The sequence below is a fragment of the Myxococcus sp. CA039A genome (assembly GCF_013336645.1).
Taxonomy (GTDB): Bacteria; Myxococcota; Myxococcia; order Myxococcales; family Myxococcaceae; genus Myxococcus; species Myxococcus llanfairpwllgwyngyllgogerychwyrndrobwllllantysiliogogogochensis.
In genome coordinates this window covers 1-51,944 of the sequence record NZ_JABUMQ010000032.1, presented here as the reverse complement: position 1 = coordinate 51,944, position 51,944 = coordinate 1, and the positions used below count along the sequence as shown (strand labels likewise).

Annotated in this window: 42 protein-coding genes and 1 pseudogene; 21 read left to right on the top strand and 22 right to left on the bottom strand. The window is 69.1% G+C overall.

Annotation, left to right across the window (positions count from 1 at the left end):
• The first annotated feature begins 296 nt into the window (after positions 1–296).
• A complete protein-coding gene (locus tag HR086_RS07910) occupies positions 297–2,333 on the top strand; it encodes an ATP-binding protein (RefSeq protein WP_217439210.1) in 2,037 nt (678 codons plus the stop codon).
• 71 nt (positions 2,334–2,404) lie between these two features.
• On the opposite strand, the gene HR086_RS07905 is transcribed toward HR086_RS07910, so the two are convergent.
• Positions 2,405–3,559 carry a hypothetical protein gene (locus HR086_RS07905; RefSeq protein ID WP_174465276.1) on the bottom strand — a complete coding sequence of 385 codons (1,155 nt, stop codon included), beginning with the start codon at positions 3,557–3,559 and terminating at the stop codon, positions 2,405–2,407.
• Positions 3,560–3,690: 131 nt separating this feature from the next.
• A complete protein-coding gene (locus HR086_RS07900) occupies positions 3,691–5,667 on the bottom strand; it encodes a HEAT repeat domain-containing protein (RefSeq protein ID WP_174465275.1) in 1,977 nt (658 codons plus the stop codon).
• Between the two features lie 595 nt (positions 5,668–6,262).
• Between HR086_RS07900 and HR086_RS07895 the strand changes: the two genes are divergently transcribed.
• The 3 genes from HR086_RS07895 to HR086_RS07885 all read left to right on the top strand — a co-directional run bounded on the left by HR086_RS07895 (position 6,263) and on the right by HR086_RS07885 (position 8,607).
• Positions 6,263–7,423, top strand: a complete 1,161-nt coding sequence (locus HR086_RS07895; protein WP_174465274.1) for a VCBS repeat-containing protein — start codon at positions 6,263–6,265, stop codon at positions 7,421–7,423.
• A 69-nt stretch (positions 7,424–7,492) separates the two neighbouring features.
• The gene (locus HR086_RS07890) at positions 7,493–7,924 is read left to right on the top strand and encodes a hypothetical protein (RefSeq protein ID WP_141643445.1); all 432 of its coding nucleotides are present in this window, start codon (positions 7,493–7,495) and stop codon (positions 7,922–7,924) included.
• Positions 7,921–8,607 carry a hypothetical protein gene (locus tag HR086_RS07885; RefSeq protein ID WP_174465273.1) on the top strand — a complete coding sequence of 229 codons (687 nt, stop codon included), beginning with the start codon at positions 7,921–7,923 and terminating at the stop codon, positions 8,605–8,607. The genes HR086_RS07890 and HR086_RS07885 overlap by 4 nt, the downstream gene beginning before the upstream one ends.
• A gap of 65 nt (positions 8,608–8,672) precedes the next feature.
• Here the strand turns inward: HR086_RS07885 and HR086_RS07880 are convergent, their stop codons facing one another.
• The 5 genes from HR086_RS07880 to HR086_RS07860 all read right to left on the bottom strand — a co-directional run bounded on the left by HR086_RS07880 (position 8,673) and on the right by HR086_RS07860 (position 14,820).
• On the bottom strand, positions 8,673–9,509 hold the full coding sequence (locus HR086_RS07880) for a Hint domain-containing protein (protein ID WP_141643443.1): 837 nt from the start codon (positions 9,507–9,509) through the stop codon (positions 8,673–8,675).
• Between the two features lie 45 nt (positions 9,510–9,554).
• A complete protein-coding gene (locus HR086_RS07875) occupies positions 9,555–11,126 on the bottom strand; it encodes a M4 family metallopeptidase (protein ID WP_373564271.1) in 1,572 nt (523 codons plus the stop codon).
• Positions 11,127–11,292: 166 nt separating this feature from the next.
• Positions 11,293–12,105, bottom strand: coding sequence for a hypothetical protein (locus HR086_RS07870; RefSeq protein ID WP_174456873.1), 813 nt, complete (start codon positions 12,103–12,105; stop codon positions 11,293–11,295).
• Positions 12,106–12,151: 46 nt separating this feature from the next.
• Entirely contained in the window at positions 12,152–13,897 is a 1,746-nt protein-coding gene (locus HR086_RS07865) for a M1 family aminopeptidase (RefSeq protein ID WP_174465272.1), read from the bottom strand.
• An 86-nt stretch (positions 13,898–13,983) separates the two neighbouring features.
• Complete coding sequence (locus HR086_RS07860) at positions 13,984–14,820, bottom strand: Hint domain-containing protein (RefSeq protein ID WP_174465271.1); 837 nt, start codon at positions 14,818–14,820, stop codon at positions 13,984–13,986.
• 476 nt (positions 14,821–15,296) lie between these two features.
• On the opposite strand from HR086_RS07860, the gene HR086_RS07855 reads away from it, so the two are divergent.
• Entirely contained in the window at positions 15,297–17,330 is a 2,034-nt protein-coding gene (locus HR086_RS07855) for a neutral/alkaline ceramidase (protein WP_141643439.1), read from the top strand.
• A 292-nt stretch (positions 17,331–17,622) separates the two neighbouring features.
• A protein-coding gene (locus HR086_RS07850) for an IS5 family transposase (RefSeq protein ID WP_174459508.1) occupies positions 17,623–18,425 on the top strand; the annotation gives its coding sequence in 2 pieces (ribosomal slippage) (positions 17,623–17,968 and positions 17,968–18,425; 804 coding nt in all).
• A gap of 61 nt (positions 18,426–18,486) precedes the next feature.
• Here HR086_RS07850 and HR086_RS07845 read toward each other — a convergent pair.
• Positions 18,487–19,050: a YceI family protein gene (locus HR086_RS07845; RefSeq protein ID WP_174457492.1), complete on the bottom strand. Its 564-nt coding sequence runs from the start codon at positions 19,048–19,050 to the stop codon at positions 18,487–18,489.
• A 408-nt stretch (positions 19,051–19,458) separates the two neighbouring features.
• On the opposite strand from HR086_RS07845, the pseudogene HR086_RS07840 reads away from it, so the two are divergent.
• A pseudogene (locus HR086_RS07840) lies at positions 19,459–20,418 on the top strand (AHH domain-containing protein); the annotation flags it as partial.
• Between the two features lie 19 nt (positions 20,419–20,437).
• On the top strand, positions 20,438–21,013 hold the full coding sequence (locus tag HR086_RS07835) for an imm11 family protein (RefSeq protein ID WP_174457491.1): 576 nt from the start codon (positions 20,438–20,440) through the stop codon (positions 21,011–21,013).
• Here the strand turns inward: HR086_RS07835 and HR086_RS07830 are convergent.
• Together HR086_RS07830 and HR086_RS07825 are read right to left on the bottom strand one after the other, a co-directional pair.
• Positions 21,010–21,438 (bottom strand): PilZ domain-containing protein, encoded by a 429-nt coding sequence (locus tag HR086_RS07830; RefSeq protein WP_174457490.1) that lies wholly within the window; start codon positions 21,436–21,438, stop codon positions 21,010–21,012. The two genes, HR086_RS07835 and HR086_RS07830, sit on opposite strands and share 4 nt — an antisense overlap.
• 191 nt (positions 21,439–21,629) lie before the next feature.
• Positions 21,630–22,700, bottom strand: a complete 1,071-nt coding sequence (locus tag HR086_RS07825; protein ID WP_174465270.1) for a DNA ligase — start codon at positions 22,698–22,700, stop codon at positions 21,630–21,632.
• Positions 22,701–22,981: 281 nt separating this feature from the next.
• Between HR086_RS07825 and HR086_RS07820 the strand changes: the two genes are divergently transcribed.
• The 3 genes from HR086_RS07820 (at position 22,982) to HR086_RS07810 (ending at position 27,430) form a co-directional block, all read left to right on the top strand.
• Entirely contained in the window at positions 22,982–23,962 is a 981-nt protein-coding gene (locus tag HR086_RS07820) for a hypothetical protein (RefSeq protein ID WP_174465269.1), read from the top strand.
• A 364-nt stretch (positions 23,963–24,326) separates the two neighbouring features.
• Complete coding sequence (locus tag HR086_RS07815) at positions 24,327–24,812, top strand: gluconokinase (protein ID WP_174465268.1); 486 nt, start codon at positions 24,327–24,329, stop codon at positions 24,810–24,812.
• A gap of 275 nt (positions 24,813–25,087) precedes the next feature.
• Positions 25,088–27,430, top strand: a complete 2,343-nt coding sequence (locus HR086_RS07810; protein WP_174465267.1) for a M12 family metallopeptidase — start codon at positions 25,088–25,090, stop codon at positions 27,428–27,430.
• Here HR086_RS07810 and HR086_RS07805 read toward each other — a convergent pair.
• Entirely contained in the window at positions 27,427–28,383 is a 957-nt protein-coding gene (locus HR086_RS07805) for a LysR family transcriptional regulator (RefSeq protein WP_174465266.1), read from the bottom strand. The genes HR086_RS07810 and HR086_RS07805 overlap by 4 nt on opposite strands.
• 132 nt (positions 28,384–28,515) lie before the next feature.
• On the opposite strand from HR086_RS07805, the gene HR086_RS07800 reads away from it, so the two are divergent.
• Complete coding sequence (locus HR086_RS07800; RefSeq protein ID WP_254626234.1) at positions 28,516–29,529, top strand: NAD(P)-dependent alcohol dehydrogenase; 1,014 nt, start codon at positions 28,516–28,518, stop codon at positions 29,527–29,529.
• Between the two features lie 27 nt (positions 29,530–29,556).
• On the opposite strand, the gene HR086_RS07795 is transcribed toward HR086_RS07800, so the two are convergent.
• Together HR086_RS07795 and HR086_RS07790 are read right to left on the bottom strand one after the other, a co-directional pair.
• A complete protein-coding gene (locus HR086_RS07795; RefSeq protein ID WP_174465265.1) occupies positions 29,557–30,591 on the bottom strand; it encodes a phosphotransferase in 1,035 nt (344 codons plus the stop codon).
• A 68-nt stretch (positions 30,592–30,659) separates the two neighbouring features.
• Positions 30,660–31,286, bottom strand: a complete 627-nt coding sequence (locus HR086_RS07790; protein WP_174457483.1) for a phenylalanine--tRNA ligase beta subunit-related protein — start codon at positions 31,284–31,286, stop codon at positions 30,660–30,662.
• A gap of 352 nt (positions 31,287–31,638) precedes the next feature.
• Between HR086_RS07790 and HR086_RS07785 the strand changes: the two genes are divergently transcribed.
• On the top strand, positions 31,639–32,694 hold the full coding sequence (locus HR086_RS07785) for a zinc-binding dehydrogenase (protein WP_141643427.1): 1,056 nt from the start codon (positions 31,639–31,641) through the stop codon (positions 32,692–32,694).
• A gap of 261 nt (positions 32,695–32,955) precedes the next feature.
• Positions 32,956–34,578, top strand: a complete 1,623-nt coding sequence (locus HR086_RS07780; RefSeq protein WP_141643426.1) for an ABC-F family ATP-binding cassette domain-containing protein — start codon at positions 32,956–32,958, stop codon at positions 34,576–34,578.
• A 17-nt stretch (positions 34,579–34,595) separates the two neighbouring features.
• Here HR086_RS07780 and HR086_RS07775 read toward each other — a convergent pair whose 3' ends face one another.
• From HR086_RS07775 to HR086_RS07765, 3 genes are read right to left on the bottom strand one after another with little or no spacing between them, the layout of a single operon-like run.
• Positions 34,596–36,035, bottom strand: coding sequence for an aldehyde dehydrogenase family protein (locus HR086_RS07775; RefSeq protein WP_174465264.1), 1,440 nt, complete (start codon positions 36,033–36,035; stop codon positions 34,596–34,598).
• A gap of 25 nt (positions 36,036–36,060) precedes the next feature.
• The gene (locus HR086_RS07770; RefSeq protein WP_174465263.1) at positions 36,061–37,515 is read right to left on the bottom strand and encodes an aldehyde dehydrogenase family protein; all 1,455 of its coding nucleotides are present in this window, start codon (positions 37,513–37,515) and stop codon (positions 36,061–36,063) included.
• A 29-nt stretch (positions 37,516–37,544) separates the two neighbouring features.
• Positions 37,545–38,225, bottom strand: coding sequence for a TetR/AcrR family transcriptional regulator (locus tag HR086_RS07765; protein ID WP_174457479.1), 681 nt, complete (start codon positions 38,223–38,225; stop codon positions 37,545–37,547).
• 114 nt (positions 38,226–38,339) lie between these two features.
• Between HR086_RS07765 and HR086_RS07760 the strand changes: the two genes are divergently transcribed.
• The 3 genes from HR086_RS07760 to HR086_RS07750 are packed head-to-tail and all read left to right on the top strand — an operon-like array spanning position 38,340 to position 40,933.
• A complete protein-coding gene (locus HR086_RS07760) occupies positions 38,340–38,972 on the top strand; it encodes a phospholipase D-like domain-containing protein (protein WP_174457478.1) in 633 nt (210 codons plus the stop codon).
• Positions 38,969–39,574 carry a glutathione S-transferase family protein gene (locus HR086_RS07755; RefSeq protein ID WP_141643421.1) on the top strand — a complete coding sequence of 202 codons (606 nt, stop codon included), beginning with the start codon at positions 38,969–38,971 and terminating at the stop codon, positions 39,572–39,574. Before HR086_RS07760 ends, HR086_RS07755 begins: the two co-directional genes overlap by 4 nt.
• 9 nt (positions 39,575–39,583) lie before the next feature.
• On the top strand, positions 39,584–40,933 hold the full coding sequence (locus HR086_RS07750; protein WP_174457477.1) for an ATP-binding protein: 1,350 nt from the start codon (positions 39,584–39,586) through the stop codon (positions 40,931–40,933).
• A gap of 94 nt (positions 40,934–41,027) precedes the next feature.
• Here HR086_RS07750 and HR086_RS07745 read toward each other — a convergent pair whose 3' ends face one another.
• The 3 genes from HR086_RS07745 to HR086_RS07735 all read right to left on the bottom strand — a co-directional run bounded on the left by HR086_RS07745 (position 41,028) and on the right by HR086_RS07735 (position 43,318).
• Positions 41,028–41,780 carry a helix-turn-helix transcriptional regulator gene (locus HR086_RS07745; protein WP_371817332.1) on the bottom strand — a complete coding sequence of 251 codons (753 nt, stop codon included), beginning with the start codon at positions 41,778–41,780 and terminating at the stop codon, positions 41,028–41,030.
• An 80-nt stretch (positions 41,781–41,860) separates the two neighbouring features.
• On the bottom strand, positions 41,861–42,757 hold the full coding sequence (locus tag HR086_RS07740) for a fatty acid desaturase (RefSeq protein WP_141643419.1): 897 nt from the start codon (positions 42,755–42,757) through the stop codon (positions 41,861–41,863).
• Positions 42,758–42,958: 201 nt separating this feature from the next.
• A complete protein-coding gene (locus HR086_RS07735) occupies positions 42,959–43,318 on the bottom strand; it encodes a helix-turn-helix transcriptional regulator (protein WP_141643418.1) in 360 nt (119 codons plus the stop codon).
• A 325-nt stretch (positions 43,319–43,643) separates the two neighbouring features.
• Here HR086_RS07735 and HR086_RS07730 point away from each other — a divergent pair, with 325 nt between their 5' ends.
• The 4 genes from HR086_RS07730 to HR086_RS07715 all read left to right on the top strand — a co-directional run bounded on the left by HR086_RS07730 (position 43,644) and on the right by HR086_RS07715 (position 48,347).
• On the top strand, positions 43,644–43,826 hold the full coding sequence (locus HR086_RS07730; RefSeq protein ID WP_174465262.1) for a hypothetical protein: 183 nt from the start codon (positions 43,644–43,646) through the stop codon (positions 43,824–43,826).
• Positions 43,827–44,015: 189 nt separating this feature from the next.
• Positions 44,016–46,121 (top strand): HEAT repeat domain-containing protein, encoded by a 2,106-nt coding sequence (locus tag HR086_RS07725; protein WP_174465261.1) that lies wholly within the window; start codon positions 44,016–44,018, stop codon positions 46,119–46,121.
• A 40-nt stretch (positions 46,122–46,161) separates the two neighbouring features.
• Positions 46,162–47,121, top strand: a complete 960-nt coding sequence (locus HR086_RS07720; protein ID WP_141643416.1) for a ParA family protein — start codon at positions 46,162–46,164, stop codon at positions 47,119–47,121.
• 8 nt (positions 47,122–47,129) lie between these two features.
• Positions 47,130–48,347: an extensin-like protein gene (locus HR086_RS07715; protein ID WP_174459978.1), complete on the top strand. Its 1,218-nt coding sequence runs from the start codon at positions 47,130–47,132 to the stop codon at positions 48,345–48,347.
• Positions 48,348–48,393: 46 nt separating this feature from the next.
• On the opposite strand, the gene HR086_RS07710 is transcribed toward HR086_RS07715, so the two are convergent.
• The 3 genes from HR086_RS07710 to HR086_RS07700 all read right to left on the bottom strand — a co-directional run.
• Positions 48,394–49,389, bottom strand: coding sequence for a M48 family metalloprotease (locus HR086_RS07710; protein ID WP_174465260.1), 996 nt, complete (start codon positions 49,387–49,389; stop codon positions 48,394–48,396).
• Positions 49,389–49,979, bottom strand: coding sequence for an SH3 domain-containing protein (locus HR086_RS07705; RefSeq protein ID WP_174459976.1), 591 nt, complete (start codon positions 49,977–49,979; stop codon positions 49,389–49,391). The genes HR086_RS07710 and HR086_RS07705 overlap by 1 nt, the downstream gene beginning before the upstream one ends.
• 20 nt (positions 49,980–49,999) lie before the next feature.
• A partial coding sequence (locus tag HR086_RS07700) for an adenylate/guanylate cyclase domain-containing protein (RefSeq protein ID WP_174465259.1) occupies positions 50,000–51,944 on the bottom strand: 1,945 nt, incomplete at its 5' end.

Here is a 51,944-nt window from a genome sequence, read left to right as displayed (position 1 = left end):
GGTGGGAACCGGGCGACCAGGAGTGAACCTTCTCCGCCTTCATTGACTTCCCGACATTCGCCGGCTCTATGCTGGAGAAGACGTCGCCACCGGGAGGGGCACAGGGTGTTGGACAGGCTTCTGGCAGCCATGTGCGCTGCCTGGACGCTGGACCCCCGCCGAGGGCGCAGGAGGCCGAAGTGGCAGACGAGCGGCGGGACGTGGGGCGTGTCGAGGCCCCGGTACCGGTTCCCGAGGCGAGCGCGGGTGGCCATTCCTCCCGAGCACCCTCGTCATCCCCAGACAGCGGGGCCGCGATGGCGCGGCGTCTCCAGGTGCTGGAGGGGCTGCTCAGCGAGGTGGTGTTCCAACTCGACGCCCACGGCCGCGTCGCCTACCTGGGTCCCGGCTGGGAGAAGCTGACCGGGACGCTCGGGGCGGTGTTCCAGGGCCATCCGCTGCTGGAGGCCGTACACCCCCCGGACCGCGAGGCGGCGAGGACCCTGCTGGAGGCCGTGGCCACGCAGCGGCTCCCGGACGCGCGCCAGGAGCTGCGCCTGTCCGTGGGCGATGACGCGCGGTGGGTGGTGCTGGCCGCCCGGAGCGTGCCGGGCCTGCCTGGCGAGGTGGTGGGCACGCTGCTGGACATCGACTCCCGCCGTCGGGCCGAGGAGGCCGTCGCCACGCGCGAGCGCTACCTGGAGACGATGGTGGAGGTGCAGCGGCGGATGATGCCGCACCAGCTCCCCGTGGACCTGTACGCCTCCGTGGTGGAGCCGCTGGGCCGCGTGTCCGCCGCCAGCCGTGTCTACGTCTTCGAGATGCACCGCAGCGCGGAAGGCGCGCCGCTCGCCTCGCAGCGCGCGGAGTGGTGCGAGCCGGGGATTCCTCCCAACCTGGAGGACCCGAACATGCACGGCCTGCCGCTCCTGGAGGCGCTGCTGCCCGAGCAGGCCTCCGCGCTGATTCGCGGCGAGCCGGTGCAGGGCCTGCCCTGGAGCTTCACGCCCGTGCTGAGGCCGATGCTGGAGGCGCAGGGCGTGCGCTCGGTGCTGCTCCTGCCGCTGCACGTCCACGGGCAGCTCTTCGGCGTCATCGGCTTCGACAACTGTCGCGAGGCGCGGCCCTGGGGGCCCATCGAGGTCAACCTCCTGTCGGGCGCCGCGGGCACGCTGTCGCTCGCGCTGGAGCAGCGCACGGACAAGGCGCTGCGCGTGCGCACGGAGACGACGCTGCGGCGCACCGAGGCTGGCGTCCACCTGCTCATCGAGGCCTTCCCGGACCCCGTCATGGTGCACGTGGGGGACGGCGTGCTGCTGTCGGTGAACCCGGCGCTGGTGCAGTACCTGGGTTACCGGGACGCGTCGGAGCTGGTGGGCCGGCACGTATTGGAGCTGGTGCGCGAGGAGGACCGGAGCGCGGCGCAGCTCTACCTGGGCCAAGCGCTGGAGGGGAAGCGGGCGGCGCGCGCGGTGGAGGTGCCGCTGGTGCGCCGCGACGGCGAGACGGTGGTGGCGGACCTGGTGACGCTGGCCGTCGTCTTCGACGGAGCCCCCGCGTGGGTGACGATGGCGCGCGACTTCACGGAGCGAAAGCGCTCCCAGGCGCAGCTCATCCTCGCCGACCGCATGGCCTCCATGGGCCTGCTCGCCGCCGGCATCGCGCACGAGCTGAACAACCCGCTGGCCTACGTGCTCTCCAACCTGGACTTCCTGCACGCCACGGTGGGCCCGCGGGCGCGTCCGCTGACGCCCGATGACCTGGTGGAGTGCCGCCAGGTGCTGGACGACGCACGCGAGGGCGCCGAGCGGATGCGGCAGATTGTCCGCCAACTGCGCGTCTTCTCCCGCGTGGAGGACAACCGCGAGGAGCCGGTGGACGTGCACCGGGTGCTCGACTCGGTGGCTCAGATGGCGGCCAGCGAGGTGCGTCCCCGGGCGCGGCTGGTGAAGAGCTACGGCGTGGTGCCTCCGGTGCGTGGCAACGAGGGCAAGCTGTTCCAGGTGTTCCTCAACCTGGTCATCAACGCCGCGCACGCGATTGAAGAAGGCCAGTCGGAGACGAACGAGATTCGCATCACCACGCGGCCGGAAGACGGCGAGCGCGTCCTGGTGGAGGTGCGCGACACGGGGGGCGGCATCCCTCCGGAGCACCTGCGCCGCATCTTCGACCCGTTCTTCACCACCAAGTCCGCGGGCCTGGGCACGGGCCTGGGCCTGTCCATCTGCGACACCATCGTCACCGCGCTGGGTGGCCACATCTCCGTGGAGTCGTCCGTGGGCGTGGGCACCACCTTCCGCGTGGCCCTGCACGCCTCGTCCCCGCTGGACACTGTCGCCCGTCACGGCCTGTGAGCCCGGGCGGCGACTGACTCCACCTCGCGCGCGTGACTGGCCCGCGAGGTGGAGCGTCTTCTTTCAGCGCGTCAGCTACAGATGCCCAGGGGCTGTGAGCCCTCGACTCCCAGCAGCGTCCGTTTGTGGGTGATGCCGGCCCACTGGGCAATCGTCACCCACCAGGTCTTCTTGAAGAAGAGGATGCGGACGCGGGCGAAGGCCTTCAGGGTCCCCGAGAGCGTGTTCAGGTCCAGGTCCGTCTTCAGCTTCCAGTCGAGCGTGCAGACAGGCCAGAACACCTCGCCCGAGGCGGGCAGGGTGGCGTTGATGAGCGCCAGGCTGCCCTCCACGCCGAAGGCGACGATGATGACATCCACTGACGCGGATGCGGCGACGTTGGACCAGCCGCCCGGTATCGCCGACAGCCGCGCCACCGTGGGGCCGATGAGCCCCTGCACCGCCAGCTTCACGCCGCCGGAGAGCGACGCCTTCACGGTGATGGGCACCGGCCCCACCATGAACGTATTGGAGGCGGAGAAGAACGTCCGGCTCCAGTTGATGGGAGGCGGGGAGTACGTGGCGTAGAGGCTGGTGGACCAGACCTCCTGGCCCAGCACGTAGAGCGCCGCCGTGCCGCTGTTGTCGCCGCCGTTCTGCCCCACCACCTGGGCGCGCCCGCGCACCACGTCGTGCTCCGAGGAGAACACGGCGGCGAAGAGCCTGCCGTCCGCCACCGCCACGACTTTCTTGTCCGCGTTGATGGTCGCCGTCTCGGCCGTGAGCAGCGCGCTGAGGTGGTAGCCCGCGCCGAAGAGGCTGTTGCCGAACTTCTCCGTGCGCACGTAGGACTTGTTGAAGGTCTGCGACGGGTTGGTCCACGGCATGATTTCCGTCGGCGGAGGGACCTGGTGCTGGAACGCCTCCGGGATGACCGCCTGCTGGACGTCGATGTTGTGCGTGAAATCCGACGCGTCGTACTGGAGCTGGCCTCCCGTCCGGTTCGTCTCGTCCTGGAGGATGGCGTACTCCTGGGTCGTCGTGTAGCTGGCACCCGGGACGAACGGCGCGACCTGCGACTCCCACGCCACCTTGTTGTTGAGCGTGTAGCCCGGGGCGTAGACGGCGAAGGGATACTTCGAGGGCTGGACGACGTAGGGGTTCGGGTCGACGTAGCTCTGCGCTGCGCCGAGTCCTGGAACCACGGCCAGCATCATCGCGACGAAGCGCGACAGTGCCCTGTTCATGTGGGCCTCCGGGGGATGGGTGGAAGGCCGATTATTTACTCCGGGTGAAGTCGTTGGATGTGATTGATTCGTGAAAACACGGTGCGAGCCGGGTCGGTATGTCTGACTTTCCACGGTCCGTCGCGTCAACTTCAGGGCGCTGACTGAGAGGGAACAGGCGTGGTGGGGGTTTCCACGTACGTGGTGGCCATGCGACGGATGTCGGGATTGCGCTCGTGCTGGCTCGCCCAGCGCAGCAGGGCCAGGGCGCCGGGTGTGTTGCCCCGGTGCTGGCCCAGAAGCTGGATGATATCGGAGCGCACGCCGTCGGACACGTCCTCTCGCAGCGCCTGTCCCAGCACGGGCAGCAGCAGGGGCTCCAGGGGACGGAAGCCGCAGGCGAAGACCGCGCCCCGGCGCACCTCCGAGACAGGGTCGTTCACCAGACGCTCCAGCAGCAGGCGGTCCGCCTCCGGGCCGGGAATCCCCCGCAGCGCCACCATGGCCGCCTCGCGGACCTTCACGGAGTCGGAGCGCAGCGCGTCCGCGATGGACTCGAGCGCGCCCGGAGCCCGCGTGTTGCCGAGCGAGCGCAGCAGCAAGGCCCGCTGCTCCGCGTTCGTCGCGGCGCGGTAGTCGTTCTTCAACTCCTGCACCAGCGCCTCCGAGCCGCGCGCGTCGGTGTCGTTCATCTGGAGCGCGGAGTTGCCCAGGGCCAGCGTCGCCGTGCCCCGCAGCCTCGGGTCCTCGCTCCGCGACAGCTGGCGCAGCGTGTCCACGCCTTCGCGGATGGGGTTGTCCGCCATGCCCAGCGCGGAGACCGCGTCCATGCGCACGTCCGTCGTCAGCGCGGTGTCGACGGTGGCCGACGCCAGGGCGCGCAGGGACTCGGGCGTGCTCGCCGCGGAGAGCGCGCCCAACATGGCGCTCGCGGCCAATGGGGACAGGTCCTTCGAGCGCAGCAGGGCGGGGATTCGCGCGGCCTCCTCGGGGTGGAGCAGCAGCAGGGCGCGCAGTTGCTCCAGGGCCCGCGTCCGCGCGTCGTCGCGGGCCTTCTCGTCGGTGGGCAGCGCGAGCAGGTCCGCGAGGATGTCCTCGAAGCGACGCGAGCCGAGCACCTGTCGATGATGGGCGAGCGGGTCCGTCGCCTGCCCCTGGAAGGTGGCCAGCGCGGCGGTGTTCAAGAAGCCCGCGCGCGCGGCGAAGGCGTCGCGCAGCGAGGGCTCCTGTCGACGCTCCAGCAGGCGCAACGTCAGCTCCGTCGCGTTCGTCACCGTGGGCAGGCCCTCGCCCGGCTCCACCGTGAGCTGCTCGCGCGTCTGGACGCTCTGGAGCCACGCGCCCTCACCCAGCTCGAACGTGGAGCCGCCGCCGACGCTCATGCGCAGTTCGGTGCCCAGCGGCTGGAGTCCCTGTGGCGTGGCCACGGAGGTATAGGCCCGCTTGCGCTTGTCGAAGCGGGTCGTCCCCTGGCGCTGGTACTCCGCGACGTACTGGCCGGAGGTGTCCTGCTCTTCGGTTCGCCACGTCGTCCCGGGGACGCCGTTCACCACGAACTGGGAGGACGCCAACACCGAGCGCAGCAGCCCGCGCGCCAGCTCGTCCACGCCCTGCTCGAAGTGCGTCAGCGACACCGCGCCCGTCCTGTCCAGCGTCGCGAAGAAGGGCAGCGACAGCGCCGCCACCATCGCCTGCCGCGTCTCGGGCGACAGCGCCCCTTGTCCCTCCACTTCCAGCCCGAAGCTCGCCGGTCTCAGGTGGAGGCGGACGAGGACGGTGTCTCCCTCGGCGGAGACGATGCCCACGTCCCACTCACCCTGGAGGGCGAAGCGCATGCCCTGCGCCGTGGCCGCGGCCGGGTTCTTCTGTTGGCCAAAGGACACTGTCAGCCCCAGGCTCAACGCGTGACGGTGGAGCGTGCCCGGCACCCAGGCGCGTCTTCCGGCCTCGTCGCGCGCGTCCGGGACGGCCTCGGCGGGTGCTGGGCTCGTGGAAGCCCGCACCATCGCCGCCGCGTTTCCCACCGGGGCGGAAGATGCTTCCCCCGCTTGCTTCCACCACACGGCGCCCAGCCCCAACAGGAGCAGGAACGCCGCCAACCCGACAACGTGCAGCCGCTTGCGGCGCATGGAGTCTCCCGGGGACGCTTCCTTGACAGGGGTGTGTGTCCCAAACCACGCTTGTCATTGAATGACTGGGAACGCCAGCGTTCCGAGAATATAGCGAAACCCCTTATCGTGGGGCTGACATGCTGAATCGACTCCGCTTTCGTCATCTCATACCCGGAGTGTGCGAGGTTCGAAGTGCTTCGCGTCCGGGGCCGTGGCGCTGGCTGGTGGGATTCTCGCTGGCGTTGCTCGCGGCCTGTGGCGCTCGGGAGGACCTCCCACCGCCTGGCGCGCTCGGCACCCAAGGTCAGGCCGTCCAGGCCGTCCGCACGTGCCCTGTCGCCCAGGTCTCCTCGCTGTCCGACTCCTGCATGGGCTCCTGCCATCTGGGGTGCGGGGACGGCTTCTGTCAGGCGGGCGCGGAGACGGAGGCCACCTGTCCGGGCGACTGCTGGTGCGGTGACGGAATCTGCACCGCGGAGACGGTGAACACCTGCCCCGTGGACTGTGGGTGTCCCGGTGGGCTCACCGCGGCCTGTCCATCGTCGGACCCTTCATGTTCCCGCGCCCTTGGGGACCCCTTCGCGGTTCCCCTCCTCCATCCCTAGGACGCACCATGTTCCGCTTCCACCACCTCCTGCTGGGCTGCTGCGCGGGGCTGGCGTGTACGTCCTCCACCATCTCCCCGCGAGTCCTCTCGGACGCCCAATGGCTCGGCTTCCCGGAGGCCCGCGTGACGCTGTCGGCGGGGGGCTCCAAGGCGAGAGGGCTGCACGTCGCGGACGTGGACGGCGACGGCGTGAAGGACCTGGTCCTCGTGGCCTCGCAGGAGGAGCAGGTCTGCATCCACCAGGGTGTGGGGAGGGGAGGCTTCGCGGCGCCCCGGTGCCTCGCCGCGGGGACCACGCCCATGGACGTGGCCGTCAGCGACGTGAATGGTGACGGCCGCCAGGACCTGCTCATCGTCGGCCACTTCTCCAACGCCCTCACGGTGCGCCTGGGTGCGGCGGATGGCGCGTTCCTGGCGGGAATCCCCTACTCGCTGGGCAATCACTCGCAGCAGGTGCGGGTGGCGGACCTGGATGGGGACGGGCACCTCGACGCGATAACGAAGAACGCGGGCTCGGCGGGCTTCTGGAACATCACCTCCCTCAAGGGCCGGGGCGACGGCTCCTTCGGTGAGGCCGTGCCGCATTCAGTCACCGGACTGCCTCGGGATTTGGTGGTCGCGGACGTGAACGACGACGCGCTGCCCGACGTCCTGGTGCTCAACACCAACAGCTTCACCGTGGACATCCTGCTCGCCAGGAAGGACGAGAAGCTGACCGCCGTCCCTCCGCTCAAGCTCAGCGGGTCCGCGGATGACGAGCCCTTCCGGCTCGCTCCCGTGGAGGTGAATGGCGACGGCAGGCTGGACCTCGTCATCACCCACGGCCTGTCGGACAGTGGCTACCTCTCCCTGCACCTGGGCGACGGCAAGGGCGGCTTCACCTCCACCCAATCCATCCTCGCCAACGAGCCAGGAGAGGTGGTGGTCGCGGACTTCAACCAGGACGGGCGCAGCGACATCGCCCACGCCGGCATGTCCGGGGGCGTCTACTTGCTGCTCGGAGCGGCGGACGGCCAGCTGGGGGCTCCGATGCGCGTGGCGTCCAGTGTGACGCCCACGTCCCTGGTCGCCGAGGACCTGGACGCGGATGGCTTCCCCGACCTGGCGTGGACGACGCCGGATTCCGTGGAGGTCCTCCTGGGCTCCACGACTCGTGGTGAGCCCTAGCCGCGCTCGGCTCGGCAGCGACGTCGGTTTTTCGCGGCACCTTGAGATGCACCCCTCGTGGAGGTTGGCATGAAGCAGCTCTGGCTCGTCGTTGGTCTGGTCTTCGTCGGCTTCGCGAGCCCCTCCTGGGCGCAGCTCAGTGGCCGGTGCGGTGGGGATGACAACCTCACGCCGCAGCAAGTCCCGGGGCGCAACGCGTGGGCGCGCAAGTGCGGCTACATCTCCGCCGCGAAGGAGGCCATCCTCAACGCGGACAGCGAGTACCAGGTCTTCGCCAACGGCTGTTTCCAGTACCCGTGCTCCACGAACAGCTGTCAGTTCTTCGTGCCCGTCTCCGCCAGCGCGCCCTGTGTGGCGGGGCTCGTCATGCTCGGCTCGTGCGTGGCGGCGAGCACCGTGTCGCTCCCGAGGGGCTCCGTGCTGGCGTACCTGGACGACTCAGAGCCCGCGTGGCCCATGTGGCTCCAGCACGCCCCGCGTCACTCGGCGGGCCCTACATGAGCGCGGCGGCCCCTGGCCGCTTCGTCCAGCGTCTCTCGGTGGTCGTGGCCTGCCTGACGTGGGTGGCCTGCAATCCCGTGGACCCCGAGGACTCGCGCGAAGCGCTCGGTGAGTCCTCCCAGGCGCTCCCTATCTGCCAGTGCCCGTTGCAGTACCTCCGGCCGGGCGAGGTGGTGGATCCGCTGCAGCCCCAGTGCCCCTATTACGAGTGCGAGAACTCCTGCGGCGACGGGTACTGCGGCCCGCTCGAGGACTCGTGGAGCTGCTCCTGGGACTGCGGCGCGCCCTCCGTGTGCGGAAACGGCACGTGTGACTTCGGCGAGAGCGAGGGGACGTGTCCCTCCGACTGCTACTGCGGAGACGGCTGGTGCAATGGCGAGTCGGTGTACTCGTGCACCGTCGACTGCGGCTGCCCCAATCCCTGCGGCAACGGGACGTGCGGCGCGGGCGAGTCCACCGCCAACTGTCCCGGGGATTGCGGCTCGGCGTGTGGAGACGGCGCCTGCAATGGGACGGAGGACGTGTTCAGCTGCGCCGCGGACTGTGGCTACTGCGGTGACGGCTACTGCGCCGGCTCGGAGACGCGCTACTCGTGCAGCCAGGACTGCGGCTACTCCTACCCGTGCCTCCTGCCCGTCGAGCAGTGCCCCCTTCAGCCGCTCACCCCCGACGCGCCCCGCTGAGGGGAGGCTGGGACTCCGGCGATTCACACAGCCGGAGTCCCAACCCGAGGGCTCAACGCGCGGGCCTACAGGCCGCTGACGTCCACGTCGTCACGCAGGGACAGGCGGTAGTCGTCCTGGGCCCACTCGTTCTGGAAGCGCACGGAGCCGGTGAGGAAGCCCTCCGCGTTCATCACGTTCTCGAGCTTCACCTGGCTCTCCGGCCGGACGTTCCAGACCTGGCCCTTGAAGTTGAAGACGGTGACGCGGCTCAGGTGCAGCTTCACGCCGTCGGCGCCCAGCAGCGTGTCGCCGGCCTGCAGCGTGCGGGCCTTCACCATCGTCCCGTCCTCCAGGACCATCGGGTGCTCCGCCGTCACTTCCAGGCGGCGACCCTCCTGGGTCTCCAGGGTGAAGATGTCCTCCTGCGTGTCGCCCGCGACGAAGCTGCGGATGGTCTGCTCGCCATAACGCAGGAAGCCCGCCTCCGAGTCAGGGCTCAGGGCCGTCACGGTGGTGAGCCCGGACGCGTACGCCTCCGGCACCGGCAGCATCCGCCCACCGAAGGCGACCTTCTGGCTGGGCGTGGTGCAGCCGGCGACGCAGGTGCCCAGCTTGTTCAGGCCGGTGATGCACTCCGCGGACTCGACGGCGGGGACGAAGAACGTACAGGACGAGCCCGCGGGCACGGCCGGGTACGCGAAGCAGCCGTTGGTGAAGACCTGGTACTCGTTCTCCGTGTTCAGGTACGCCTCGCGCGTGGCGGTGATGAGGCCGCACCTGCGGGCCCAGGCGTTGCGGCCCCGCGCGAGGTCAATCGTGGTGAGCTGGTCATCCTGGAAGCAGCGCGTGGACAGCTGCGCCAGGGCGGTGCTCGAAAGACAGACAGAGAAGACTGCGACGGCGATGAAGACATTCTTCATGGGTTCTCCTTGAGGTGATTGGGAATGGACTGCGCTTGGAGTCGCCTACGGCACGCCCGCGGCGCCCCAGGCGTCACGCACCGCGTTCACGACGGAGGCGTCGTAGCGGTCCTGGGCGGCCTGGACGGTGTAGGCCTTGGCCTGGGACATCGTCGTGGTGGATGTGTAGTAGTTCGTCGCGGCGAAGTAGAAGGTCTGCGCCGCGCGGTTCATGCCCACGCCCGCCACGTTGATGGGCGTCTTGCCGCGCGGGTGAGTGCCGCCCGTCACGAGCAGCTTGAAGACCAGGTTCTGGATGCCCGAGTTCCAGTGCACACCGCCGTTGTCCGCGGTGCCCGTGTAGCGCTCGGGGTAGTAGTCCTTGGACGAGCCGTCCCGCGTGGGGTTGTCCATGTAGCGGAGCGCATCCCCGCCGATGTTCGGCGTCCAGATGTCCTCGCCAATCTTCCAGACGTCCGCGTCGATGGCGCCGCCGCGAGCCCAGCTCTCGCAGATGGCGGCGGCGATGTCCGACAGGCTCTCGTTGAGCGCGCCGGACTCGTTGCGGTACACGAGCCCCGACTCGTACTGCGTCACGGCGTGGGTGATTTCGTGGGACACCACGTCCAAATCCAGGCCGAGCTGACCGGAGTTCACTCCGTCGCCATCGCCGAACACGATTTGAATGCCGTCCCAGTACGCATTCACGTACGAGGCGCCGTAGTGCACGGTGCTGGTGATGGTGGCGCCCCGGTCATCGAACGAGTCGCGACCGAAAATCGTCTCGTAGCAGGCGTACGTCGTGCCGACGTGGTCGTAGTTCACGTCGACATGATTGTCGCCCGTGGCCGCGCCGAGCTCGATGCGGCGCAGGGTGCCGGGCGTGGTCCACTGGTTGTTGGCCGAGTGGATTCGACGATTCTGGGCGGAGTGGATGAGCGGCTGCACGTCGAGCACCCGGCCCGACGCCGCGTCCACGTAGACGCGGTCCCTGGCGGGCGAGTCCTCGCGAGTGCCCGCGCGCGTCACCTCCCAGGCGGAGGCCAGCGAGCCCTCGGCGCCCAGGAAGTAGACGAAGCGGGGCTCGCCCTCGACGACGAGCGTGTCGAGCCCCTCCAGCGCCGCGCGCTTCACGTCGTCGATGGGGAACCGCGCGAGCGTCGCGGGCTCACCAGCGCCTCGGGCCGAGCCATTGGCCGCGTACACCAGGCCCGCCGTGTTGACGTGCAGCACCAGCTCGCCCCCCACGACGCGGATGCCCTGGCGCGTCTGGTCATAGCGGATATGCGTGAAGCCCAGGTCATCCACGCGGCTGGAGCGCACCGTCAGCTCCTCCGCGCGCAGGCCGAACACCGGGGCGATGGCGCGCAGCGCGGGCGCGAGCGCGTCACCGGCCTTGAGCGCCGCGAGCGCGGTGTCCGCCGTGCCCAACCGTCCCCGGATGAAGCTGGGGGTGCCGTCCTTCCCCACGTCGACCACTTCCACGCGGCCCAGCGCGGCGAGGGCGTCCTGCCGAGTCTGCCGAGCTTGCCGGGTGCTGTCCCGCGCCTCGGCCGGGTCCGCCGGGACGTCGCCGCACGCGACGCCCACGACGGCACAGCACGCTCCAATCAATCCCTGTTTCCAAGTCCGAGTCACGACGCGCTCCTGTCTTCTGGTGGGTGTTGCTTCACGGCTCCAGCGCGGGCGCGACCACCCTGTCTCCGGATGGGTGGGCGAGCCCTCCTCGCTGGCACTTCGGGACACACGAGGCCCCCTCCGCCCTCGGCGGACAGGGTGCTCCTGGGCCCATCACGGCCGCGGATTAGAGGTGTGCTGTCATCCGCTGGACTTCGTCGGGGCTGGCCCCCGACTCCGCCAGTCCGGCGACGAGCGCCTCGCGCAGCAGGTTCTTGAGCCGGGGGTTCTCCAGCTTCGAGTACGTGTCGACGGCCAGCTGCCGGTCCACCTGCGCGAGCCGGAACAGCAGGTCGTACTTCTCTCCGACGAGCCCCTTCTTCACCGAGTCCGGCAGCGCGCTGTCGATGGGCGACAGCGCCAGCGACGTCATCGCCTCGCGGGCGGTGGGCTCCTGCGGCGCCAGCTCGAAGAGCAGGTCAATCATCGCCATGCGCTCCAGCACCGGCTCGGGCTTGGTCTCCAGGAACTGGGCGCCGGCCGGCAGCTGCTGGAGCGCCGTGGGGTCCGCCAGCTCGTTCCTCAAGCCGATGATGCGCGCGCCGCCTTCCCGCGTGAGCTCCTCGACGAAGACCTCCTTGCGGAAGAACGCGTTGAAGCGTCCGGCCCGGTACTCCCTCGCGGACACCCGCGCGGCCTCTCGCTGCTCCTTCGCCACCCGGGCCTCGTCGGTGGCTGGCGCGGCCTCGGATGGCGTGGGAGCGGGAGCGCCCGGGCGTCGCGGGAGCGCCGCGGTGGGCTGTGGAGAACTCGTGGGCTTGTGCGCCTGGGACGCCGTGTCGGCGGGAGGCGGCGGGGTGGAGGGCGTGTCGGCGCCCTTCAGGGTGACGAGTCCGTAGAGCCCCGTGCCTCCGAGGACGAGCAACGCGAGCCCGGGTCCCATCATCCGCCAGCGTCTGGGAGGCTTTGGCTTGGCGCTCTCGGGGGGATGTCCGTTCATGGGGCCTGCGCTCCTTGTCGATGACGACGCGATTCGATGAGAGGGGTTAGAACAGCCAGCGCGGCGGAGGCGGCTCGTCGGAGACTCCGAGGAACCTGCGGTTGACCACCCGGTTCTCCGGGTCCACCGTCACCTGCAGCACGGGCTCGGGGAAGGGCACCGTCACGTGGAGGGTGTCCGACTCGGGCTCCAGGCCGTAGTCGAGCGTGACGAGCTTGGATTGCGTGGCGCCTTCGAGCAGCACGTCCACCGCGACGGGGTAGTGCGTTCCGGAGACCGAGCGTTGGAGGGCGGTGAGGGTGACGTCGCCGTCGTCCTCCTCGGTGCTCACCTCGAAGTAGGGCCAGTCCGGGTCACCCGCGCCGTGGACCCAGGCGTCGAAGTACGGGCCCAGGTTCTTGCCTGATGCCTGCTCCAGCGCGGCGCGCAGGTCGTCGACGCTCCGGTCCCCGGGCTGGGACAGGAAGCCCTTGATGCCCCGGAGGACGGCGTCCTGGCCGAGCAGCGGCTCCAGTTGGAGGAAGAGAATCATGGGCCCGGTGCCGTAGACGTCCGACGCGAGCGAGAGGAAGACGGGCGGCGGGTCATCCTGCGGCTGCGGGTAGTACGCCGCGGTGCGCGCCAGCCGGTCCCAGTACGCGCGTGTCTGCTCCGCCTCGCCCGAGGGGCGCGCGCGCAGCTCGTACAGGTACGTGAGGTATTCGGCGATGGCTTCCTTCCACACGAAGTCGAAGGGCCGCGACAGCGTGGTGCGATTGCCCGCCCACTGGTGCACGACCTCGTGCATCAGCGTGTGCATCGTCATGTTCGCGTAGTCGCGCCGCAGGTCCGGCAGGTCCTCGCGGAGGATGAGGTTGGCGGGGTGCTCCACGCCCAGCCACTCCGTGGGCGCGCCCGCGACGCGCAGCTCCGTGCCGTAGGGCAGCGGCCCCAGCTCACCGATAATCCAGTGCAGGTACGCCTTCACGTCGTTGGCGTTGAGCGAGGCCGCCAGCTTCCCGCCGGGCACCTCGTAGAACACCAGCTTGAACTTGTTGGACACCTCCGTGAACGTGCTGGGGACCCAGGCGGGGTTGGAGGCCACGGCGAAGGACGAGTACGTGGGCGCCTTGGTGAGGCCGGTCAGCGTGCACTTCGTCGTGGTGTTGTCCGGACGGGTGCGCTGGCCCGGGCACACCACGCGCTCGTTCTGCGCGTGCTTGATGGTGAAGACATACTGCGCGAGCTGGTCCGTGCGGTCGTCACAGGGGCCGAACCTGTCGCAGCCCTCCACCCAGTTGAGCAGGTAGGAGAACGTGTTGCCCGCCTTGTCCGTGCGGCGGGAGAAGCCGACCTGCGTGAAGTCGTACGTCTGGAGGGGCACGGTGAAGCGCGCCTCCAGCTTCACCTGGCCCGCGAAGAGTCCCGGCCCACACACGCGGATGCCGTCCTCGACGGACTCGGACCGCAGCGGGGGGCTCCCGTTCCATTGGACCTCGGTGAGGCCCTGGGGGGCCTTCACCACGAAGCAGTCGCCGCCCGGGGGGTAGACGTCCATCAACAGCGTGGACTTCGCCGCGCCCGTCTGCGTCGCGAACTCGTATTCGTAGCGCGTCACATTGGCGGTGAAGTCGCCCGAGGGCGCCATCGGCGTGAAGGAGTGCGCCCGGGTGTCGAGCGGCGCCTCCTGCTCGGAGGCGTCCTCCGTCGGGCCGCACCCGGTCCCCGTGAGCACCAGGGGACTCCAGGTCAGCGCCATCACCGCGAGACCGCGTGCCACCTTCTTCGCAAACCATCCTGGGATGCTTCGCATGGCGTCCTTGTCGTGAAGTGACGAGCGCGGTGGGACGCGAGAGCCCATGCCCCCTGCGGGCTCTCGCGTCGGTTCAAGCAGGCTGCTCAGAGGCCGTCGACGATGGCCTCGTCACGCAGCGACAGGCGGTAGTGGTCGTCCGCCCACTCGTTCTGGAAGCGCACCGAGCCCGTCAACAGGCCCTCCACGTCGAGCACGTTCTCAATCTTCTCGTGGCTGACCGGCTGCACGTTCCAGGTCTTCCCCTCGTACCGGAACACGGTGACGTCGCGCAGCTCCACCTTCTCGCCCGTGGTGCCGAGCAGCAGGTCGCCCTTCTGCAGCGTCTTGGCCTTCACCATCTCACCGGAGGCGGTGACCATGGGGTGCTCGGACGTGACTTCGACGCGGCGGCCGTCCACCGTCTCGAGCGCGAACACGTCCTCCACGGTGTCTCCGGCCACGAAGGCGCGGATGGTCTGCTCTCCTGTCGTCGGAGCGACGAGCGACGCGTCCTGGGTGAGCGCCGTCACCGTGCGCACGCCCGCGGCGTAGGCGTCCGAGATGGGCCAGTACTCACCGCCGAAGGAGACCTTCTCCTTCGCCGTGTAGCAGCCCGTCACGCAGGTGCCGAGCTTGACCAGGTTGGGGATGCAGGGCGCGGCGGTGTCGGCGGGAATGTAGAAGGTGCAGGTGGCGGTGGGCCCCGTCGCGGTGAAGGAGAAACAGCCGCCGGAGAACACCTGGTACTCGCCTTCGGAGTTCAGGAAGTCGCGCTTCGCCGCGGTGATGTAGCCGCAGTTGTAGGCCCAGTTGTTGCGCCCCTGCGACAGCGTGTAGGTGGTGAGTTGATCATCCGTGAAGCAACGCGTGGACAACTGCGCCGACGCCGTCGTGGAAAGCACCGCGCACGCAAGGACAACCAGATACGACAGTCGCTTCATGGCTTGCTCCGGAAGGCTGATGGAAGTGCTTTGTTTTGCGAGGAAACTGGATATACCCGGGTTCACTCTGCGTAAAGTGTAAATCGACATCTAGTGGGAATCCCTGACTGAAATGTTGGGTGCAATTGATTTGCTGTGAACACGGGTAATCCAGACCGTGACGAAGGTGGCACTGGAGGCCCGTTCTGGTTCAAAAATCACAGCGAACTCCGTGGGTTGGGTGGAGGACCTGCCCCGGGTTCGCGGCCTGCGAGGACAGCTCACCGCGTCAGTCATTGGCGGTTTTGAGTGCGTCTGGTGGGGCCTTGTGATGTCCCAGGGAGGACGCACTCCTGGTGTGGTTCGTGCGTGCCTGGGGCCTGGTGGGAGTGTGGGCCGGCTGACGAGCGATGACGGGACGGGTGCGGGGGGCCAGCAGAGTCTTTATGAGGGGCTCCATCCTGGAGCGGCGCGTCCCATGCGCCTTGGAGGAAGGCATGCGCGCACATCTGTTCCGGCTCGTCCTGGCGCTGAGCTTCGTCCTGGGGACGGTGGCCCAGGGGGCTGTCGCTCCGCTGCGCGGTGCGTCCGGCGACACCTGTGCGGGCAACACGCGCTTCCTCATCGGTGCGGGCATGGGGGACATCACCGGCCCCGCCGCCGAGGTGGGGATGATGGGTTACGGACAGCTCTCGCAGCAGACAGCGGGCATCCACCAGCGCCTGCGCTCGCGGGCCTTCGTCGTCGTCTCGCCGTGCAACGGGCGGCGCGTGGCCTTCGTGAGCGCGGACCTGGGCATGGTCTTCCAGGCGGTGAAGACGCAGGTGGTGGAGAAGCTGCGCGCCCGCTTCGGCGACGTCTACTCCGATGAGAACGTCCTCATCAGCGCCACGCACACGCATTCGGGGCCGGGCGGCTTCTCGCACCACACCTTCTACAACCTGAGCACCTTCGGCTTCGTGCCGCAGAGCTTCGACGCCATCGTCTCCGGCATCGTCACCTCCATTGCCCGCGCGCACTCCCGGCTGGGAGCGGGCACGCTGCGCCTGGCCACGGGAGAGTTGCTGGGTGCCAGTCGCAATCGCTCGCCGGAGGCCTACCGGTTCAATCCCTCCGCCGAGCGTGCCCGCTATGCCCACGACGTGGACACGCGGATGACGCTGGTGCGCCTGACGCGGACGGATGGACGCGACGTGGGGCTCATCAACTGGTTCGCCGTCCATGCCACGTCCATGGGCAACGACAACCACCTCATCAGCGGCGACAACAAGGGCCTTGCCTCCTATCTCTTCGAGAAGGCGCACGACGCGGGTGACACCTTCGTCGCCGCGTTCGCCCAGTCCAACGAAGGGGACGTCACGCCCAACGTGCTCGGCGGGACGAATGGCGGCGGCGCCAACGACTTCGAGGACACGGAGCTGTCCGCGCGGCGCCAGCACGACTTCGCCGCGCACCTGTGGACGCTCGCCACGACGCCGCTCACCGGGGGCGTGGACTCCCGACGCACCTTCGTGAAGATGGACGCGGTGGACGTGGCGCCCGCATACACGGATGGTCAGCCGCGCCGCACGTGTCCCGCAGCCATCGGTGTGTCGATGCTGGCGGGCGCGGAGGACGGGCCCGGCTATGGGGTGGAGGGCGCGTCGTGCTCCACCCTCCATGACCTCTGGAGTCAGTTCACCTGCGCGCTCACCACCACGCCCTGCCAGGGTGAGAAGCCCATCGTCCTGGAGATGGGCAGCATGCTGCCGCACCCGTGGACGCCCAACGTGCTGCCCCTCCAGCTCGTCACCGTGGGCTCGCTCGCGCTGGTGGCCGTGCCCTTCGAGGTGACGACGATGGCCGGGCGCCGCCTGCGTCAGACGGTGCTGGAGCGGCTGGGGCCCGTCGGCGTCACCGAGGTCGTCATCGCGGGGCTCGCCAACGACTACGCGGGCTATGTGGCCACGCGCGAGGAGTATGCCCGCCAGTCCTATGAAGGCGCGTCCACGCACTTTGGGCCCTGGACGCTCGCCGCGCTCCAGCAGGGCTTCGACGGGCTCGCCGTGGCGCTGCGCGACGGGCAGCCCGTGTCACCCGGCCCCACGCCTCCGGACCTGCGCTACATCCAGGCCAGCCTCCAGCCCGGCGTGGTGTTCGACGACAAGCTGCTCTGGGTGGAGTTCGGTGAGGTGCTCACCGACGCTCGCCCGGCCTACGCGCGCGGCGACACGGTGCGCGTCACGTTCTGGGGTGCGCATCCGAAGAACGACCTGCGCCTGGAGGACTCGTACCTGCGCGTGCAGCGCAAGGGCTCCATCGGCGCCTGGGTGGACGTGGCGGATGACAGTGATTGGGAGACGCGTTACCGGTGGGAGCGGGAGAACTGTCTGCCCACGCTGGGGTGCTCGCACGTCCTCGTGGAGTGGCGCATTCCTCGCGATGCCTCGCCAGGCACCTATCGCATCCTGCATGAAGGCGAATGGAAGTCGGGCTGGGATGGGCGCGTGCGCCCGTACTACGGCGCATCGCGCGCCTTCACCGTGCGGTGAGTGGCTCGGAGGTCGGGCCGTGCTCGTGACGCGAGGCGCGTGCCCGCGCGAGGAAGTCCCGCAGCCGGGGTGAGGGGCAGCAGTTGCACGTCGATGCCCGCTGAGACGTCCCAGGTGCGGGCGTGCGCGGAGTCGACGTGCCGCACCACTTCGCCCTCACAGGCGAACTCCTCTTCCCGCCTCGTCCGCCTGCTCCCCAGCCTGAACGTCAATCACGAACTCTGGTTTAGAGGACCTAACAAAAGTCAGGGCTGGGGTGGCCACCGACGAAGGGCATCCCCAGCTTGAGTGCATGGTCCGCGAACTCGTTCCCGACGCCTTCTGGCAGCGTGTGGCGCCGCTGCTGCCTCCGCCGAGACCCAAGAAGAAGCTTGGACGCCCCCGAGCAGATGACCGAGCGGCGCTGGAGGCCATTGTCTTCGTGCTGAGGAGCGGCATTCCATGGGAGATGCTTCCTCGCAAGCAGTTCGGCCTGTCGGGCATGACAGCCTGGCGCCGGCTGGAGGAATGGACCGAGGCCGGGGTCTGGGAAAAGCTCCAACACCAACTGCTGGATGAACTGGGACTACGAGGCAGGGTGGACCTCTCCCGCGCCAGCATCGACTCGTCGTCTGTCCGGGCCTCAAAAAGGGGGCCCTCACGGGCCCAAATCCGACGGACCGCGCGAAGGCGGGTAGCAAGCATCATCTTCTCGTAGAGGCCCATGGACTGCCGCTCACCGAGTCGCTGACGGCGGCGAACGTGCACGACACCCACGAACTCTTTCCCCTCGTGGACTCCATACCTCCGGTGAGGATGCCTTCAGGGCAACGCTGCTTCCGTCCCAGGAAGGTCCACGGGGATAAGGCCTACGCCTCGAAGAAGAACCGGCGCGGGCTTCGAAAGCGCGGCATCGCACCACGAATCGCGCGACCAGGTGTCGAGTCCAAGGAGCGCCTGGGGCGTCACCGTTGGGTGGCGGAGCGCACTCTGGCCTGGAAAAATCAACTTCGTCGGCTCCGTGTCCGTGACGAGCGCAGGGACGACGTCCACTTCGGCTTCCTCGTCCTCGGCTGCTGCGTCATGCTCTTCCGAAGCCTCTATCCTCACATTTGATAGAGGCTCTTAGCGACAGGCAGCAACATCTGGACCCACTCTTTACTTACAGGCCATGGCTTTACCGCTTTGAGACAACGAGGTGGAAGTTGATGACCACTTCGTCTGCGACAACTGAAGTGTCCTTCCATTCGCCTGCGCCAACGTTGAACTCTGTGCGCTTGATTGGCAATTCTCCGTCAAAGATTCGTGTCGAGCCCGTTTCCTTGAGTGCAACAGCTATGACGACGGATTTCGAGTGACCTTTAATCGTCAGCTTGCCGGCTACGTCGTATTTGCCAGCGCCACCTGCCTTGACGGACGACGCTTGGAATGTTGCCCGTGGGTAGGTCGCTACGTCGAACCAGTCCTTGCCGTGCAACCGCTTGTTGTACTCCCCCTCTCCAAGGTCAAAGCTTGCGGTGTCAATGGTCACCTGTACACGGGCTTGTTCAAGATGTGCCGGATCGAACTCAATCGACACATCGAACTTCTTGAACTTGCCATTCAGTGGCACGCCCATCTGTTTCGCTGTTGCCGAGATCGCGCTTTTTGCTCGGTCAAGCTGTGCAAGCGCTGGGGGCGAAGCGGTCAGTGATGCGATAGCAAGAGTCGTGACTGCGTAGCGGCGCAACAAGGTATTCATGGCGTCCCTTTGCTTTCCTAGTGAGGTCGGGCGTGGTGGGGACATTCACTATTTTCCGGAAGGTGACCCATGATCGCCTCTTCCAAACTTCCCACGAGCGGCGAACTGACGGTATGCGTCGTTTCTCTGTTTTTCGGAAATGGACACGACAGCAAGAGTCTCAGGCCAAGCATGTCCGAATTGAGGAAGACCCAGCGCCGCTAAAGATTCTTGCCACCCAACCCCCTGTGTCAGGGAAGAAGTCGCCTCGGCTGACGTGCTGAGCTGACCACCCGATGGGGGCGAGTGCAGGGGTTGAAGTGCCGTACACAAACGCATTCAAGGCGCAGATGGTGAAGCGGATGATGGGCGCGAGCGGCGAGGTAGGCATGCACCAGGGCCATGAGATGGTCCATCGTGCGGCAGCGGTGCTCGCGGAAGGACCAACCCGGAGACTGCTTGCGGCTGTTGGAGGAAGGCCCCCTGCTCGCCAGCGACGGCAAGTACAGGTGGGCCTTGGCCATCGCGATGGACTCCGTGTGGGAGGAGACAGCCGAGGCATTGGAGGGCATGACGGACCCCGGCGCGGTCATGGCCACAATCACCGCCGCGGCGACGATGTACCTGCTGCTCTGGTCGCTCCCCGAGCCAGTGAGCAAGGGCGTGGCCGCTACCCTGACAGCCATCGCCATCGCCTACCTGGGCGTGGACACGATGTGGCGTCTGCTGGACGGGTGGTTGACCCTGGTACGCGAGGTGGACCAGTCCACGACTTTCGCGCAGCTCAGTGCGTCGGGTGAGGCGTACGGCGAAATCCTCGGAGAGAATGCGGCACGCGTCTTCGTGATGCTCGCCACGGCCGCTATCGGCAGCACGGCGGGGTTGGTCGCGAAGGCCGTGAGACTGCCGGGCTCCGCTCAGGCTGCGCTCGCCGTGGAGTCTCAGGCAGGCTTCCAGTACGCCGCGGTGGCAAGTGTGCAGTCGGTCGCGGTGGCGGCGGAAGGCTTCACCATCGCGCTCGCCCCCAACGCCCTGGCCATGGCGAGTCGGGGGATGCGCAGCCAAGGCGAGCGCCACCACATCGCCACGAACAAGAACGAAGTCTCAGCGGCGCGCGGCGGGCCCTGGACGCCGAGATTCCGGGACCTCTTCACAAGGGCTGGGATGGAGCTGAAGGACCCCGAGAACGTCGTAGAAGTCGTCGGTCACAAGGGGCCACATCCGCAGCGGTATCATGAACGCGTCCAGGAGCGACTACTCGAGGCTTTGGGGAGCTGTCGGAAGGTGGCAGATTGCCGCGAGGCCCTCACGGTTGAGCTTCGCAGGCTCGCCAAAGAGGCCGTGACCAAAGGAACGGAAATCCACAGGCTTTTGACTCAGGGCAAGTGACGCAGTGAGGGCGTCCACCATGTCGAATCACTCTCGATACTTCAGGCTCAAAGAGGACGTACAGGCCGGCAACTGGTACCTGGGAGAACCGTTGAACGGACAGGGCCGGGAGCCGGAAGACATCAGGGAGTTTAGTTCTGGGCGGCCCGTCCGAAGTGATGGCCGCCTGACGCTCTCTGTTCGTGAGCCTGGGCGTCAGCGCGATTTCAGCATGGCAGGCGTTGGCATGACTCCCGTTGTCCACATCCGGGTGGCCGCCATCTTCGCGGAGCTGGCACCCAATGATGTGCAACTCATCCCTTTGAATCTCAAAGGCCACCCGGACGAATATCAAGTCCTCGTTGCTACGAAGGTTGTCCGGTGCATCGATGACAATGCATCAAATGAAGTGGAGTTCTGGCTGCCAGAGGACGCGCGACCGGACAAGCTCGGCCAATACCGAAACGTGGTTGATATGCGGATTGACCGCACGAAGGTGGGCAACACGAAGGTCTTCCGCACCTGGGGGTGGACAGTTGCCCTCATCGTCTCGGAGGACATCAAGGTAGCCCTGGAGCACGCGAAGGTCACAGGAGCAAAATTCGAGGAGGTCTAGCCTGTGCTTTGGAACTGCCTTGTCTGCGCGAGGAAGTCCCGCAGCCGGGGTGAGGGGGGCAGCAACTGCACACCGATGCCCGCTGAGACGCCCCAGGTGCGGGCGTGCGCGGAGTCGACGTGCCGCACCACTTCGCCCTCACAGGCGAACTCCTCGCCGGCCAGTCGCAGCGTCAGCTCCAGCCGGGTGAAGAGGGGAGGGAAGGGCTCCGAGCAGCTCAGGAAGAGGCCGCCCTTGCCCAGCTCCAGGCCGTGGACGTCCACGCCCTCGGGATGGCGAATCCACACGTCCCAGGACCAGGGCTCGGCGGCCTTGTCTCCATGGGGCAGGGATTCACCGAGCAGCGAGGCGCCGTGTCGTGCCCGGGGCTGGGGCGTGCACAGGGAGTCCGCGGAGTGTTCCGACAGGCAGAGCGCGCAGTGCATGGTCGCCTCGAGCAGACACCAGGAGGTACTGACTCCGCGGGGGCGGAGGGCTCTCCCGTTGCTCTATAAACCGTGCGGACGTCCACGTGCTGACGGCCCCCGACACGCCACGCGGGTCCAGGTGCTTGCGATGATCGCTGGCGCACAGACCCGGCGGGACGGCTGCCCCGCACGGGTGGGTGTGCCCGTCTTCAGCCCTTCGCCTTCCCCTTGAACGGCGCCGCGTCGATGCGCACGCCGATGTACGACGGGAAGCGCGGCACGCCGTCGTTGGACAGCTCCTGGTAGCGGAAGGTGATGAGCGTGCCGATGGCCGGTGGTGCTTCGCGCTCGGCGTCCGACAGGCCGGTGCCCACGCTGAAGCGCTTGCCGTTGCGCAGCTCCACCTCCAGCGCGCCCAGCCGGCCCTTGTGTCGACCCGCGCCCGCGACGTGGCCAATGACGACGGCCTCGTCGTCCTTGAAGCTCTTCACCTTCAGCAGCGTGTGCGAGCGACCGACTTCATAGCGGGAGCCCGGCTTGCGCAGCATCAGCCCCTCGCCGCCCAGCCCCTCCACGCGCTCCAGCTCCGAGCGCAGATGCGGAGTCCCCTGACAGCGCTCGTGCGAATGCCACTGCGCATACGCGGGCTTCGCGTCATCCAGCCACTTGCGACAGTGCTCCAGCCGCTGCTCGAACGCGGCGTCGAAGCTCGGCGCGTCGAACACGACGAAGAGCAGCTCCTTCCAGTCCTTGCTCTTGTCCTGCCGGCGCACCACGCTCACCGTGCGCTGGAAGCGCTTGCGCCCGCCGAACAGCTCTCCGTCCAGCGGGAAGTCCGGCAGCCCCGCGGTGAACCAGTCCGGCGCGAAGAACTCGTTGCCCAGGCGCGACCAGAAGCGCTTGCCGTCCCAGTACGCGCGCACGCCGTCGAGCTTCTCGCTCATCCACCAGTTCGTGAGGTCCACGTCGTTCTCCCACGGGTGGGCGAGCAGCAGCGGTGGGGCCTTCTCGTCGTCCGCCTCGCCCTCGGCATCGCCGGCGGGGGCCTTCGCGCGCGTGGCCTTGACGGGAGGCGTGGAGGTGCCGCCGGTGCGGGCGTCCTCGGCGGCGTCACCGCGCACGCGGCGCAGGTGCTTGCAGGTGCGTCGCTCGATGGCGATGGACTGGTTGCGCCACGCGGGGCAGGAGCACGAGTAGACGCCTCCCGTGTTCTTGAGGATGTAGGGCTTGGAACCCGAGCCCTGGACTTCCACCTGCTCGCCGTCCGCGATTTCCGCCAAGTGCCGACCCCTCCGTGCCGCGTCCTTCGCGGCGATGAAGGGAAGAGTACCCCCAAGGTCTGACATCCCCAAGGCGCGCGGAGCCTTGGGGGGCGTGCTCGGACAACCTGTCTCGGCCCACGTCGTGTTCCTCCCAGACGCGCCCGCGTCCTCATGGGACGCGGAGTGGCGCGAACAGGGGGCATTCCCAGACAGTCGCCACTTGGCACCGAGCAATTCCAGTCATTGGTATGTGATTTGCTGGTGGTTCCTCCAATCGCGCGTCATGGAGGACTGCCCGCATGTACAAACCCTCGCCGCCCACGGTGGTTAACTGCGGCTCGTCCAAATGCTCGTACATGGCTCCGGTGCATCCCTCGTCCCAGTGTGTCTTCTGCACGCGCTACTACTGCATGACGCACAAGCCGAAGACGTGCCCCTCCTGCCATGTCTTCATCTGTACCGGTTGCTATAGCCGTTCTCCGCCCCCGTGTTGTGTCTGGGCGAAGAGCCAGTCCTCTCCCTTCTCCTTCCCGTCGTTCTCCGGAGGCTCCTCGTCGTTCTCCGAGGGCTACCCGTCGTTCTCCGGAGGCCCTCCGTCGTTCTCTGGAGGTCCCCCATCGTTCTCCGGGGGCTACCCGTCGTTCTCCGGGGGCTACCCGTCGTTCTCCGGAGGCCCCCCGTCGTTCTCTGGAGGCCCCCCGTCGTTCTCTGGAGGTCCCCCGTCGTTCTCCAGCTACCCCAGCCCGCCGAGCATCACCACCGACTCCATCGAGAATGACATCACGGGGCAGGACCAGTGGCCGACCTTCAGGAGCTACAACGAAGGAGACCCCTTCGCCTTCTGGAGCAGCACCGGGTTCCCGGGGCTGAACGTGAAGTTCCTCATCGAGGTGTCGGGGATGCTCTTCGAGGCCCATGTGAAGTGGGACAACCGTCCGTGGTATTCGGACGAGCCCAAGAGCATGAGCTTGAAGGTGGCGGTCCGGGGCTCGAGGTCGGACATGTGCCGGGAGTCGCTCGCCAACGTCACGAGCGGCTCGCACCGCTATCTCTGGGGTCATCTGCTCGCACGGGCCCGGAAGATGCTCGCCAATCATCGTGCAGGGGAGTTGATGACGGAGTTCGGCCTCACGAACAGAGTGACCACCGCCTTGGTCCGGACGCTCTTGCGCGCCGGGAGGATGAGCGACCTCTCCGCTCTGTACCTCTGCACCTCGCTGCCGTTGACGGCATGGGAGCAGGGGGCCTGGTCCCTGATGCTTGACGTGCTCACGCGCTGACGCTCTCCGCCAACGGTCCGCCAGCATCCCGTTTCGCGTCGCCACGGGAACGTACGCCGTCCGCGAGTGTCGCTCCGAGGCGTCACTTCGGGGCGCCTGTGTCGTGGGGCCTCCACCGGTGTCCCCTCCATTCTCGACGCCAGGACCGCGGCGGCTCGCCCAGCAAGCGGAGGACCGAGTCCCGGCGCATCACTCCCGGGGCTGTGCGTCCACGTCCTCAAGTGCGAGCAACAAGGCGGCTCATACGGTTGCGACTCTTCACGCCATCGTGGTGCGGTGGGCACTTGCCGAGGATGGGAGTGGCGCTCTGTCGGGAGGCGTCGCAATCTGTCTGGAGGTCCACGAGTCGAGGAGGCCGCACCGGATGGTCGTCATCATCATGGGAGTGTCGGGCGCGGGGAAGACGACGGTGGGGCAGGCCCTGGCGCGGAGCCTGGGCTGGCGCTTCCTGGACGCGGATGACCTGCACCCCCGGTCCAACGTGGCGAAGATGGCGGCGGGTGTCCCCCTGACGGACGAGGACCGCACGCCCTGGCTCGCCGTGGTGCGCGGCCAGCTCCAGGCGGCCATGGAGCGTGACGAGGACCTGGTGCTCGCCTCGTCCGCGCTCAAGCGCGCCTACCGGGACCAGTTGGAGGTGGACCCCGCGCGGACGCGGTGGGTGTACCTGAACGCTCCGCGCGAGGTGCTGGCGGGCCGGCTCGCGAAGCGGCACGGGCACTTCATGCCGCCGTCGTTGCTGGACAGCCAGCTCGCCACGCTGGAGGTGCCCACGCAGGCGCTGGAGGTGGATGTGTCGCCGCCCCCTCCGGAGGTGGTGGCGCGCGTCCGCGAGGGCCTGAAGCTCTGAGTCCTCGAAGGGCCCCGCGCGGGCCGCGACTCGGGGTCCGTCTGTCTTTGCCATGTGACATCGGTCCCGTGGAAATGTTCCCGGCTTCGCCCGTGCTCGGCCCGGGCTCTTGCGCCCGGAACCGAAGTCGGCGTGGAGCGCGGCATGTCAGACCGCTGCTCTAAATATTCATCCGGATGCAGATGCATATCGGGTTGCACGTATGCCGCCCCGCATCTCGCGGGGCGCCGTGCCCGACTTCTGGGGGATACATTCCGATGTCGAGACTTCCGGGGATGAAACATGTTTCACGTGGCTGGGCGGGTGTGGTGCTGGGCGTGCTCGTCGGGAGCGCGAGTGGTTGTGGCGGCGAGGTCGACGCCGGTGCTTCGAGCGAGGTCATCCGGCAGGAGCGAGCCTTCCCGGGTCGCACGGGTGAAGTGCGCCGAGCGAACTTCCAGGTCGCCGGAGGACCGCGAGCGCTCGCCTACGAGCGCATCGACGGCGAGCGTGTCTTCCAGGGGGACATCCTCCTGCCGCCCGAGGTCCCGGCCAGTGAGCTCTCCGCGCTATCGGTGGAGGCGCAGGGCGCGGTGTCCACGCGCGCGATGACGCGCTGGCCGGGCGGCGTGGTGCCCTACACGGTGGACGCGGCCTTGCCGAACATCGGGCGTGTCACGGCGGCCCTGGCTCAGTGGGAGGCCCTCACGCCCATCCGGTTCGTGCCGCGCACGACCCAGTCGGACTACGTCACCTTCCGGCCGGGGACGGGCTGCTCGTCACACGTCGGTCGCATCGGGGGGCAGCAGTTCGTGACGCTCGCGCCGGGCTGCACCACGGGGAGCACGCTCCACGAGGTGGGGCACACGCTGGGACTGTGGCACGAGCAGGCGCGCACGGACCGGGACAGGAACGTCGTCATCCACTTCGAGAACATCGAGGCGGGGTATGCCCACGCCTTCGAGACCTTCGCGCAGGAGGGCGCGGCCGGCCGCAACCTGGGGCCCTATGGGTTGGACTCCCTGATGCACTACGCGCCGGAGGCCTTCTCCGCGAATGACTCGCCGACCATCACCCGGTTGGACGGCTCGTTCTTCACCGCGAACCGCACCGCGCCGACTCTGGCTGACGCCTGCGCCGTGAAGCGCCTGCATGGCTACGGGCGCCACTCGGACGTGAATGGAGATGGCTACGCGGACCTCGTCGTCGGCGCGCCGGACGAGGACGTGGGCCTGGGGTTGGACCAGGGGGCGGTGAGCCTGGTGCTGGGCTCGGCCACGGGGCTGGGGACGGCGGGCCTGTGGCTGCATCGCGACGTGTCGGGCGTGGAGGACACGGCGGGTCGCGCCGACCACTTCGGCGCCGCGGTGGCGGTGGGTGATTTCAATGGCGACTGCTTCGCGGACGTGGCCGTCGGCGTGCCGGAGGACGACGTGAATGGGATTGTCGACGCGGGCTCGGTCCACGTCTTCCTGGGGTCGGCGCAGGGCGTGGACTTGTCCACGGACAAGGTGCTGCATCAGAACAGCGCGAGCGTGCCTGACAGCGCCGAGGCGTTTGACGGCTTCGGCGCCGTGCTGGCGGTGGGGGACTTCAACGGCGATGGGTATGACGACCTGGCCGTGGGCGTTCCCGCCGAGGACTATGGCTCCTCGGCGCTCGACTCCGGGCTGGTGACGGTGTTGTTCGGCTCCATCTCCGGGCTCACGGGCACTGGCGCGCAGAGCTGGAGTCAGGCGGCGGCGCACGTGCTCGAAGTCACGGAGACGGGAGACCGCTTCGGCTCCGCGCTGGCCGCGGGTGACTTCAACGGAGACGGCTTCGACGAACTGGCCGTGGGTGTGCCCTCCGAGGACGTGGGCGCCGTCGCGAACGTGGGCGCGGTGAACGTCCTGTCCGGCTCCATCGATGGCCTGACGAGCACGGGCAACCAACTGTGGACTCCGGGAAGCGACGGGGTGCCCGGTGTCGCGAGCGAGGAGGTGCTCTTCGGTGCCGCGCTGGCGGCGGGGGACTTCAATGGCGATGGGCGGAGTGAGCTGGCCATCGCGGCTCCGGGTCAGACGGTGGGCTTCATGGCGGGGGCGGGCGCGGTGACGGTGTTGCGCGGCGGAAGCGCGGGGCTCCAGTCCACGGGGGCCCTCGCCTGGAGCCAGGATTCGGCCGGTATCTCGGACGTGGCCGAGCAAGGCGACGCCCTGGGCTCCGCGCTGGTGGCCGAGGACTTCGATGGAGATGGCCATGTGGACCTCGCCATCGGTGTGGCCTCGGAGAGCGTGGGGGCTGTCGTCGGCGCGGGCATCGTGCACGTGTTGCACGGCGCGCCGGGTGGGCTGTCCACTGCGCGTGAGCAGCGCTGGTCTCAAGTGGGCTCCACCGTGGAGGAGGGCGCGGAGCTCCAGGATGCGTTCGGCTCCCGGCTGTCCTCGGGGGACTACGACGGGGATGGCTTCGTGGACCTGGCGGTGGGCGTGCCGTACGAGGACGTGGGGAGCGCGACCGACTCGGGCGCGGTGCAGGTGCTGTACAGCGCGGGTGTCACGGGCCTGTCGCGCGCGGGCGAGCAGCTCTGGTCCCAGGCGCCGTCGGAGCAGACGGACTCGGTGGAGACGGGAGACCGCTTCGGCGAGGGACTCTAGGCCTTCCGGCGCAGGGGCTTTCTCCGTGCCCCCTTGGACTGGTTCTCCCCGGAGGACAGCCGCTCGGGGATGCGCGCGACCAGGATGTCGATGGCCGCGCGCACCTTCGACGGCAGGTGCTTGTTCTGGGGCCACACGGCGAAGATTTCATTGCCGTGGCGGCCCTCCGTCTCCAGCAGCGTCACGAGCTCGCCCTTGTGCACCCGCTCGGCGACGAGCCAGCACGGAAGCCACGCGAGCCCGGCACCCTGGACGGCGGCATCGGCGATGGCCTCCAGGTCATCGAAGCGCAGGCTGCCCTGGACGGGGATGACCCGCTCTCCGCCCTGGCCGTCCGGAAAACGCCAGGGCTTGCTGATGCCCTGTCGCCCGTAATTGATGGCCTCGTGGTTCGCGAGGTCCGCGAGCGTCTTCGGTCGGCCATGCCGGGCGACGTAGCGAGGCGAGGCGCAGACCACCATCATCTGCGCGCCGAGTCTGCGCGCGGTGAGGCCCGCGTGGTCCGCGAGGGGCGCGACGCGGATGGCCAGGTCGAAGCCCTCCTCGATGAGGTCCACCACGCGGTCGCTGAAGCACAGCTCCAGCTCGAGGCCCGGATGCTGGCGCGTCAGCTCCCAGAGCAGGGGCGCGGCGCAGTGCCGACCGAACAGCACGGACGCGGCCACGCGCAGGCGGCCCGTGGGTGCGCGGCGGCCGGAGTCCAGCGCGGCCTCCGCCGCTTCCAGCTCCGCCAGCGCGCGGACACAGCGCTCGTAGAAGACCTGTCCGTCCTCGGTGAGGCTCTGCCTGCGCGTGGTGCGCTGGAACAGGCGGGTACCCAGCCGCTCCTCCAGCCGGGCGATGCTCTTTCCGACGGCGGAACGGGACAGGCCCAGCCGCTCGGCCGCGAGCGCGAAGCCACCAGCCTCGGCGGCCTGGACGAAGGTGAGCACTCCACTGAGTCGGTCCGTCACGGTGTGGTTCCCATTGGTGAATTCCTGTCCCCAGTGAGGCGCCGAAGTCTCGTCACTGGGGACACCTCCTCGTCCGTATATCCCCCGCGCCTCTCGATGGCACGGCAACGGAGCGAAACGATGGATGGCGTGATGAAGCGGTGGGAGCTGCGGCGGCCTGGCCGAGCGAACCTGGAGCTGGCGAGCGTGGCGATTCCCACGCCGGTCGCGGGCGAGGTGCTGGTCCGAGTCTCGGCGGTGTCGCTGAACTACCGCGAGAAGTTGTTCCTCGACGGGGCTGGCTATTCGGATGTGCCGTGGCCCTTCGTGCCCACCTCCGACATGGTCGGTGAGGTGGTGGCCACGGGTGGCGGTGTCACCCGGTTCAAGGTGGGGGAGCGGGTGCTCGCCGCGTTCAACGCGGACTGGGTGGATGGGCCCGTGCCGCGCGTGAATGGCTCGGTGCGCAGCCTGGGAGGGAGTCTGCCGGGGGTGTTGTCCGAGTATGTGGCGATGCCGGAGAGCTGGCTCGTCGCCGCGCCCCGGACGCTGGATGACGTGCGCGCCAGCACGCTGCCGTGCGCGGGGCTCACCGCGTGGACGGCGCTCGTGGAGCTGGGCGGGGTGCGGCCCGGGCAGACGGTGGTGACCCAGGGCACGGGCGGCGTGTCGCTGTTCGCCGTGCAGCTCGCCTCGGCGCTGGGAGCGCGGGTCATCGTCACGTCGGGGGATGAGGAGAAGCTTGCGCGCGCGAAGAAGCTGGGCGCGGCCCACGGCATCCACCGGCGCCAGACGCCGGATTGGGAGAAGGCGGTGGTGGAGCTGACAGGGGGGCGTGGCGCGGACCACATCCTGGAGATGGTGGGCGGTGACAACCTGGCGCGCTCGGTCAGCGCGCTGGCGCCCGGTGGACGCGTCACGCTCATCGGCGTGCTGGACGGCTTCGACATGCGCTTCCCGGTGGTGCCGTTGTTCCAGACCCAGGGCGTCATCCAGGGCGTGCTGGTGGGGAACCGACGCGGCCTGGAGAACTTCGTGCGCGCGGTGGACGCGCTGCGCCTGGAGCCGGTCGTCGACGCGACGTATGCGCTGCGCGAGTTCCCGAAGGCGCTCGAGCACCTGGACCGGGGGCCCTTCGGCAAGGTGGTGGTGCGCGTCCGCGAGTGAGCGCGAAGGCGTGCGTCCTCCGGCGCGCTACCGGAACGCGGGCCAGGTGAAGGACGGAGTTCCCGCCCAGCGCGCCACGAGTCGCTCCTCCAGGGAGGCGAGGGTGCGTGAGAGGGCGGGGACCAGGCTCGTGGGCTCGCGCAGGACGCGGGAGCGCGCGAGGTGGCGCAGCAGGGCGGCGCGCTCGGAGTAGCCCGGCGCCCAGTCCCTGTCTCGCTCCAGCGCCTTGGGCGACAGCCACTGGAACATGTTCACCGTGCGCGCCGTGGCGACCAGGGCGCGCGCGTGGGTGTACGTGGCGTCCGTCTGGGCCGCCTCGCAGACGGGGGCCAGGGTGATGCGATAGGTGAGGTCGGCGCGAGTGACGAGCTCGTCGGGCAGGGGCACCACGATGAGCCACATGAGCGCGTCGTACAGCGCGTGGCGCATGCCGCAGTACTCGAAGTCGAGCAGGCGCGGGCCGCTGGTGGTGAAGAGGGTGTTGCCCGGGGCCATGTCCCCGTGGGAGAGCGCGAGGAAGGGGCCGGGCTCGGCCAGCTCACGCGCCAGTTGCTCCACGTCCTCCTGGGTGCCGGCGGCCACGGTGGTGCCGACGGCGTTCGTCCAGCGATGCAGCCGGTCCGCGTGCTCCACCAGATAGCGCGCGTTGTCGATGCGCACGCGCAAGGGGCGTGGGTGCAGCGAGTGGCGGAGCAGGTCGAAGTCACCTTGCAGGCCCCGGGTGCGCGCGTGGAGCTGGCCCGTGAGTCGGGCCACGGCGAGCAGTCCTCCGGTGGCGGCGCTCGCGTCCACCGAATTGAAGAGGTCTTCCAGGCTGGGGCCGATGCCCAGGTCCTGGAGGACGAGGAGGCGGGAGTGGATGTCGCCGGCGATGAGGCCCGGGGCGGTGGTGAGGTTGTGGCGGCCGAGCAGCTCCAGCCCGGCCCACTCGTCCAGGCCGAGCACGGGGTCCGCGTGGAAGTGCTTGAGGATGACGGTGGGCACATCGCCGCCGCGCACGCGGGCGCGCACGACATGGCAGCGGGACTCGGTGCGGAGGACCTGGGGCTCGGCCAGGAGCACGGGTCGTCCCCAGGCGGCGGAGAGGGAGCGAGCGCCGTCGGCGAGCAGTTGCTCCAGGTCCAGGGCGCTCAGGGGATCCGCTCCACGGTGGCTCCCGCGCGTTCCAACAGCTCGCGGTACCATGTGAAGGCGCGCGCGGTGCGGTCACCCAGGCCCTTGGCGCCCCAGAGGACGGTGAGGGTGCGGCGGGTGTCGGCGTTCGTCTTGGTGCGCTGGGCGTCCTTCACGGCATTGGCGCACGGGCCCTCGGCGTCGAAGAGGCACAGCAGGCCCGCCAGGTCGATGCTCTGGCCGGAGGCATTGAAGACGTACTGGGAGCCCTCGGGGGCGATGCCCACGCGGAAGGGCGCGGTGGCCCGGTCCAGGTCGACGACGCTGATGGGCAGGCCGCTGTGCAGGGACACGGCGTTGCAGAGGTCCACGGCGGTGTTGATGGAGCCGAGCGTGCCTTCCGTCGCGGCGCGCACCAGGTACTCGGAGGCGGGCTTGCCGCGGCCTGTGGGCTTGTAGCCGCCGTGGCGGAGCATGTCGCGCACGGCGCCGCGCACGGCGTCGTCGCTGGAGAGTGGCGCGGCCGCATCCGATTTCAGCAACGCCACCAGCCACTCCGGCGAGGGCAGCGAGCCCAGCGGTGCGGGGAACGTGGTGGTGAAGGCCAGGGTGTCCAGGGACGGATGCGGTTCGACGGTCAGCACGGCCGGGCACTCTACGCCACACGGCGCGCCCGTGCTGGCGGTGGTGCGCGCAAACGGCCGTGATGCCGCCTACGCCACAGGGCGAGGCGTTGCACGGGAACGGGTGCGAGTGCGCGAGCCTCCCGTGTCGCGATGCGCATGGGGAGGCGGACTGGCGCGGTGCCAGTTTCGCGGTGCGAGTCGTTCCAGACCGCTCGGAGCCGAATGGGTGCGGTGGAAGTGTCGTCCTCGCGCCAGAGTGAAAGGCTCGCTTCGAGTCAGCGAGCAGCCCCGAGGGTGCGTGCTACGGTCGCGCCTTCCGAGCTTGGGTGCCCGCTCGTGTTCCACGATGCGCGGCCAGGAGGAGCAATCGATGGCAGACGCGAACCAGCGGACGATGCGGGCGGCGCGCTTCGATACGGCCACGCGGACGTTGACGGTGACGGAGGTCCCCGTGCCCCAACCGCGTCCGGGCGAGGTGCGGGTGCGAGTGAAGGCGTGCGGCATCTGCTTGTCGGATGCGCATCTGCTCGACGGTTCGCTCCGCTCTCCGTTGCCCGTGGTGACGCCGGGCCATGAGTCCTCGGGTGTCATCGACGAGGTGGGCGTGGGCGTGCCGCGCTGGAAGGAGGGGCAGCGTGTCGCGATGGCGGGTGGCAAGCCCTGCGGTCGCTGCCCGAAGTGCTCCAATGGCCAGCCGCAGGAGTGCCTCGACTTTCAAATCATGGGCTTCCACTACGACGGCGCGTGGGCCGAGTACGTCGTGGTGCCGTACTTCGTGCTGTCCTCGATTCCGGACCACCTGCCTTTCGAACAGGCGGCCATCCTCGCGGACGCGGTGGCCACGCCGTACGCGGGACTGGTGGAGAGCGCGAAGTTGCGGCCCGCGCAGTCGGTGGGCCTGTGGGGCATCGGTGGGCTTGGGGTCCACGCGGTGCAGATTGCCCGGATGATGGGGGCGACGCCCATCATCGCGTTCGACACGAACGAGGCCGCGCGAAACCGCGCGCTGGAGTTCGGCGCGGACGTGGCGTTGGACCCGCGTTCTCCGGACGTGCGTGCGCAGATTCTCCAGCACACGAATGGGCTGGGGTTGGATGTGGCGGTGGACCTGGTGGGCGCCAACTCGGTGCTGGCGCAGGCGGCGTTGAGCCTCGGGCGCTACGGGCGCGCGGTGATGGTGGGCCTGTCGCCGGAGCCCATCCAACTGGGAGCCGGGGTCAACTTCGGCCTGCGCTCCCAGGCGCTGGTCGGACACCTGGGCTACGAGAAGAAGCACCTGGACCAGCTCGTGACGCTGGTGAGCACCAAGCGCCTGGACGTCTCGCGCTCCGTGACGGCGACGATGCCGCTGGAGGACGTGGCGAAGGGCGTGGAGCGGCTGGTGAAGAAGGAAGGCAATCCCATCCGCCTCGTCATCACGCCCTGAGGCACGGCAGGGGACCAGGCGGCCGGGCACCCAGGGCGGGGTGTCCGGCTCCCGGTACCCGAGCGGATCCGCTCACGGCGGAATGGCGCCTGGGGACTGGCGGGGCCATGTAGGTCTCCCTCCTGGCTCCAGGGCGAACGCCCCTCTGGTGGGCCGCCCCCGGGCATGGGAAGCGGAGGTCGAGGGTTCGGAACAATCCTCCTTCGGCGTCCCCCATGGCATAAGGGCGCCGCGCCCGCCTTCCGGGCACCCCCTACGCACATGATTCGTCTCGACAACATCAGCAAGCAGCACGGCCAGCAGATTCTCTTCATCGAGGCTTCGGCCGCTCTCCACAAGGGGGAGAAGGTCGGCCTCGTCGGGCCCAACGGGGCCGGCAAGACGACGCTGTTCCGGATGATTACCGACCAGGAACACCCCGACGAAGGCCAGGTGGCCGTCGACCGTGGCGTCACCATCGGCTACTTCAACCAGGACGTCGGCGAGATGTCCGGCCGCAGCGCCGTGTCCGAGGTCATGGACGGCGCGGGCCCGGTGAGCACGGTCGCCGCGGAGATGAAGGCGCTCGAAGCGGACATGGCCGACCCGGACAAGGCCGACGACATGGAGAAGCTCGTCGAGCGCTACGGCCTGGTGCAGGCGCGCTTCGAGGAGCTGGGTGGCTACGCGCTGGAGGGCCGCGCGCGGGAGATTCTCGCGGGCCTGGGCTTCAGCGAGGAGATGATGGACGGCGATGTCGGCGCGCTGTCCGGTGGTTGGAAGATGCGCGTGGCGCTGGCGCGCATCCTGCTCATGCGTCCGGACGCGATGCTGCTCGACGAGCCGAGCAACCATCTGGACCTGGAGAGCCTCATCTGGCTGGAGGGCTTCCTCAAGGGATACGAGGGCGCGCTCCTGATGACGTCGCACGACCGCGAGTTCTTGAACCGCATCGTCACCAAGATGGTGGAAATCGACGGCGGCTCGCTGACGACGTACTCGGGCAACTACGACTTCTACGAGCAGCAGCGCGCGCAGAACGAGAAGCAGCAGCAGGCGCAGTACGAGCGCCAGCAGGCCATGCTCGCCAAGGAGCTGAAGTTCATCGAGCGCTTCAAGGCCCGCGCCTCGCACGCCGCGCAGGTGCAGAGCCGCGTGAAGAAGCTGGAGAAGATTGAAAAGGTGGAGCCGCCCAAGCGCCGCACGACGGTGCTGTTCGAGTTCCAGCCGGCGCCGCGCTCGGGCGACGACGTGGTGAACCTGAAGGCGGTGCACAAGGCCTACGGCTCCCGGCGCATCTATGACGGCATGGACTTCCTCGTGCGCCGCGGCGAGCGCTGGTGCGTCATGGGCGTCAACGGCGCGGGCAAGTCCACGCTGTTGAAGCTGGTGGTGGGCTCGACGACGCCGGACACGGGCGCGGTGACGGTGGGTGGCAGCGTGAAGCTGGGGTACTTCGCCCAGCACGCCATGGACCTCCTGAACGGTGAGCGCACGGTGTTCGAGTCACTGGAGGACGCGTTCCCCCGCGCGGGACAGGGCTCGCTGCGCGCGCTGGCCGGGTGCTTCGGCTTCTCCGGTGACGAGGTGGAGAAGAAGTGCCGCGTGCTGTCGGGTGGTGAGAAGGCGCGTCTGGTGATGGCGAAGATGCTCTTCGACCCGCCCAACTTCCTGGTGCTGGACGAGCCCACGAACCATCTGGACATGGCGACGAAGGAGATGCTGATTACCGCGCTGGCCCGCTACGAGGGGACCATGCTCTTCGTCTCGCACGACCGTCACTTCCTGGGCGCGCTGTCCAACCGCGTGCTGGAGCTGACGCCGGATGGCATCCACCAGTACGGCGGTGGCTACACCGAGTACGTGGCTCGCACCGGCCACGAAGCTCCGGGCCTTCGCAGCTGAGTTGACGGCGGGGCCGCCTACTCGAACAGGCGGCTCGCCAGTCGCGCGAGCTTCCGGGCCTTGCCGGTGTACGGCGGGAAGAACAGGTTCGCCAGGGACGTGCGTCCCTGGCGCAGCACCGCGCGCTCGTGGCTGAAGGTCTTGAATCCCGTCTCGCCGTGGTACGCGCCCAGGCCGCTCGCGCCCACGCCGCCGAACGGCAGGTTCGGGTTCACGTTGTGCAACACCACCGCGTTGATGCACGTCCCGCCCGCGCTCGTCTCCTGGAGCAGCCGCTCCACCACCGCCTCGTCATGGCTGAAGATGTAGAGCGCCAGCGGCTTGCCGCCCGCGCGCACGTGCGTCACCACCTCGTCGAGCGACTCGAAGCGCAACACCGGCAACACCGGCCCGAAGATTTCCTCCTCCATCAACGGCGCATCCGGTGCCACGTCCGCCACCACCGTCGGCGCGATGAAGCGCGTCTCCGCGTCCACGCCGCCGCCGACAACCACTCGCGCTCCCGCCGCCACCGTGCGGTCCAGCAACCCGCGCACCCGCGCGAAGGCGCCGTCATCCACCATCCGGCAGAGGTCGGAGCTCGCGCGCCGCGCTTCCTCGGAGCGCCCGTAGAAGCGCTCCAGCGCCGCCTTCAGGGCCGCGAGGAACGCCTCTTCCTTCGACGCATGAACCCAGACGTGGTCCGGCGCGATGCACGTCTGCCCGCCGTTGAGGAACTTGCCCCAGGCCACCCGCTCCGCCGCGGCTTCGATATCCGCTGACGCATCCACGATGGCCGGCGACTTGCCGCCCAGCTCCAGCGTCACGCTGGCCAGGTGCTTCGCCGCGGCCTCCATCACCCGCCGCCCCACGCGCGGCCCTCCGGTGAAGAAGAAGTGGTCGAACGGCAGCCGCAAGAGCGCCTCGCCCACCTCCGCGCCACCCTCCACCAGCGCCACCTCGTCCTCGGGGAACGTGTCGCGCACCAGCTCCGCCAGGAAGCGCGACGTGTTCGGCGTCTTGTCGCTGGGCTTGCACATGACGGTGTTGCCCGCCGCCACCGCGCCCACCAGCGGCATCAGCAGCAGGTTGAACGGGTAGTTCCAGGGCGCCATCACCAGCACCACGCCGCGCGCCTCGTGACGCACGTGGCTGGTCGTCCCAGTGAGCACCAGCGGCGTCGTCACCTTGCGCGGCTTCATCCACGCCTTGAGGTGCTTGCGCACGTGCTCCAGCTCCATCAGCACCGGGAGGATTTCCGTCGCCTCCACCTCCGCGGGCGGCTTGCGGAAGTCCGCGTGGATGGCGTCGGCGAGCGCCTGCCTCCGCTCGACGATGAGCGCCTTGAGCTTCTCCAGCTTCGCCAGCCGCTCGCCGGGGCCCCGCCGCGCCACGTCCCAGCGCCGGGCCCGCAGGCGGTCGAACGCCTCCTGCATGCCCCGGGGAATCAGCTCCTCCTCCTGCTTCACCACGCGCATCCCGGCTCCTCTGGCTGTGTGGGGCCTACTCCAACAGCCGGCTGGCGCGGGAGGCCCACTCCTGCGCCTTTCCGCGGTACGGCGGGAAGAACACCGCCGCCAGCGACTTCATCCATTGAACCGACACGGCGCGCTCGTGACTGAAGGTCCGGAAGCCGTAGACGCCGTGGTAGTGCCCCAGGCCGCTCATTCCCACCCCGCCGAAGGGCAGGTTCGGGTTCGCCACGTGGATGAGGACGTTGTTCACCACCGCCCCTCCGGAGGTCGTGTTGCGGAACACGTCCTCGATGGCCCGCTTGTCCTGGCTGAAGACGTAGAGCGCCAGCGGCTTCTCCCCACCCTGGATGTGCGCGTACACCTCGTCACGCGAGCGGTACGTCATCACCGGCAACACCGGCCCGAAGATTTCCCCCTCCATGATGGCCATGTCCGCCGTCACGCCCGTCAGCACGGTGGGCGCCAGGTAGCGCGAGGGCCCGTCCGCCACCCCGCCCACCTCGACCTTGGCTCCCGCCGCCACCGTCCGGTCGACCAGGTCCTTCACCCGCCGCCACGCCGTCGCGTCCACCAGGCGCGAGAAGTCCGCGCTCGCCTGCCGCTCCGGCTCGGTGGCGCCGTAGAAGCGGGCGATGACCGCCTTGAGTTCGTCAATGAAGGCCTGCTGGCGGGACTCGTGAACGAACACGTAGTCCGGCGCGACACAGGTCTGTCCGCCGTTGATGAACTTGCCCCACGCGAGTCGCTCGGCCGCGGCCCGCACGTCCGCCGTCTCGTCGACGATGGCCGGTGACTTGCCACCCAGTTCCAGCGTCACGCTGGCCAGGTGCTTCGCCGCGGCCTCCATCACCTTGCGGCCGATGCGCGGGTTGCCCGTGAAGAAGAAGTGGTCGAACGGCAGCTCCAGGAGCGCCTCCGCCGTCTCCGCGCCGCCCTCGAACAGCGCGACCTCGTTCTCCGGGAAGACGTCGCGCACCAGCCGCGAGAGGAAGCGCGCGGTGTGCGGCGTCTTCTCGCTGGGCTTGCAGATGACGGTGTTGCCCGCGGCGATGGCGGCGATGAGCGGCGCCATCAAGAGCTGGAAGGGATAGTTCCAGGGGGCCAGCACCAGCACCACGCCGCGCGCCTCGTAGCGCACGTGCGCGGAGGAGCCCGCGAGCAGCATCGGCGTGCCCACCCGCGTGGGCTTCATCCACGACGACAGGTGCTTCACCGTGTGGTTCAGCTCCTCCAGCGTCGGGTGGATTTCCGTCAGCTCCACCTCCAGCGCGGGCTTGCGGAAGTCCTGGTGGATGGCCTCCGCCAGCTCATCGCGGCGGGCGATGATGGCCTCGCGCAGGCGCTTGAGCCGGGCGATGCGCTCGGCCGTGGTGGTGCGGGACATCACCCAGCGATTCGCGCGCTGGGCCTGGAAGGCGGCCTGGATGCGCGCGAGGTCCGCGGAGGGCTTCGACTCGGTGGCGACGGGGACGAGCTCCAGCATGGTTGGCTCCTGGGGTGTGGTGACGTGCTTCAGCGGGACTCGAGCCCGCGCAAGAGGGTGGTGAGGGCCGCCGTCAGCTCGGCGGTGAAGTCGATTCGCAAGGGGGCCATGTGCGGTGACGCCAGGACTTCGCGCGCCACGGGCGCCACGTCCGCCATCTGCCGCAGGCCCGTCACCAGCGCGTGCAGATGCACGAGCACCCGGGGGCCTTCGCCCGGCTTTAGGAAGTCCAGCCGCGCCTCCAGCAGCGCGCCGATGTGCAGCATGGCCTGCAGCAGCCGCTCCTTGAACCGGCGCGCCTGCTCCACGGACACGTTCTGCTCGAGCACCGTCTGCAGCATCGCGAGCAGCCGCGTGAGCGAGGTCTCCGCCTCCAGCGACTGGGCCACCGAGCGGGCCAACCAGGGGCCCGTCCACGGCGCGTCCGGCTGACACAGCCGCGCATCCAGTCGGGCGAACCAGGAGAAGAGCAGGTCCTCCAGCAGCGCCAGGAACAGCGCCTCCTTGGTCGGGAAGTAGAGGAACACCGTCCCCTTGGCCAGGCCGGCGCGCTCCGCCACGTCCGCCATCTTCACCTCCGCGTAGGAGGTGGCCGCGTAGAGCGCCAGCGCTTCATCCAGGAGCAGCCGACGTCTCGCTTCCTTGTCCTCGTCCTTGCGCGCCCGCTGAGGCGCCGCCCGCTCCCCCTTCACCCCCGGATTGCTGACCATGGGTCATTGCTAGGTGACCCCGGGTCAGTCGTCAAGTGACTGGAGGTCAGTTTCCAGCGGCGGACAATGGGCTCCGACTGGAGGGCGGTAGGTATGTGTGTGAGGATGGCCTTCATGCGTCCCATCCAGGCGGAACTGCTGTCCGGCAGTGAGCTGTATCGGGAGGTGGTGCTGGAGAAGCTGCTCCACGCGCGCGAGTCGGTGTGGATTGCGACGGCGAACGTGAAGGCGATGTACGTGGAGTCGAAGGGGCGCTTCGTTCCGTTGGTGGAGGTGCTCGACGGACTGTCGGCGCGAGGGCTGTCGCTGCGGCTCTTGCACGCGGAGCTGCCGAGCCGTCCGTTCCGCGCGGCCTTCGACGAGCGGGCCCGGCTGGTGGCGGGGGGACTGGAGCTGAAGGTCTGCCCGCGCGTGCACTTCAAGGCGGTCGTCGTGGACGGGGCGTGGGCCTACCTGGGGAGCGCCAACCTCACGGGCGCGGGCCTGGGCGCGAAGGGCGACGCGGTGCGCAATTTCGAACTGGGGTTCGTGACGGAGGACTTCGACGTCATCGACCGGGTGACGGCGCTCTACGAGGCGGTGTGGAGTGGGGCCGAATGCAGGGGGTGCAAGCTGCGCGCGGTGTGCCCGGATCCAATAATCCCCGCACCCGCGAGGAGGGGCGAGATGCGAAGCTCGCGCGGCGCCGTGCAGCTCGGAAAGGCTCGCCGGCTCAAGCGACACACCTCGGAGTCCCGACGACGATGATGAAGCTCTATTTCGCCCAGCACACGCGCGCCACCCGCCCCCGCTGGTTGCTCGAGGAACTGGGCGTGCCCTACGAGCTGGTGCCGGTGGACCTGCTCCAGCGAGAGCACAAGAGCCCCGAGTACCTGCGCGTCCATCCCATGGGCTCCATGCCCGCGCTGGAGGATGACGGACACGCGGTCTTCGAGTCGGCCGCGATTCTCCTGCACGTCGCCGACAAGTTCCCGGACAAGGGCTTTGCTCCGGCGCTCGGCACCGTGGAGCGCGCCGAGTACTACCAGTGGATGATGTTCTGCATGGCCACCATGGAGCCGCCCCTGTCCGCGTACTCCGCGCACAGCCGCTTCCTGCCGGAGCACGAGCGCGTGCCCGCGGAGGCCGACCGGGGCAAGAAGCGCTTCACGGACATCGCCCGCATGTTGGAGGAGAAGCTCAAGGGGCGGCCGTTCCTGGTGGGCGAGCGCTTCACCGCGGCGGACGTGGTGATGGCATCCATCCTCAACTGGGGTGGGGGCATGGGGCTCTTGGAGGACTTCCCCGCCCTGCGCGCCTATGTGGAGCGGCAGATGGCCCGTCCCGCCGCGCAGCGCGCCCAGCAGTAGGACGGCTCCGTGCATCTACCCGTCGTACCCAGTCCCTCGGCCTCCGAGCTCGAAACCCATCTGCGGCTCAAGCGCAGGGGCTTCATCGTCTCCGCGGGCGTCCTGCTGCTCTCGCTGACCACGCATCCGCTGCTGTTCGGGGGCTTCGTCCCCGAGGTGGCGTTGATCCACGTGGGCTGGGCCGCCCTCCTCGTCGCGTGTGCCCTGGCGGCGGGCTCGCGCTGGCTGCCGTCCCAGCGGGCCAGCACCGTGGGCGGCGTCTTCAGCCTGGCCGCGCTCGCGCTGGACATCCACTTCACCGGAGGCCTGGCGAGTCCGCTGTTCCCGCTGCTGTTCGCGATGCCGCTCATCATCGCCGTCTTCACGCCGGGCGATTTGGTGACGGTGTGGGCGTCCATCGTCCTGACGCTGGTGGGCGTGGTGCTGGCGTCGTGGCTGTCGGGCGGCTCGGAGCGACAGCTCATTGGCCAGGTGACGGTCTTCCTCTTCATGGCCTGGATTTCGGTCTTCAGCGGGAAGCTGTTTCAACGCATGCGCGACGCGGAGCGCGAGGCCGTGCGGGAGCGGCTGGCGGTGCTGGAGCGGCTGGCGCGCAGTGAGCGACTGAGGGCGGAAGCGGAGGTCAGTCGCGCGGAGACGGAGCGGCTGGCGCTGGTGGGGCGACTGGCGGCGGGCGTGGCGCACGAGGTGAACAACCCGCTGGCCTACGTGAAGTCCAACCTGGGCTACCTGGGTGACGTCGTCGAGGAGCCGACGCCGGACCTGGAGGAGATGCGGCGCGTGCTGGAGGAGACGCAGCAGGGGGTGCTGCGCATCCAGCAGATTGTCACCGACCTGCGCCGTTTCTCCCGGGACTCGGTGGACACGGAGGAGGCGTGCGGCGTGGTCGATGCGCTGGACGAGGCGGAGCGGCTCGCGTCGGTGCGGCTGCGGAGCCTGGGGCAGGTGGTGCGGGAGCTGTCGCCGGAGCTGAGCCGCGTGCGGCTGGGGCAGCGACACCTGGTGCAGGTGGTGTTGAACCTGCTGCTCAACGCGGCGGACGCGGTGGACTCCGCGCAGCCTCCGCGCGTCGCGCGCATCGTCCTGCGAGCCCGCGCTGAAGCTGGAGGTGTGCGGCTGGAGGTGGAGGACAACGGGCCGGGCATTCCGGAGGCCGCGTTGTCGCGCCTCTTCGAGCCCTTCTTCACCACCAAGGCCCCCGGCAAGGGCACCGGCCTGGGGCTGGCCCTGTGTCGCGAGTACCTGGCCCGCGTCGGCGGCACGCTGTCGGTGGCGAACCGTCCGGAGGGCGGCGCGTGCTTCACGCTGCACCTGCCGTCGGCGCCCCCGACTCCGGAGCACCGTCCAAGTCCGAGCTGAGCGGGCTCTTCAACGCGGCGACTTGCCCGAGGGTGTGGTCCCACGCGGAGAGGCTGTTCGCCCGGACCCGAGCTGAGCGCGCTCCTCGGCGCGGCTACTCGCCCGAGGAGCCGTCGCGGCGGGGCTCCGGTGCGGCGACGGCGGACTCGAGCACGGGACTCGCCTCGGCGGACGTCTTGCCCTGCTGCCGCTCGCGCCACGAACTGGGGGAGTCCCCCACCAGCTTGCGGAACAGGCTGCTGAAGTGCTGCAGCGACGCGCAGCCCACCTCCACCGCGACGGCGGTGAGCTTCATGTCCGTCTCCAGCAGGAGCGCCTGCGCCATGCGCACCTGCACGGCGTTCAGCTCCGCCTGGAAGGACGTCCCGGCTTCCTTCAGCCGGCGCTGGAGCGTGCGCTCGGACATGCCCATCTCCCGGGCCACGTCCGACAGGTTGATGTCCGGCAGCTTGCCGCGCATCGCCTGGTGCAGCTCGCGCAAGAGCGGCGACTGGCCGGTGGCCTCCGCTACCAGATCATTCAGCTTGGACAACAGCGGCGCCGCCCGGCCCTCCGGCTGGCCCAACCACGCGAGCGCGTTCGCCGGGTCGGTGAACACCTTGCTGGGATAGGCGCCCGTCAGCAGCGTGTAGAAGCCGCCCACCACCGCGCCCGCCACGCCCTCCGGACGCACCAGGGCCTGCCGCTGCACGGACGTGCTGAAGGACTTCTCGCGCGCTTGCATGTACTTCACCAGCACCGCGAAGGCCGCCGGGTCCGCCGCCTCCAGCCGGCGCGCGTCCACCAGCGACGCATGCGGCGCCGCGGGGGCCAGCTCCACGTCGAGCACATGCACCAGCCGGCGCACATGGCTCTCCGAGGGGCGCCCCCAGAGAATGAAGCCGCACAGGTCCGCCGAGGCGTACCAGTGCAGGAAGCCTTCCCCGACTAGGTAACGGCCGTGGGGGTCCCTGAAGTAATCGTCGACGCCGTCTGCCGATCGCACGGCTCGGCAGAATAGCGCTTCGCCACCTTGGCCACCCAGAAGGGATTGATGGGGGACAGGGAAGTCACCAGCTCCGGCCTGACCAGCGAGGCACCCGCCAGCTCCTGGGTCGTCCCCGGCAGCTCCCGCCAGGGCACCTGGGGCTTCACATGGTGGGCCTGGTGATAACCGGCATTGAAAAAGAACAGGTTGTACAGACGGGAGGTGGACGTGGTGCCCAGGGCCCCCCGCTGGGTGGAGTCCGTCTCGAAGTGGGCCGCCAGGTTGAGCCAGTGGATGCAGACCTGCCCCACCAGCAGCACCCCCCACCACGCCAGCCCCAGGGCCGGCCGCCAGAGGATGACCGCCAGGATGCCCCCGTCCACGACGAGGAAGTCGAGGACGAGCTCCGTGCGCTGGTTGCGCTTCTTGGCCCACCGCCAGACGTTGGCCACCGCCTCGAACGGCCAGAACCACGGCGTCAGCGCCGAGCGCAGGCAATAACGCAGGGCACCTTCACCCGGCCGCCGCTGGCCCCAGTCCCCCGGGCCGTCGTTGTACCGGTGATGGTTGAAGTGGTGGATGTAGTAGCCCCGGTAGGGGAACCCGCACGCCAGGCCCAGCGTCCGGGACACGACCCAGTTCACCAGCCGGGGGCGCGCCATGGACACGTGCATGTGGTTGTGCAGGACGGCGTAGTTCCAGAACAGCACCGCCCAGCCGACGGCGCACATGCCCACGCGACCCCAGAGGCCCAGGTGGTCCCAGCTCAACAGGAAGGAAGGGAACCACACCCACCACAGCGCGTGTACCGCGAGCTGCGGCAAGTCGAGAGCGGGGGCGGGGGAGGGGCGAGTCATGAAGCCCGAAGGTAGGCTCGCGCCTGCCTCGCCGCTTCATTCCATGCGCCAAGCGCTTGCGAAAACGCGCAACCTTCAGCGTCGTCCCCCTCAATCCGTTTCAACCCGGGTCCACCCCGCCCCGGTGCTGATTCCGCCCGCGCTCGCTGTCTTCCACGGATGCGGAATGGAAGCAGCGTATCGCGGGCGTGCTGCGGGTGCTCACGTCTCGAGTGCGTTGGCGACCTGTCCCAACAGCCGCAGCCGGGGCGCATCCAGCTTGCGCACGGTGCGCAAGAGGCGGCGCACCTCGGGACGCTCGCGGTACTCCGGAGGATCCTCGGCGAGCGTGGGCGCGCCTTCCACGCCAGACATGCCGAGCAGCACGTCCGACGAGCAGTTGAGAACCAGACACAGCTTCCTCAGCGTGCGGACGCTGGGGAGCATGTGACCGCGCTCCAGCCGCCCGTACACCTCGGTGGCGATTCCCACGCGCTCGGCCACGTCGGCCTGGGTGAGCTCCAGCCGCTGCCGCGCCGCGCGAACTGCATTTCCAATGATGGTGGCCAATCGTTGTTCCATGGCGTGCGGAAACCTGTCGAAAAGAGGGCTTCTCCCCCCGCGCCTTGGCGGAGAGGTACCGGAGAGAAGTGACTGCGAGTTCCTTGCCTCGTGGAACACAGACTACGGGTGGGGTCTGACATTCAGGTGCATCCGGAAGGGCGTGCGAAAGCGCTTGAAACCGGAGGCGTTTCGGAGCCTGTCGGGACACGTGTCCGAGGCCGCTCGCGGAGGGCTCTGGAAGTGGGGTGCGACGCGCTCGGAAGTCACCCCGCGGGCGGTGGACGCGGAAGTCGTCGGATGCCGCGGGAGGCCGAAAAATCGGCCCGCGGGAGATCAGCGCGCGATGCATGTGGATCAGCGCGGCGCGCGTGCGGGCGGCGCTTCACGCGGAGCGCTTTCCGGATGCGTCCGGCTCACCGTGGGCGTCGCTCCGGAGCGACGTCCGGTGCTCAACGTCACCCGACCCACGGCCGCACTCACGGTGCAGGTGTTCAGCGGGCCTGGCGCGTCCGTCGGCGAGCGATGAAAAGACGGTGTTCACCTCCGAGGCCGAAAAATCGGCCTGCGCGGCGTTGTCAATGGAGAGGCCGGGAGTTCACGGAAAAGCCCTGGTGTTTCCGTGGTTTACGAAGGTGGGACGTCTGACGTAGGGTGGGTGCCCCCCCGGTGGGTCGGGGGTGCACCGCGCTGCCTCGCGGGGAGGGCCGTTGAGGTCGTGAGCGACGAGCGTCCGGACGCGCTGCTCAAGAGCGCACTCGAGAAAATTGTCTACTTCGAGGCGCGCGCGGAGCAGTTGCTCAGCGAGCTGGGCTCGACGCGCGAGGAGATGGAGCACCTCAAGCGTGAGCTGACGGAGACGCATCAGCGGGAGCTGGAGCTGCGCCGTGAGGTGGCGGAGCTGGAGGTCCGCGCCGGGCGGTTCCAGGCGGAGCGCGAGGAGTCCGTGCGGCTCACGCAGGCGCTGCGGGGCGAGCGCGACCAGCTCATGGACCGGTTGCTGAACGCCAGTCGGTTGCGCACGTCGACGAAGGACGGCGACGACGAGGACGACGACCTGGGGTTCGACCTGGCGTCGTTCATCTCCCAGCTTCGCAGCGAGGCGCTGCTGCGCGGGGAGTCGGACCGCGTGGCCTCGACGCTCGTCAAGGTGCCCATGCGCGGGCCCGCCGTGCCGCTCTCCGAGGCCTCCGCCAAGGCACAGGCTGTCGCTGCCGCCGCTCCGAGCGCGCCGGCGCGGCCTGCGTTGCTGGAGCCCTTGCTGGAGGGGCTGTCTCCGGTGGCTCGCGAGGCCCAGCGCTTCCTCCATGCGGGGCGGCTCGGCGTCAGCCCGGCGCAGTTGGCGGAGCTGTCCGGACAGCGCGTGGGAGCCCCGACGGACGAGTCGCTGTTCGGGTTCTCCGTGCGCGAGCTGTCGGCGCCGGACGCCGCCGCGCGGATTCGTGCCGCCGAGCGACTGAAGGCGCTGTCCCAGCCGGCCGCTGCTCCGGCGCTGGCCAGTGCGCTGCACGCGGAGACGGACTCGGCCGCGCAGGTGGCGCTGCTCCAGGCGTTCGCGGCGCTGTGCCGGGAAGAGGGCGCGCAGGTGGTGTCGCCGCTGTTGGCCTCGCCGGTCCCGGAGGTGCGCATCGCGGCGCTCAAGGCGCTGCTGACGCTGGCGCCTCGGGACGCGGCGCCGCATCTGGCGCAGGCGATGAAGGACCCGGACCGCTCCGTGCGTCGCAGGGCCTCGTTGCTGGCGCTGGGGTTGGAGGGTGAGACGGCGCGGCGGCTGGGCGAGGAAGCCATCCACGACGCGGACTCGGAGGTGCGCTCGCTGGCGGCGCTCGCGCTGGGCGCTGGGAGCGGAGAGAACGCTCGCACGCTGTTGCTGGAGGCGCTGGGTGACCGCGAGCCGCGCGTGCGCAAGGCGGCGGCGCAGAGCCTGTCGCGCATCCTGGGCCACGATGTGTCCGCGGTGGTGTCGCTCGATGATACGCACCGGCGCCGCGAGATTCGCCGGCTGGCGACGCTGCCCGTCAAGCCCGTGCGCGCCCGGCTGGAGGATGCGGCTCGACCGATGGTCGCGCGGACCCTGGTTGTTCCGGCGCAGGTGGCGGCTTCCGCGCAGGTGACCTCCGCGGGCGTGGCTCCCGCTGGCGCCGCACACGGGATGGCCTTCGTGGGCGCGGTGCAGGGCGCGGGTGCCTCCGCCGCTTCGCCGCAGGCCGTGGGCGCCCGGCAGGTCGCGGGTTCCTCCGCTTCGCCGCAGGCCGTGGTCGCAGTGGGCGCCCGGCAGGTCACGGGTTCCGCCGCTTCGCCGCAGGCCGTGGTCTCGGCGGGCGCGCGACAGGTCTCCGCACCGGCCTTCGTGGGGCAGGGGGGCGCTCCGATGCATGCCGGTGGGCCTCCGCCTTCCGCGCCGCTGTCCCCCACCGCGCAGTCGGGTCAGCGCGCTCCGGGACAGTCGGCGGCGGGTACGCCCATGCAGCCGATGGCCCCGCCTGTCGCCGCGCCTCAGGCCGCCCGGCCCGTGGGTTCACCTCGACTTTCCCCCGTGCAGGCGGCATTGGTGGCCATGGGGGCTCCAGCGCCCGTGCCCGCCGCCGCTCCCGCGCCGCGCGCCGCGGAAGCACGTCCCCCCTCGGGCCGCCCGGGTGCTTCTCCCGTCGAGGCCCTGTGCGCGCAGATGCTGATGGAGGTCCGCGTGGCGGTGCGCGGACGCTCGCTCGCCGAGCTGACGACCGCCCTGGGGGCCCCCGTGGAACTCGCCCAGGAAGCACTCACCCTGCTATCAGCCCGAGGCTCCGTGGTCCGAAGGGGACACAAATACTTCGCCGCTTGAGGCAAGGTATCCGTCCCGTACGTCTTTCGAAGGGTCGTTCATGGAAGCGCCGACATACAGCTCGAAGCAGGTGGCCGAGATGCTCGGCGTGTCTCCGAAGGCCATTCCGGAGGACGCGAGGAAGGACGTGTACACCCCGGACGACGTCTGGGACCTGCGCACCACCCTCAACCGCTTCCCGGACAAGATTGGCCACCGCCGGCAGCTGTTCCTGAACTTCAAGGGCGGCACCGGCAAGACGTCCCTGTCCACCTCGTACGCGTGGCGCATCGCGGAGCTGGGCTACTCGGTCCTCCTCATCGACCTGGACAGCCAGGGCCACGCCACCAAGTGCCTGGGCTACGAGGGCGAGGAGTTCGAGAAGACGCTGCTCGACGTGCTGGTGCGCAAGACGCCCCTGGTCCAGGTCATCCAGAAGTCCTCCCTGCCCAACCTGGACTTCGTCCCGTCCAACCTCAGCATGTCCACCATGGACCTCTCGCTGATGCCCATGGCCGGCCGCGAGTTCAAGCTGCGCAACGCCCTCAAGGACGTGGAGGCCCAGTACGACGTCGTCGTCTTCGACGCGCCCCCGTCCTTCGGCCTGCTCAACCTCAACGCGCTGATGGCGGCGAACGACTTGTTCGTCCCCGTGCTCGCGGACTTCCTCTCCTTCCACGGCCTCAAGCTGCTGTTCGAAACGGTGCAGAGCCTGGAGGAGGATTTGAACCACGTGCTCGACCACGTCTTCATCGTGGTCAACTCCTTCAACGCCACCTTCAAGCTGGCGAAGGAAGCGCTGGAAGCGCTCCAGACGCACTACCCGGAGTTCCTGCTGCCGACCATCATCCGGCAATGCACCAAGTTCGCGCAGGCCTCCAGCGAGGGGCGCCCCGTCTTCGTCGCGGACCCCACGTCGAAGGGCGCCAACGACATCCAGGCCATGATTGACAACGTCCTGCCGCGACTGGTCGCCGCGGCCGCCGCCGCCCCGAAGAAGGGCACCCAGCAGGCCGGCTGAGATTCGCCATGAAGAAAGCCTTCGAACAGAACGTGTCTCGCGCCAAGCCGCGCCTCCGCTTGGGCGCGTTCACCGGCGTCGCCGACCCGGGCGAGTCCGCTCCCTCCGAGCAGGAGCCCGCCGCCTCGGCCCCGCCCGAGCCTCCTTCCGCGGACCTGTCCGCCGAGGTCCGCGCCCGCATCGAGCGAGCCCGCGCCCCGCGCCCCACCGCCGCCGAGGCGATGGAGGTGGCGCTGGGCTCGCAGGAGGCGCCGCGCGCCCGGGAGCCGGTGTTCACCTCGCAGGCCTCCGAGCCCGTCACCTATGCGTCTCCGGAGCCGGAGTCGGCGCGCTTCGAGGACGAATCAGGCGAGGTGCCTGTCACCTTCGCGGCTCCTCCCGCCGTTGCGTTCCACCTGGACGGCTTCGCGGCCGGGCACTCTCAGGAGGCCCACTCCATGACGCAGGGCTCGTCACACGCTTCGCTCCCCCATGTCACCGCGATGGTCGCCGAGCCGGTGGCCCGCGTCGAAGCCCCGCCCCAGGAGATGGAGGTGCAGACGCCCGCGCCTCCGCGTGAGGAGCCGGTGGATGACTCCGAAGCGCGTCGCGAGCGGCTGAAGGCACGCCTCAAGGCGGTGCGCGAGAATCCGCGTCCGGAGCCGCTCCCCGCCACGGTGGCCGAGGCGGGTCAGCGCGCGGTGGAGCGCATCACCCACCTCCAGGCGGAGCTGGTGAAGGTGAAGGCCGCCAACCTCTCGCTCACGCAGGAGCTGGAAGTGGCGCGCCGTCAGGCGGAGAAGGCCACCGAGGAAGCCCGGCTGCGCATGGACGAGGCGCGCCGGCTGTCTTCCGAGATGGAAGGCCGCGTGAAGCTGCTGGCGGACCTGGAGCGGGAGCTGGCCGCGCTGGAAGGTGAGCGCGACGAGGCGCTCTTGTCCCTCCAGGAGAACCGTCAGGCGCTCCAGGCCTCCGCGAAGGAGCACGAGGCGCTCGAGGAGGCGGTGTCTCGCGGCAAGCAGGCCCTGGTGGACAGCCTCGCCGAGGAGGAGCGGCTCGCCGGTGAGCTGGAGTCCGCCAAGGACGAGTCGACCTCGCTGCGCCGGGCCGTGGAAGCGCTCCAGGGCGAGCGGGACGTGCTGGCCCAGCAGGTGGCCTCGCTTACCGCCGAGCGGGCCGAGCTGCTCGAGGCGCGCAAGGCCCTGGAGTCCGTGCACCGCGCGCTGAGCCAGGCCGTCGCGCGCTGAAGTCGCTCCACCCGGTGCGCCCCCTTTCGGGCGCCCCAAGAGAGTCCTACTTCCCGTCCTTCGCCACGCCGCGCGAAGGGCTCTTCAGGGCGGCGACCAGCTCCGGCTTGAGCGGCGGGCTGTGCAGTCCCTGCAACGACAGCTCCGCGAACTCCCCCTGCGAGGGCTTGAGCCCGTTGAGGAACGCGACCAGTCGCTTCTCGCGGTCCGCCTTGTTCGGGTGCCGTGAGCCCAGGCGCGAGCCATCCGTCGTCTTGCGCAGCAGCACGATGTACTCGTCGGGGTCATAACCGGCGGAGAGCATCATCTTCGCGGCGAGCAGGTCCGCCTCGTACTCCTGCTCCTTGTCGTTCCCGCTCTCCGCGAACTCGATGACCTTCTCCGTCAGGCTGCCGAGCAGCGCCGAGTCGCCATCCAGGTCCAGGTTGCCGCCGCTGTCCGTCGAGGCGATGAGCCCCCCGGAGCCTGGGATGCCGGCCTCCATCGTGACGGCCGTCTTGCAGAGGCTCACCTTGGCGGCGTTGTACTGCTTGATGGAGTGCTTGAGCACGACGTGGGCAATCTCGTGCGCGAGCACGCCCGCGAGCTGGCTCTCGTTGCCCAGCTCCGACAGCAGCTTCCGGGTGACGAAGACGTAGGCACCGGGCGTGGACACGGCGTTGAAGTTCTTGTCGTCGTTGAGCACGCCGAACGTCCACTCCAACGTGGGCCTCGCGGACTGCGCACCCAGGTTCTTCCCCACGACGTTGAGGTACTCGTGGAGGTCGTGCACCCCGGTGCCCTTCGCGCCGTCCGTCGGGGCCATCAACCCGCCACCCCCCTGCACCCAGTGGATGGCCATGGCACTGCCGATGGCGTACTCCTCCGTCACGGTGGGCTCCACGTCCAGCTTCTCGCAGGAGGCGCGCTCCTTCTTCGCCGCCGCCGAGTCGTTCACCACCGTCCCCGCCTTCTGGGCGACCTGCGCCCATGTCACCCCCTTGCACGACGAGGCCAGGAGGCCCAGGCCCGCCAGCGCCACCGTCCGCCAATGCGCGCGCATCACGTGCCCCCCTTCGACTTGCTCTTGGCCGCGCCCGACTTCGCCGTGGCCTCGGCGCCCACGACGGGGAACAGCCCCGCGTCCTTCACGTGCTTCGCGATGTCCGCGGTGGAGACGTCCTTGGCCTTCTTCTCCAGGCTCTGCAGTTGCGCCACCGCCTGCTTGTGGTCGCCGCCCTTCTTGTTGCCGTACTCGACGGCGCCGGGGCTGAGCGCCTTCACCGCGGCGCCGCTGGCGACGAAGCCCGCGGGGTTCACCTGGCGCTTGCCCTTGTCCTCCACGACGAGCTCCATGTTGGGCGCGGTGGTGGACAGGTTCGACTGGAAGACGAAGCCCTTCTTCCCCGCCGCCGTCTTCACCTTGTGCCACTGCTTGTTCTTCGGGTCCGCGCCCTCCCACTTCACCTGCTCACCCGGCTGGAGGATGACCACCGCGTTCGCCGTGGGCGAAGGGCTCTCCATCACCCGTGTGTTCTTCGCCTTCACGTACAGCGAGCCCCCCACCGCCACCGCCGACGCGAGGCTCGGAAGGCCCAGTGCCAGCAGTGCCAGCATCAGGGCCACCCCGGCCGCGCTCGTTCTCATCGTCATCGCTCCGACTCCTTTCCCGCTCACTTGTCCAGGCTCGCCACGCCGTCGAAATCCGGCGGCGGCGCCTTCGCATACTTGTGACAACGCTCCAGCAACGCCTTCGTCGGTCCGTCGTCGGGGTCCTCTGTCCCCAGCTTCTCCAGCATCGACACGGCCTCGTCGAAGCGAGCCTCGCGATACACGGCCAGCGCCGCGTGGTAGCGCTCCACCGTCGCCCGCTTGCGCGCATCCAGGCCGCCCTTGAGCGAGAGCAACTCGTACACGGTGACGGCCTCCGTCTTCCCGGCCACCCGCACGCGGTCCAGCTCGCGCACCTCGATGTGCTCGCGCGCCAGTTCGTACGTGCGCGGGCCAATCATGATGACGGAGCCATACGCCTTGTTGGCACCCTCCAACCGCGCGGCCAGGTTCATCCCGTCGCCGATGGCCGTGTAGCTGAAGAGCTGCTCGCTGCCGAAGTTGCCCACGAAGTTCACCGCCGAGTTGACGCCGATGCGCGTGTAGACATCCGGCAGCCCCTTGGCGCTGAACTCCTCGCGCATCCGGTCCACCTCCGCCTTGGCCGCGAGCGCTCCCCGGCACGCGCGCACCGCATGGTCGTCCTGGCGCATGGGCGCGCCGAACAGACACACCACGGCGTCGCCGATGTACTTGTCCAGGCACCCGCCCTCCTTCAACAGCACGCCACTCACCCGCGTCAGATACGTGTTGAGGATGCGCACCAGGCTGCGCGGGTCCTCCTTGAAGCGCTCGCTGAAGGTGGAGAAGCCTCGGATGTCGCTGAAGAAGGCGCTGATTTCGACGTTCTCTCCGTCGAGCCTCGGCAGCTTGCGCTCCGAAATCATCTGCTCCACGAGCTTGGGCTCCATGAAGCGACTGAAGGCGGCGCGAACGAACTCCGTCTCCCGGTTGGCCACCAGGTGGTTGAACGCCACCGCCGTGACACTGGCCAGCAGGCCCGCCATGGACGGCAGCGCCGTCAGCACGTGCGTGCCCGACGACAGGAATCGCCCCGTTACCAGGGACATGCCCAGCAGCAGCGCCACCGGCCACAGGATTTCCAGCGGCGTCCAGCGCGTCGTCATCAGCAACACGACGGAGACCAGCGCCACCAGCAGCGTGAGCGACAGGTCCACCGCCAGCGGCGTCCGGGTGATGAAGCGGCCGTTGCCGAGCAGCGTCTCCAGCACCGCTGCCTGCTTCATGACGCCGGGCACCTCCGCCTGGAAGGACGTGGCCTTGATGTCGCTGAGTCCCAGCGCCGTGCCGCCGATGACCACCACCTTGCCCCGGAACGCCTCCGACGGAAGCTTCGAGGGCTGGCCCTTGTCCCGGTGTACCCAGCCGTCGAGCACGTCCAGCAGGGGCACCGTGTGGAAGCGCTCGTGCAGCTCGCCGCCGCCGTAATCAATCGCCGCGCCCCCGTCCGTGTCCACGGCGTAGGTCCGACTGCCCAGTCGCAGCTTGCGCCCGGACAGCGTCACCTCGCTGACGCCCAGCAGGCCCGCGGCCACTCGCACCGGCAGCGTCGGGTACGCGTTGACGCCGTCCGTGTACGCGAAGCGCGTGCGGCGCATGAAGCCGTCGGGGTCCGTCTCCGTGTCCACCAACCCGAAGCCATCCACCGCGCCCACGAGCACGGGGATGGGAGGCACGGGATGGCGCAGGGCGTGCGCGTGATTCCCGGCGGTCGACTCGGCCGTCTCACCATCGACGTCCCGACCATCCAGGGTCGCCAGGGTGAAGCCCCGCGTGCGCACGGGGAAGGCGAGGGTGCGCGCCATCTGCTCGGGCGTGACGGAGGCGACGGCGCTGTCCTTCGGCGCGTCCGCGAACCCGGCGCCCCCCTCTTCGGGGAAGGCTTCCGCGGCGCCCTCGTCCGGGAACGTCTCCTCGGCGTGCTCGGGCGGCAGCGCCTCCCGGGGAAGCGCCTCATCGGTGGAAGCCACGGGGGCGGCTGGGAGG

Coding starts and splice junctions, on each gene's coding strand:
- HR086_RS07910 (WP_217439210.1), top strand. CDS start 297: ATGGCGCGGCGTCTCCAGGTGCTGGAGGGGCTGCTCAGCGAGGTGGTG.
- HR086_RS07905 (WP_174465276.1), bottom strand. CDS start 3,559: ATGAACAGGGCACTGTCGCGCTTCGTCGCGATGATGCTGGCCGTGGTT.
- HR086_RS07900 (WP_174465275.1), bottom strand. CDS start 5,667: ATGCGCCGCAAGCGGCTGCACGTTGTCGGGTTGGCGGCGTTCCTGCTC.
- HR086_RS07895 (WP_174465274.1), top strand. CDS start 6,263: ATGTTCCGCTTCCACCACCTCCTGCTGGGCTGCTGCGCGGGGCTGGCG.
- HR086_RS07890 (WP_141643445.1), top strand. CDS start 7,493: ATGAAGCAGCTCTGGCTCGTCGTTGGTCTGGTCTTCGTCGGCTTCGCG.
- HR086_RS07885 (WP_174465273.1), top strand. CDS start 7,921: ATGAGCGCGGCGGCCCCTGGCCGCTTCGTCCAGCGTCTCTCGGTGGTC.
- HR086_RS07880 (WP_141643443.1), bottom strand. CDS start 9,509: ATGAAGAATGTCTTCATCGCCGTCGCAGTCTTCTCTGTCTGTCTTTCG.
- HR086_RS07870 (WP_174456873.1), bottom strand. CDS start 12,105: ATGAACGGACATCCCCCCGAGAGCGCCAAGCCAAAGCCTCCCAGACGC.
- HR086_RS07865 (WP_174465272.1), bottom strand. CDS start 13,897: ATGCGAAGCATCCCAGGATGGTTTGCGAAGAAGGTGGCACGCGGTCTC.
- HR086_RS07860 (WP_174465271.1), bottom strand. CDS start 14,820: ATGAAGCGACTGTCGTATCTGGTTGTCCTTGCGTGCGCGGTGCTTTCC.
- HR086_RS07855 (WP_141643439.1), top strand. CDS start 15,297: ATGCGCGCACATCTGTTCCGGCTCGTCCTGGCGCTGAGCTTCGTCCTG.
- HR086_RS07845 (WP_174457492.1), bottom strand. CDS start 19,050: ATGAATACCTTGTTGCGCCGCTACGCAGTCACGACTCTTGCTATCGCA.
- HR086_RS07835 (WP_174457491.1), top strand. CDS start 20,438: ATGTCGAATCACTCTCGATACTTCAGGCTCAAAGAGGACGTACAGGCC.
- HR086_RS07830 (WP_174457490.1), bottom strand. CDS start 21,438: ATGCACTGCGCGCTCTGCCTGTCGGAACACTCCGCGGACTCCCTGTGC.
- HR086_RS07820 (WP_174465269.1), top strand. CDS start 22,982: ATGTACAAACCCTCGCCGCCCACGGTGGTTAACTGCGGCTCGTCCAAA.
- HR086_RS07815 (WP_174465268.1), top strand. CDS start 24,327: ATGGTCGTCATCATCATGGGAGTGTCGGGCGCGGGGAAGACGACGGTG.
- HR086_RS07810 (WP_174465267.1), top strand. CDS start 25,088: ATGAAACATGTTTCACGTGGCTGGGCGGGTGTGGTGCTGGGCGTGCTC.
- HR086_RS07800 (WP_254626234.1), top strand. CDS start 28,516: ATGAAGCGGTGGGAGCTGCGGCGGCCTGGCCGAGCGAACCTGGAGCTG.
- HR086_RS07785 (WP_141643427.1), top strand. CDS start 31,639: ATGGCAGACGCGAACCAGCGGACGATGCGGGCGGCGCGCTTCGATACG.
- HR086_RS07780 (WP_141643426.1), top strand. CDS start 32,956: ATGATTCGTCTCGACAACATCAGCAAGCAGCACGGCCAGCAGATTCTC.
- HR086_RS07775 (WP_174465264.1), bottom strand. CDS start 36,035: ATGCGCGTGGTGAAGCAGGAGGAGGAGCTGATTCCCCGGGGCATGCAG.
- HR086_RS07770 (WP_174465263.1), bottom strand. CDS start 37,515: ATGCTGGAGCTCGTCCCCGTCGCCACCGAGTCGAAGCCCTCCGCGGAC.
- HR086_RS07765 (WP_174457479.1), bottom strand. CDS start 38,225: ATGGTCAGCAATCCGGGGGTGAAGGGGGAGCGGGCGGCGCCTCAGCGG.
- HR086_RS07760 (WP_174457478.1), top strand. CDS start 38,340: ATGCGTCCCATCCAGGCGGAACTGCTGTCCGGCAGTGAGCTGTATCGG.
- HR086_RS07755 (WP_141643421.1), top strand. CDS start 38,969: ATGATGAAGCTCTATTTCGCCCAGCACACGCGCGCCACCCGCCCCCGC.
- HR086_RS07740 (WP_141643419.1), bottom strand. CDS start 42,757: ATGACTCGCCCCTCCCCCGCCCCCGCTCTCGACTTGCCGCAGCTCGCG.
- HR086_RS07735 (WP_141643418.1), bottom strand. CDS start 43,318: ATGGAACAACGATTGGCCACCATCATTGGAAATGCAGTTCGCGCGGCG.
- HR086_RS07730 (WP_174465262.1), top strand. CDS start 43,644: ATGCATGTGGATCAGCGCGGCGCGCGTGCGGGCGGCGCTTCACGCGGA.
- HR086_RS07720 (WP_141643416.1), top strand. CDS start 46,162: ATGGAAGCGCCGACATACAGCTCGAAGCAGGTGGCCGAGATGCTCGGC.
- HR086_RS07715 (WP_174459978.1), top strand. CDS start 47,130: ATGAAGAAAGCCTTCGAACAGAACGTGTCTCGCGCCAAGCCGCGCCTC.
- HR086_RS07710 (WP_174465260.1), bottom strand. CDS start 49,389: ATGCGCGCGCATTGGCGGACGGTGGCGCTGGCGGGCCTGGGCCTCCTG.
- HR086_RS07705 (WP_174459976.1), bottom strand. CDS start 49,979: ATGACGATGAGAACGAGCGCGGCCGGGGTGGCCCTGATGCTGGCACTG.